Source organism: Streptomyces sp. T39 (assembly GCF_008042045.1).
Classification (GTDB): domain Bacteria; phylum Actinomycetota; class Actinomycetes; order Streptomycetales; family Streptomycetaceae; genus Streptomyces.
This window is the reverse complement of the sequence record NZ_RDBP01000041.1, coordinates 30,132-77,587: the sequence shown is the minus strand read 5'-3', so window position 1 is coordinate 77,587 and position 47,456 is coordinate 30,132. Positions and strand designations below refer to the sequence as shown.

The window sequence follows — 47,456 nt, the reverse complement described above, 5'->3', positions numbered from 1 at the left end:
GGGCGGAGAGGGCCGGGGCACGGGAACGGGCCCCGGGCGAGGGTGCCCGGGACCCGTGGACCGATCGGAGGGAGCGTCAGCAGTAGAGGTTGCCGCCTGTGGGCACGCCCAGGATCTGGGCGAACTGCTGGTACTTGGTGACGCGGCTCTGGACCTGCGCCGGGTTCTTGCCGTCGCACTCCAGGGAGCCGTTGATGGAGCGGATGGTGTGGCCGAAGCCCGCGCCGTTGACCATGGCGTTGTGGCCGGTCATCGAGCCGGGGCCGGACTGGGTGTTCCAGTACCAGAGGCCGGTCTTCCAGGCCACGGCGGCGTCGTTCTGGACGAGCCACGGGTTGTTCAGCAGGTCGATGCCGAGGGCGTCACCGGCCGCCTTGTAGTTGAAGTTCCAGCTGAGCTGGATCGGGCCCTTGCCGTAGTACGCGGCCTGGCCGGCCGGGCAGCCGTAGGGCTGGCTCCAGTCGCAGTAGTGCGGGTAGTTGGCGGTGTTCTGCTCCACGATGTGGACCAGGCCGCCGGTCTCGTGGCTCACGTTGGCGAGGAAGGCCGCGGCCTCCTGCTTCCTGACCGTGTCGCTGCCCGTCTTGGCGAAGCCCGGGTAGGCGCTCAGGGCCGCGGTGAGACCGTTGTAGGTGTAGAAGGAATTCCTGCTCGGGAACATCTGGTTGAACTGGGCCTCGCTGACGACGAAGCCGCCCGGCTGGGGGGTGCCGCCGCCACCGCAGGTGTACGGATCCCAGTACCAGGTGCTGATCGTCGGGGAGTAGCCCGGATTGTCGTGCTCGGCGATGTAGTAGGCGCCGTTGTACCTGACAACGTTGCCAGCCGTGTACCAGGCGCCCTGCTGCCAGTTGGGGGCCGTGTCGCACGGGGAGGCGGCGGACGCGGACGGCGTCAGGACGACGGCGAGGCCCATGGCGACGAGGATCGCCGTCAGCAGGGCCAGGAGACGGGTTCTCAGCACTCCATCACTCCTAGGGGCGCAACGGCCCTGCTCGGAAGCGCAGTTGGTCCGGGCGAGACCGCGGTGGGGGGGTGTCTCCCACACTCAAGCGCGATGTCATGATCCAGTCAAGGTATAGACCAATGCGAACCGTCGGTAACTTTTCCGCGCCCGCGGTGTCACGCGCCGTGACGCGCCACCCTCATGCACCGGAGGAGCCCCTCGGGGGTGGAGGCGGGAGCGGAGCCGCGCGGGGCGGGAGCACCAGCCGGGGGCCGCGGTGCGGCTCCCGGCGTCCGCCGCCCCCCGGCGGACGCCGGGAGCCGCACCGCGGGCTCCGTCCCCGGACCGTGCCCCTCCTGCCCGGCCGCCTCTTCTCCGCGCACCCGAGCACCGTGCCGCTTCCCGCCCGGCGCCGGCACGGAGGGCTCGCCGCCCCGGCCCGCCCGGGCGCCGGGCACGCCGGCGCCGGGCGTCATGGTGCCGGGCGCGGCCGCGGTGGTCCCGCGCGCGTCCGCACCGGCCGGCGCGGACGCGCCCGCTCCTGCGCCGGGCACGCCTGTGCCGGGCGCAACCGGGCCACCGGCCTCGTGCGCAGCGGACGCAGACACGCCTGTGCCGGGTGCCCCCGGGCCGGACGCTTCCGCGCCAGGTCCGGACGCTTCCGCCCCCGGAGCGGGCGATGCGGTGGTCTCCGCGCTGGGTCCGCCGGACACCCTGCCCCGGGGCGCAGCCGTGCCGCCGCCTCCCACCCAGGCGGACGCGGCCCCCTGGGCCTCGGCGCTCGGTGCGCTGCACGGCGGCGAGACGCTGGTCCGCGTCACCGTCCAGGGCACCGGCGGTCAGCCCGTGGTCCTGGAGTCGATGCAGGTCAGGATCGTCCAGCGGCGCATCCCGCAGGCACTGTCCGCGTACCGCATGAGCTCCGGCTGCGGCGGCGCGCTCACCCCGCGGCTCTTCGAGGTCGACCTGGACCGGTCTCGGCCCGTGGCGCGGTCCGTTCCCGGCAACGACTCGGGCGAGCAGATCCCCGCGGTGTCCTTCCCCTACACGGTCTCGTCGTCGGACCCCGAGGCCCTGCTCGTCTCCGGGCGGGCCGTCGCCTGTGACTGCGACTGGGTCCTGGACGTGGGATGGAGCAGCGCAGGCCGCTCCGGCACCGTCCGGATCGACGACGGCGGCCGGCCGTTCCGCACGAGCGGCGTGCGGGGCGGTGGCGTGTACGACTACGACTACACCTCCCAGAGCTGGGCGGCGGAGGCCGCCGAATCGCAGCGGGACGCCGATCCGGACCCGGTGACGGGGACGGACGCCGGGGCCGCCGCACCCACGACGGCTCCCTGATTTGCCGGACCGGCAAGGTTCTTTGCACGGGGCGACCGCCCGGGCGCACCATCGGCCGGGACGGCGGCATCCGCCGCCTCACGATCCCGAGGGAGCGCATCGATGACCCACCACCACACGACCGAAGCCGGCGCCGGAGCGGGCGAGGAGTTCTGGGACGCCCGCTACCGGGAGAGCGACCGGATCTGGAGCGGCGACCCGAACTCGGCGCTGGTCACCGAGGTATCGGACCTGGCGCCCGGCACTGCGCTCGACCTCGGCTGCGGGGAGGGCGGCGACGCGATCTGGCTCGCGAGCCGCGGCTGGCGGGTCACGGCGACGGACATCTCCGGTGTCGCGCTGGACCGCGCGGCCCGGCACGCCCGGGAGGCCGGGGTGGCGGACGACGCGATCGAGTGGCAGCGGCACGACCTCGCGCTGTCGTTCCCCGAGGGCACCTTCGACCTCGTGTCCGCGAGCTACCTCCACACCCCCGGGGACATGCCGCGCGAGCGGATCCTGCGCCGGGCGGCCGCGGCCGTCGCGCCCGGCGGCGTGCTGCTCGTCGTGGGGCACGCGGGGCCCGGCCCGTTCGATCCGCAGGCCCACCACGACATGTACTTCCCCACTCCCGACGACGTGCTCGCCTCCCTGGAACTGCCGCCCGGCGCCTGGCGGGTTGAGCGCGCCGAGGAGTTCGAGCGGACGCAGAAGGGCCCGGACGGGCGCCCGGGCCTGCGCAACGACAACGTGCTGAGGGTGCGCAGGACGGCCATCTGACGGCGGGTGCCGGACCGGGCGCCTCCCGCCCGCGGCCGGTGCGGTCGCCGCGGGACGCCGCCCGGCAGATGATGAAGACGTTGGTGAAGTGCGTCGGGAGCTCCGGCGCTCCTGACGCACCGGGCCACTGTGGCGGCCCACCGCGCGCCGGAAGGGAAAGGCCATGGCCGACGACACTGGGCGGGACGACGACCAGGGGCGGGGCGACGACGTGTACCAGCCCGAGCACTCCGACACGGGCAACCGTCCCGACGGGGAACTCGACCTGGAGAACGTGATCGGCGAGCGCAGCCTGGACGACATGATGGAGGAGGGGTACTCGCCCCTCGACCGTCCGCTGGTGGTCGGCCGGCACGGCACCACCGGCGAGGAGTTGCGGCGCGGCGAGACCCTGGAGCAGCGCCTGGCGCAGGAACTGCCGGACACCGCGTCGCAGGACGGCGACGGCATCGGCGACCTCGCGGACGGGGACGGCGAGGCGCGGGACGGCACGTCCGGCCGCGCGAGGGCGGGCAGGCTGGCGGCCGTGGACGACATCGCACCGCGCCGGCACAACGACGTGGTGGCCCGGGACGTCGGCATCGACGGGGGCGCCGCGTCCGCGGAGGAGGCCGCGATGCACGTCGTCGACGGCGAGGAGGAGGACGAGGCGGAGGAGTACGTGCCGTCCGCCGCCGACTCCGCGCCGTCGGCGCCCCGCGGCACCGGCCGCCCCGTCTCCTGAGAGCCGCGGTCCGGCCGGCCGTGCGCACGGGGCCGCCCGTGTCCTCCTGTTCCGCACGGCCCGGCATGCGCGCTGTTGAACGCCGCCGGGGCGGGCACCCGGCTCCTGGCGGGACCGCGAACCGCGCGGTCCGCGACCGGCTGATGAAGGGGAGCGGACATGTCGGACGACACCACCGCGGCGGAAGAGGGCCGGGGCGACGACGTCTACCAGCCCGGGCACTCCGACGCGGACAACCGCCCCAGCGGGGAACTCGACCCGGAGAACGTGATCGGCGAGCGCAGCCTGGACGACGTGATGGAGGAGGGCTACTCGCCGCCGGAACGTCCGCTCGGCGTGTCCCGGCACGGCACCACGGGCGCCGAGGCCCGGGAGGGCGAGACGCTGGACGGCCGGCTGGCGCAGGAGACGCCCGACGTGGCGCCGCCGGAGGGGGACGGCATCGGCGACCTCGCGGGCGGTGCCGGCGAACCGGCCGGCGAGATCGCCGGAGGCGCCCGGGCGGGCCGGCTCGCTCCGGCCGACGACCCCGCGCCCCGCAGGCCCGCGGGCACCGTCGCGCGTGACGTCGGCATCGACGGCGGAGCGGCGTCCGCCGAGGAGGCGGCCGTGCACATCGAGGAGCCGCCGGACGGGGACGACGGCGCCGGGCCCGGCGCCCGGGGGGAGTGAGCGGCCATGCGTTTCGGCGACCGCAGGGAGGCAGGCCAGGAGCTGGCGGCCCGGCTCATGGTGCGGCACCGCGCGGGTGAGCTGCGGGCCCCCTTCGTCCTGGGTCTGCCGCGCGGTGGCGTCCCGGTGGCAGCCGAGGTGGCGCGGGCGCTGGACGCCCCGCTGGACGTGGTCGTGGCACGGAAGATCGGCGCGCCGTTCAACCGCGAGCTGGGTGTGGGCGCGCTGGCCGGCGAGGCGCCGCCGCTGTACGACGCCCGGGCGCTGGAGGCGCTGGGGCTGTCCGCCGACCGTCTCGGCGACGAGGTCGACGCCGAGCGCGCGGAGCTGCGCCGCCGTGAGGAGGTGTACCGCGGGGACCGCCCGGCGCCGGCGCTCCGGGGCCGCACGGCCGTGCTCGTCGACGACGGGCTGGCCACCGGGGTGACCGCGCGGGCCGCGGTGCGGGCGGTGCGGGCCATGGAGCCGCAGGCGGTGGTGCTGGCGGTGCCGGTGTGCTCGCGCGAAGCGGCCGGGATCCTGCGGGCGGAGGTCGAGGAGCTGGTGACGCTGCACACGCCGCGCGCGTTCCACTCGGTCGGTCAGTGGTACGACGACTTCACCCAGGTCGAGGACCGCGAGGTGGTCGCCGCCCTGCGGGACGCGGCGGCGGCACGGCCGGAGTGAGGGCCCGGGGCGGCTGCGTGGCGCTCGCCCGCCGTGTGGGGGAGGTGTAGAAAGAGCATATGGCCGCACGCTACGGCCGCCCGCGCTCGGTTCTGCGCATGAGAACTGTCGCAGGCCAGGTCTTTCTCCTGCAGGTGGCGATCGTGGTGCTGCTGGTCGCCGCCGCGATCGCCGCCCTCGTGCTCCAGTCGCGGGCGGGCAGCGAGCGTGAGGCACGCAACCGGTCGGTCGCCGTCGCCGAGACCTTCGCCAACTCCCCCGGGATGGTGGCGGCCCTGCGCAGCGAGGACCCGACGGCGATCCTCCAGCCGAAGGCGGAGGAGGCCAGGAAGCGGTCGGACGTCGACTTCATCGTCGTCCTCGACACGGAGGGGATCCGCTACACGCACCCCCTCCCCGACCGGATCGGCAAGCAGTTCGTCGGGAACATCCAGCCCGCCCTCGAGGGAGAGGTCCTCGTGGAGAGGATCACCGGCACGATCGGTCCGCTCGTGCAGGCCGTGGTCCCCGTCGAGGACGCCCGGGGACAGGTCGTCGGCCTGGTGTCGGCGGGCGTCACCCTGGAGAAGGTCAGCGGTGTCTCGGAGGACCAGTTCCCGCTGCTGTTCGGCGCGGCCGCCGCGGTGCTGCTGCTGGCCATGGGCGGAACGGCCCTGGTCACCCGCAGGCTCCAGCGGCAGACGCACGGCCTCGGCCCCGCCGAGATGACCCGGATGTACGAGCACCACGACGCGGTGCTGCACTCGGTCCGCGAGGGGGTCCTCATCCTCGGCGGCGACGGCCGGCTCGTGCTCGCCAACGACGAGGCCCGGCGGTTGCTGGGCATGCCCCAGGACGTCGACGGCCGTCCGGTCGGGGAGCTCGGGCTGGAGCCGCGCATGTCCCGGCTGCTCGGGTCCGGAAGGATCGCGACGGACGAGGTCGTCCCCGTCGGCGACCGGCTGCTCGCCGTCAACCAGCGGACGACGGATCAGGGGGGCGGCCCGCCGGGCACGGTGGCGACGCTGCGCGACACCACGGAGCTCCAGGACCTCACCGGCCGGGCGGACCTGGCGCGCGAGCGGCTGCGGCTGCTGTACGACGCCGGCGCGGAGATCGGCACCACGCTGGATGTACGGCGCACCTGCGAAGAGCTGGCCGAGTTCGCCGCCGCCCGGCTCGCCGACCATGTGAGCGTCGATCTGGCGGAGGCCGTGCTGCGCGGCGAGGAACCGAGGTCGACGGGTGCGGACGTCGACATGCGGCGGGTGGCGCTCGCCGGGACGGGGGACGGCGTCCTGTACCCCGTGGGGCATCCGATCCGTTTCACACCGCAGACCCGGATGGGCGTCGGGCTCGGCCGGGGGGATGCGGTGCTGGAGGAGGACCTGACGACGTTCTCCGGCTGGCAGCTCCAGGACCCGCAGCGCGCGCCGCTGCTGGTGGGCGCCGGGATGCACTCGATGATCGCGGTGCCGCTGCGGGCGCGGGGCGTGGTGCTGGGGGTCGCGATGCTGTGGCGCTCAAAGACCGCGGAGCCGTTCGAGGAGGAGGACCTCTCCCTCGCGGAGGAGCTGGTGGCGAGGGCCGCGGTCAGTGTGGACAACGCCCGGCGGTATTCGCGCGAGCACACGATGGCGGTGACGCTCCAGCGCAGTCTGCTGCCGCGGACGCTGCCGGAGCAGGACGCCCTGGACGTGGCCTACCGGTACCGGCCGGCGCAGGCCGGCCTCGGAGGTCTCGGCGGGGTGGGCGGCGACTGGTTCGACATCATCCCGCTGCCCGGGGCGCGGGTCGCCCTCGTGGTCGGCGACGTGGTCGGGCACGGTCTCCATGCCGCGGCGACCATGGGGCGGCTGCGGACGGCCGTGCACAACTTCTCCAGTCTCGACCTGCCCCCGGACGAACTCCTGTGGCATCTCGACGAACTCGTGGCACGCATCGACCGGGACGAGACGGACGAACGCGAGGAGGCCGGGGTCACCGGCGCCACCTGCGTGTACGCGATCTACGACCCGGTGTCCGGGCGGTGCAGCATCGCGCGGGCCGGCCATCTCCAGCCGGTGATCGTGCACCCGGACGGCAGCGCGGAGTACGCCGACGTGCCCGGCGGGCCGCCCCTGGGACTGGGGGGCATGCCCTTCGAGACCCTGGACATCGATCTGGCCGAGGGCAGCCGCCTGGTGCTGTACACCGACGGTCTGGTCGAGGACCGGGCGCGGGAGATCGACGAAGGGCTGGAGCTGCTGCGGCGCGCGCTGGAGCGCCACGCCGGACTCGCTCCGGAGGAGATGTGCGAGCGGGTGCTGGCCGGTCTGGTGCCGGAACGTCCGCGTGACGACATCGCCCTGCTGGTGGGGCGTACGCAGGTGCTCGCGGACGACCGGGTCGCCCGGTGGGAGGTGCCCGCAGAACCGTCGGCGGTGCGGGGGGTGCGGGCGGCGGTGTCCCGGCAGCTCGGCGAGTGGGACCTGGACGAGGCCGTCTTCACGGCGGAGCTGATCCTCAGCGAGCTGGTCACCAACGCGATCCGCTACGCCGCCGGCCCGATCCGGGTGCGGCTCATCCGTGACCGGGCTCTGATCTGCGAGGTGTCCGACCAGAGCAGCACCTCGCCGCATCTGCGGCAGGCCGCGGGCACGGACGAGGGCGGCCGTGGCCTGTTCCTGGTGGCGCAGTTCGCCGAGCGGTGGGGCACCCGGTACACGGGCAACGGCAAGGTGATCTGGGCGGAGCTGCCGCTCACACCGGGAGGGGCCGTGCTGCCGGACTTCCCTGCGCTCTGACGGCACCGGCGCGGGGCGGGCCGGCCGGTGCACCGGCGCGGTGCGGGCGCTGTCCGCCCCGGGCCGGACAGTGCTCGGACACAGCCGACGCGGCGGTGCGCGGCCTTCCGGCGGCTCCCGGCACTCACCCGCGGACAAGAAAGGGACGCCGACTGCTGCCCCGGCGACAAGAAACGGTGCCCCGGACCGGCCCCGCGCGGAAAGCGGCGGACCGGTCTTGCCTGCCTGGTTACCCGTGCGTAACGTCATCGGCGCACCGCAGGCCGGAGGCGTTCGTACCCTCCGGCCGCCCTCCGGAACCCGCTCTCCCGGACCTCGCACCCGCGTGGTTCCGGCCGCTGCGTCCTGGCCGGAACCACGACCCGTCGCACCGTTTCCGCGTTCATCCCCGTCGTCCGTGCGCCCCGACGGCGCACCGCCGCACCCTGGAGCCGAAATGAAGCGTCCCAGTCTCCTCCCCACCCGGGGCCGCAGAGCCGCCGCCCGCGCGGGCGTCGCCCTCGCCGCCGGGCTCGGGCTGCTCGCCACCAGTGCCGGTTCGGCGCACGCCGCGCCGGTCAGGCTCGACTACCCGCTCACCGGCCTGACGGTCCTCGAGGGGACGGGCTCCGACCTGGCGCTGGGGCCGGGCACGCTGGAGGTGAACGCGGACCTGAAGCTGGGCACGATGACGGCCAACACCAAACTGCCCGCGGCACCGGGCGAGTTCAACATGATCGGCATCGTCCCGGTCAGCGTCACCACGGAGTTCATCGAGACGGAGCCCACCGTCGGCACGATCGACCTGAAGACCGGTGCGGTGAACAGCACCACCAAGATGACGCTGCGTCTGAAGAACCTCAAGGTCGCGGGGATCCCCACGCCGGTCGGCAGCCACTGCAAAACCGAGGTGCCCGCCGTGCTGAACCTCACGTCCGAGCCGGGCTTCAACGCGCTGCGCGGCGGGGTGCTGAGCGGGTCGTACACCATCCCGAAGTTCGAACACTGCCTGCTGGCGACCCCGTTGATCAACCTGGTCATCCCGGGTGACGGCAACACGATCCGCCTGAACCTGGGCCAGCCGGTCCGCCCGCCGGCCGCGTGACGGTTCCCGTTCCCGCCGTGCGCGCGCACGGCGGGAACGGGTCTCGGGCACGCTTCCTCACTCCGTGGTCGCGATGTAGTAGACGTTCAGCGGATCGTCCTCGACGGTGCGGACGTCGACATGGCCGAAGCCCGCCTCCTCCAGCATTCGCAGCGCGGTCTGCCGGCCCCAGAGCGTGCCGAGTCCGGCGCCGCCGACGCCGAGCGACGTCGTCATGCAGTAGAAGACGCTGAAACCGTAGAGCGCGGGCCCGAAGGGGTGTCCGGTGTTGTCCTCCAGGTCGCTGGAGGCGTCGATGTCGCCCATCAGGAACACACCGCCCCGGCGCAGCGACCTGGCGACGACGGCGAGCGTCCGGGCCGGCTTCGCAAGATCGTGGATCACGTCGAAGGCCGTGACGAGGTCGTAGGTGCCGGTGATCTCCGTGGAGTCGCCGAGGGCGTAGGTGACGTTCGCCAGCCCGCGGGCCGCCGCCTCCGCACGGCCCGCCTCGACGCCGCTCTCCGACTGGTCGAGGCCGCGGAAGGTGCTGGCGGGGAACGCCCGGCCCAGCACGACCGGTGCGTGGCCCTGCCCGGTGCCCACGTCGAGGACGTCGATCCCCGAGCGGAGGCGCCCCGTCAGGCCGGGGACGAGCGGCACGATCGTGTCGACGAGGCCCCGGTCGTAGACCCGCGCGGTCTCCTCCGCCTGGAGTGCCTGGAAGCGCGGGTACGCGGAGTAGGGCACACCGCCGCCCTGCCGGAAGGACCGCACGACCTGCTGCTCCACCTCGCCCATCAGCGCGATGTACTGCATCATCCCGGCGAGGTTGTCCGGGCCGGCGGCCGCGACCAGCGAGGCGGCGTGCTCGGGCGGCAGCCGGTAGGTCCGCCCCTGCGGCTCGTACTCCAGGAAGCCGCCGACGACCATCCCGCCCAGCCACTCGCGGACGTAACGCTCGTCGAGATCCGCCGCCGCGGCGATGTCCGCGGAGGTCGACGCCGGCAGCGCCGCCATGGTCTCGAACAGTCCCGTCTGGTGGCCGACGCTGACCAGCAGGGCGAGCGCGCCCTTGTTCAGGACATCGACGACCTCACCGGCGAACGCCTCCTGCCGCACGGGGTCCGGGGTGCCGGTCCGTGTACCGGGGCCGGTCTGCGTACCGGGGCTCGACATGGCCGCTCCTCTCCACCGGGCGGATGACGCGCCGGCGGAGCCGGCCCGCTCCTTTTGTCACCCTACGCCGGTATCACGCGCTCCACCCCGAGGGGCCTTCCCCCGGGCGCCGGGGCGGCGCCTCCGGTCGCAGGACGGGGAGTTCCAGCTCCGGCCTGTCCCAGCGCACCGCGGGCGGCGCGGCGGGCACGGTGCCGGTCCTGCGGGCTCCCATGCCGAGGTAGAAGCCCTCCGACGGCGGGTGGGAGACGATCCGGACGGCCGTCAGACCGGCCTCACGGGCCCGCCCGGCGAGATGGCCGACGAGCAGCCGCCCGATGCCGAGGCCCTGCGCCTCGTCGGCGACGAACATCAGGTCCAGCTCGGGCGGGGAGAGCACCAGGGCGTAGAAGCCCCGTACCCGCTCGTCCGCTCCGACGGCGACGAACACCTGGTGCGCCTCGATGTAGGCGGGCCCCACGGTGTAGCCGTCCACCATCGCCGCCCAGTGCCCCGCATAGGCGCCCGAGGTGCGCACGATCCGGGTGAGGCGGCGGGCGTCGCGCGCGGTCGCCCGGCGGATCCGCACGGCGTCGCCGCCGTGGCGTGCACGGCCGGCCGGCGTCAGGGGCGCTGTCATGGTTCGAGTATGCGGCCCGGCCCGTGGCGGTCTCCGTATGTCCCGGTCCGCGGGCCTTCCGTGCGGGCGTGCACGGAAGGCCCGTGGGCCGTCCCCGCGTGGCGGGTCCGTGCCGGGGCCGGACGGCCCCGGCACGGTGGCGCCGGCCGCCGCCGCGCTCAGGCGCGCCAGTAACCGAGGGCGTGCACACGCTCCTTGGGGAGGGCGAGCTCCTTGCGGGCGAACGCGTTCAGGCTGCGCGTCGTCGCGGTGTCGCAGGCGATCCACAGGTAGGCGCCGTCGTGGCCGGCGGCGAGGGCGGGCAGGGCGGCCCGCACCTCCTCGACGAGGTGGGCGCCGCCGTCACGGCGCGGGACGCGGCGGACCTCGTGGTGCGCGGGGTCGCTGCGCAGCGGAAGGTCCTCGTCGCTCTCGTGCGTCGTCTCGAACCAGATGGTGGCCGGCGTCCCGGGGACCGCGTCGAGCAGGGAGTTGATCGCCGGCAGCGAGGCGGGGTCGCCGACGACGAAGAGGTGCGGGGGCAGCGGGTCGGGGACGCTGAACCCGGTGCCCTGGAGCGTCGCCTCGACGGTGTCACCCGGCGAGGCCGTSCGCGCCCAGGCGCTGGCGAGCCCGTCGTGCAGGGCGAACTCCATGCTGAAGGTGCCGGCCTGCGGGTCGGCGTCGACGAGGGTGTAGGCCCGCTGGTGGGGCTTGTCGCCGTTCTCGAACCAGACGCGCACCCACATGGTGGGGTGGACCCCGGTCCGTGCGAGCATCCCGCCGTCGGTGAAGTGGATCCTGCGGTAGTGGTCGGTGACCTCTTCCGCGCCGGTGACGGTGAACGTGAAGTCCTTGCCGCGCATCAGTCTGAGGACGACGCCCTCCCAGCCATGCCCCACTGCGCTCTCCTCGCGTCTCGTACCGGGCCGCGGCCGGCCATGGCCGGAGAGCGGTGGCCGGAATTGTTTCTCGAACAGCCGTGCCTTAAGTTAGGTCAGCCTAACCTAAAGAGTGGGATTCAGTGTGAACAGAGCGCTATTCCGGGACCCCTGGGGCATCCCGCACCTCAGGGCCGACAGCCCCGGGGAACTCGCCTACGCCCAGGGGCACAACGCCGCTGCCGACCGGGCCTGGCAGCTTGAGGTGGACCGCCACCGGGCGCAGGGCACCTCCGCCTCGTTCCTGGGCGCGGACGCCCTCGCCTGGGACCGCTTCGCCCGGATGTGCCGCATCGAGGACACGGCCCGGCGCTGCCACGCCTCCCTGTCCCCCGATACCGCGGACTGGATGGCCCGGTACGTGGACGGCGTCAACGACGGCCTCGCCGCGGGGGCTTCCCGGATGCCCCAGTTCGCCGCGGCCGGCGTCGCGCCCGGCCGTTGGGAGGCGTGGACGCCCATCGCCGTCTGGCTGTCGACGCACATCCTGTTCGCCGGCTTCCCCACCAAGCTGTGGCGCGAGGAGGTGGCACGGGTCCTCGGCGACGACCGCGTCGGCCTGTTCGCGACCGACGGCCCCGGCACCGCGGGCAGCAACGGCTGGCTCGTACCCGGCGACCGCACCGCGTCCGGTGCCGCCCTGATCGCCGGCGATCCGCACCGTTTCATCGAGGACCCGGGCATCTACCAGCAGATCCGCCTCGCCTGCCCCGAGTTCGACGTCGTCGGCCTCGCCGTGCCCGGCATCCCCGGCATCGCGCACTTCGGGCACACCGGGTCGGTGGCCTGGGCCATCACCAACGCCATGGCCGACTACCAGGACCTCTACCGGGAGCGCCTGCGAAGACGGGGACCGCTCGTGGAGGCCCTCGGCCCCGACGGCTGGCGCCCCGCCGCCGTGCACACCGAGGTGATCGAGGTCGCCGGCGAGGACCCGGTCACGGTCGAGGTCGTGGAGACCGAACGCGGCCCGGTCGTCGCCGGGGACGCCGACAGCGGCGAGGCCATCAGCCTGCGCTGCCCGGCCCGCGCCGACGGCGACATCGGATTCGACGCCCTCCCGGCCCTGCTGCGCGCCCGGACCGTCGCGGACGTCGACCGGGCCACGGACCGCTGGGTCGAGCCCGTCAACGTCGTCCAGGCCGCCGACACCGAGGGCGGTCTGCTCCACCGGGTGGCCGGCCGGGTGCCGCGCCGTCACCCCCTCAACCGGCTCCGGGTGGTCCCCGCCTGGGAGGCACGGCACGCCTGGACCGGCACCTACGAGACCATGCCGCGCGCGGCCGTCGACGGTGTCGCCGTCATGGCCAACCAGCGCGGCATCGCCGCCCCGCTCGGCGTCGAGTTCGCCCCCCGCCACCGGGCGGCCCGCATCCGCGAACTCCTGGACGCCTCCGACACCTGGACGGGCCCCGCCATGGCCGGAGTCCACACGGACACCCGGCTGGGTTCGGCCGAACCGCTGCTCGCCCTCCTCGCCGGCGTCGACGGCCTCTCCCCCGCCGCCGTCCGGCTGCGCGAGCGGCTGCTCGCCTGGGACCGGCACATGGCCGCCGACAGCGAGGAGGCCGCCGCCTTCGCGGCCTTCCGCTCGGCCGTGGTGCGCAAGGTGGCCGCCCTGCCCGCCCTCGCGCCCCTGGCCGGCGTCCCCTCGCTGCCCGAGGTCTTCCGCCCCTGGCTGGCCCTGGTGCCGCGCGTCGCCTACGCGCTCGAACGGCTCCTCGCCCCGGACGCGCTGCCCGGGCTCGACACCCGGCGCGTGGTCCGCGAGGCGGCCGAGGAGGCCGCCGCCCTCGACACCGGGATCTGGGGCGACACCCACCGGCTCGCGCCCTGGCAGGCGCTGCCCGACCCGCCCGAGAACGGCTGGCCCGCCCTGTCCGGGGACTTCGACTGCGTGCTGTCCACCTCCAGCGTGCCCGGCATCACCGACCTCAGCGCACGCGGCCCCTCGGCCCGGTACGTGTGGGACCTGGCGCGCCGCGAGGACAGCCTGTGGATCGTCCCCCTCGGCGCCTCCGGCGCCCAGGGCGATCCCCACCAGCGTGACCAGCTGCCCCTGTGGGCGGCCGGAGAACTCGTCCCCGTGATCACCGACTGGGACCGCCTGACCGAGGAGAAGCAGATGACCGAGCCCGCGGCCCGCCCCCGGAAGGCCGTGCACGAGCAGCACGCCGAAGGGTTCGGCACCGTCCGGGTCCTGCCGCTGGATCCGGTGGCGGACCTGGAGGTCGTCCACGGCTGGGTGAGCGAGGAGCGGGCCCGCTTCTGGGGCATGGTCGGCCACACCCCCGAGCAGGTGCGGGAGATCTACGAGTACGTGGACACACTCTCCACCCACCACGCCTTCCTGGTCCTCCTGGACGACGAACCGGCCGCGCTCTTCCAGACCTACGAGCCGGACGCCGACCCGGTCGGCGAGTGCTACCAGGTCGAGCCCGGGGACTTCGGCGTCCATCTGCTGCTGGCGCCCGCGGCGGGCGGGAGCCGGCCCGGCTTCACCTGGGCGCTGATGCAGGTGCTGATGGCGTACTGCTTCCGGGACGAGAAGCACCTGCGGATCGTCGTGGAACCGGACGCCCGCAACGAGAAGGCGATCGAGCGGATGCTCCGCTCCGGGTTCGTGCGCGGCCCGGTGATCGACAAGCCCGAGAAGCGGGCGCTGCTGGCCTTCCTCCCCCGCGAGGTCTACGAGCGACACGTCTGAGCGGGCGCACTCCTTCGCCGACCCGCCCCGGCCGGGGCGGGTCGGCCGTGGAACCGGCCCCCCGGGTGCGACGGCTCAGGCCGTGGCGGGGAGGAAGTCCGCCACCGTCGCGGCGAACTCGTCGGGGGCGGCGATCCGGATGCCCAGCTGCTCCGCCTTCTCGCGCTTCGAGCCCGCGCCCTCGCCGGCGACCAGGAGCGAGGTGCGCTTGGAGACGCTGGAGGAGGATCTGCCGCCCGCGCGCTCGACGAGTTCGTTCATCTGGTTGCGGGAGAGCTTCTCCAGGGCGCCGGTCATCGCGCCGGTGACCACGACCGTCATGCCGGCCAGCGGCCCGGCGGCGCCCGGTTCGGACCCGCCCTCCTCCGCGGGGGCGTCCGCCGGTGCGGGCGCGGGGGGCGTGGCCCCCGGCTCGGTCATGTTCACACCGGCGGCGACCAGCCGGTCGATCAGCGGGGCCAGACCGGCCAGTTCGTCGACGACCATCCGGGCCTTCTCGACACCGATGCCCTCCACCTGCTGCAACTCCTCGGCGTCCGCGGCCCGTATGTGCGCCATGTCCGCGAAGTGCCGTGCGATGCGGCGGGACATGGAGCGCCCGGTGCCGCGCACCCCGAGGGCGCAGAAGACCCGCGACAGCGGGCGTCCCTTCGCGTCCTCGATCGCCGCCAGCAGGTTGTCGGTGCTGGTGGCGCCCATCCGCTCCAGGGTCAGCAACTGCTCCCGGGTGAGCGCGAAGAGGTCCGCCAGGTCCGTCACCAGCCCGGCGTCCACGAGCTGGACGACACGGGTGGCGCCGAGACCCTCGATGTCCAGCTGGTCGCGGCCGGCCGCGTAGGAGACGGAGGCCACCACCCGGCAGTCGCGGCCGCGCTCGCAGCGCCAGCGCTGCTCGGACGTGTCGATGCCCGAGCCGCACTGCGGGCAGACCTCGGGGAACTCGACCGCCCGCTCGGCCCCGGTGCGCAGGTGCGCGACCGGCGCCTCGATGCGCGGGATGATGTCGCCCGCCTTGTAGACCATGACCCGGTCGCCGATGCGCAGGTCGCGCCGGGTGATGTCGGCCGGGTTGTGGAGGGTGGCGTAGGTGACGGTCGAGCCGTCGATCTCGACCGGCTCCAGGACGGCCCGCGGCGCGATGATGCCCGTGCGGCCCACGTTCCACTCGACGCCGAGGAGGGTGGTGACCTTCTCGACCGCCGGCAGCTTGTAGGCGACGGCCCACCGGGGCGCGCGCGATCCGGAGCCCGCCTCGGCCTGGTCGGCGGCCGGGTCCGCCTTGACGACGATGCCGTCGATGCCGAACGGCAGCGCGGCCCGCGCCGCGGCGATCTCCTCGATCCTGGCCTGGATCTCCTCGACCGTGCCGACCGTCTTCGGTGCGGCCTCCGTGCTCGCGGCGGTGTGCACGCCCAGCCGGGCGACCTCCTCCATGACCTGGCTGTGGGGCAGTTCGGCCAGACGGGCGGCGAGGTCGGGGGCGCTGCCGGGCAGGGCGAGCGCCCCGTACCCGAAGAAGGTCATCTCCACCCGGTACGCGCGGTCCTTGGCCCGCAGGGTGCCCGCAGCTCCGTTGCGCGGGTTGGCGAAAGGGGCGGCGCCGTGCGCGGTGCGGGTGGTGTTGGCCCGCTCGAACTGCTCGTCCGTCATCAGGACTTCGCCGCGTATCTCCAGCGTCGCCGCCTCGGCGAGGGTGCCGGGGAGTCCGAGCACCGTGCCCACGGCGTGCGAGACGTCCTCGCCGGCCGTGCCGTCGCCCCGGGTCACCAACCGGGTGAGGCGGCCGTCCTCGTAGCGCGCGGCGACGGCGAGGCCGTCGAGCTTGGGCTCGACGCTCCACCGGGCGACCGTTCGTCCGATGCGCCGCTCCAGGGAGGCCGTCCAGGCGGTCAGCTGCTCCGCGGAGAAGACGTTGTCCAGGGAGAGCATCGGGACGGTGTGCGGCACGTCGCCGACGGCGGCGCCGCCCGCCACCTTGCCGGTCGGCGACTCGGCGGCGACCTCCTCCGGGTGGGCCGCCTCCCAGGCGGCGATGCCCCGCGCGAGACGGTCGTAGGCGTCGTCGTCGAGGGCGCTCTCGCCCGTCGCGTAGTACGCGGCGGCGGCGCGGGAGGCGGTCGCGACCGCTTCCGCGTACGCCGCGGCGTCGGCGATCTCGGCTGCGGGAGCCGCGGAAACGGCAGGTGAAGTCGTCATGCCCCCATCCTGCCGCCCCCCACTGACAACGGGCCCGGTCACCGTGGCGGGCCGTGGCTCACGCCTGGAACTCGGTGAGGTCGATGGCGTGGATCTGCAGCGGGAAACCGTACTCCGGATGCTGCACCTCGCGCTCCGGCTCCATCCCGAGCTTGCGGGCGACGTTCTCCGAGGCGGTGTCGCCCACCCGCAGGACGGCGACGACCCGCTCCAGACCGCGGTCCTGCAGCGCGAACTCCAGCGTGGCCTGCGCGGCCTCGGAGGCGTATCCCTGGCCCCAGAACTGCGAGCCCAGCAGCCAGCCGATCGCCACCTCGTGCCGCGCGTCCGGCAGGAACGCGGGGACGTACAGGCCGACACCGCCGGCCACTTCGCCGGAGGCGAGCAGTTCGACGGCGAAGACGCCGAACCCCTCGTCGTCCCACTCGTCCTCCCACCGTTCGATCGTCCCCGCCGTCCGGTCGAGGTCCAGGACCGCCCCGTCGTCGACCCAGTGCATCGCCCGGGGGTCGGCGTGGACGTCGGCCAGGGCGGTGAGGTCGGAGTCGTGCCAGCGGCGCAGCCGCAGGCGGGGGGTGAGAATCTCTGTCATGGCACCCATCCTGCCCGACCGGGGGGCGGTGCTCCGCCAGGCGGGAGGGCCCCCGGCCGGCGCGGCCGTTCGAGGGGGCCGACCACCCGTGCGAACAGGCTCTCGAACACCCGGAGAGCCTGTGGCATATGTCCGAGGCACCACCGGATCGAGTGTTGCCAAATGGCTTACGGCACTTCGCCGCCTGTGCAACAGTCGTATCCGGTCCCTGTTCGAGACCTGGCCGTGGCCGCGCCCTGTATCGGAGTTCGAGATGCCGTCCCATGTGTTCGCGGACCGTCCCGCCCAGCCGCCGGAGCGCGGCGCGATGGACGCCCTGATCACGCGTACGCGCAGACTGCGCGGCGACCTGGAGGCGGTGCGTCAGGACGCGGTGGCGGCGGACGATCCCCGGGGCCGCTGGCAGCGGGCGCTGTGCGATCTGGCGGTGCATCAGCTCGACGACCTCGGCAGCCACCTGGACCAGCTACGGGAGGGCCTGCCCGCCGCGGAGGCACCGGCCGACGAGCTCGCGGAGCACGAGGCGGACGCGGCCGCGCGTCCGGGCTCGCTGCTGAGCCGGGTCGGCAGCGCCGAGTGGAACCTGCTGACCGACGAGGTCAGCTGGTCCGACGAGCTCTTCCAGATCCTCGGGCGCGACCCGGCCGACGGTCCGATGTCCCTCGACGAACTGCCGTCCCTGGTCTTCGCGGAGGACCAGGGACTGCTCACCGCCGTGGTGACGGACTGCCTGGTCGACGGGCGTCCCATCGACGAGGAGTTCCGCATGGTCCGCCCCGACGGGCGGCTGCGCACCGTGCACATGATGGGCGAGCCGGTCCTCGACCAGGACGGCTGCACCGCGTCGATGTGGGCCGTCCTGCGCGACGTCAGCGAACTGCGCCGCAGCCAGCGGGCGGTGCGCGACAGCCGGGACTCCTTCCAGCGGCGCCGGCACGCCGAGCTGACCGAGCGCCGGCTCGCCGTGGAGATGCAGGAGGCGGTCCTGCCGCCCTGGCGCGGTTCCCTCCAGTTCCCGGTCTCCGGCCCCACCTCCCTGGACGTCGCCGCCCACTACCTGCCGTCCGCCAACGGCGCGCTGATCGGCGGCGACTGGTACGACGCGCTCCAGCTGCCGGGCGGGGAGTCCCTGCTGAGTGTCGGCGGTCTCACCGGCCACGGTGTGACGGCGACCTCCTCGATGGCGATGCTGCTGGGCGCGCTGCGCGGCATGGCCGTGGCCGGCGTCCGCCCGGGGCAGCTCATGTCCCACCTCAACCATCTGCTGGACACGGCCGCCCAGCCGGCCCTGGGCAGCGGGCTGTGCTGCCGGTACGACCCCGCGACCCGGGTGCTGAGCCGGGCCCAGGCGGGCCACCCCGCCCCCCTGCTGTTCCGCGACGGGGCGGGGTGTGCGCTGGCGACACTGGACGGCGTGCTGCTCGGCGCGACCAGCGCCGCCGCCTACGAGGAGGCCGACGTCACCCTTCGCCCCGGCGATCTGCTCGTCCTGTACACGGACGGGCTGACGGGGACGACGGCCGACGAGGACGCGGCGGACCGGCTGACGGCACTGGCAGCGCGGTTCACCGAGGCCCGGGACGCACAGGAGTGCGTCAGGGTCGTGGTGGAGGAGTTCGGTCAGGGCGCGCGCGAGGACGACGCCTGTGTACTGGTGGCACGGGTCACCGGCTGACGGATGCCCGGCACTCCCCGGCGGGGAGTACGCCGCACCCCTTCGTCCGCGTGACCGGCAGGCACCGAGGCGACCACAGCGGGCACCGCGCGGCGCGCCCTCGCGCCTCGCGTCCGCCCTCTCGGGTCTCCGTACGCCGGGGGTCTCTCAGGTGTCCGTACGGCGGGGCTTCGCCGACGCCTGCTGCGGCATCGACAGCTGGATCTCCTCGCGCAGGTCCTCGATCTTCGCGTAGCCCGCGTACTGCCCGGTCAGCCGGTACATCTCCCGCAGCCGGTCCCACGTACGGTGCGACGAGGTCTCCCCCATCGACACGAGAGCGAGGCGGGCGTAGCGGTCCGCCTGCTCGGGGTCGTCCGCGATGAAGCAGGCGGAGGCCAGCGAGATGTAGTCGAAGATCTTCGAGCGCTGCCGTCCGCCCTCGCGCAGCCGCAGCGCCTGCCGGGCGTGCTGCTGGGCGATGCCGGCCACCGAGGGGTCGTGGTCGGCAAGGGTGCGGTACGCCAGGGCCTGCATGCCGTGCAGGTCCGCCTCGTCGAACAGCTGCATCCAACTGGGCGGCGGGACGTCGGACTTGTCGGAGACGAACAGCTCCTCCGCCTCGCCGAGGGTCCGGCGCATGGCCTGGCCGTGGCCCATCGCCGCCTGCGCCCATGCCTCGATGGTGTGCAGCATCGCCTGTGTGCGCGGCAGGATCTGCTCGCCGGAGCCGGTCCTGGCGAGCTTCATCAGGTCCAGGGCGTCGTCCGGGCGGCCCAGGTGGACCATCTGGCGCGCCGCCCTGGACAGCGCCTCGCCGGCGCGGGGCCGGTCGCCGCCCTCGCGCGCGGCGTGCGCCGCGATGACGAAGTACTTCTGGGCGGTGGGTTCGAGGCCGACGTCGTGGGACATCCAGCCCGCGAGGACGGCCAGGTTGGCGGCGACGCCCCACAGCCGCCGCTGGAGATGGTCGGGGTGGCGGTAGGCGAGCATGCCGCCCACTTCGTTGAGCTGGCCGACCACCGCCTTGCGCTGGAGTCCGCCGCCGCGGGCGGCGTCCCAGGCGCGGAACACCTCGACGGAGCGTTCCAGTGCGTCGATCTCCTGCGACCCGATGGGGGCGGCCTCGTAGCGGTCGTACCCGGCGGAGTCGGCGTACAGGAGGTCGGAGCTGCGGGTGGGGGGCCGGGTGGCGGGGTCGCTCCCGAGCCAGTCGTGCATGGCGCTGCTGAGCGCGGAGCCCGCGGCGAGTGCCGCGCCCGCGCCCACCAGGCCGCGTCGGTTGAGCATGAGGTCCATTCCCGTGAATTCGGTGAGGACCGCAGCCGTACGGTCGGGCGCCCACGGCAGTCCGTCAGGGTTGTCACTGCCGCCCTGTACGTCCCGCCGCCTGCCTGTTCGTCCGCTCCGTGCGAACCCGAGGTCCTCGATGGTCACGACACGACCGAGCCGCTCGGTGAACAGTGCCGCCAGCACCTTGGGCACCGGATCCCGGGGGGACTCCCCCATGTCGATCCAGCGCCGTACGCGCGAGGTGTCGGTCGCCAGCTGCGGATGCCCCATGGCGGCCGCCTGCCGGTTCACGAGTCTCGCGAGTTCGCCCTTGGACCAGCCGGCCAGGCCGAACAGGTCGCTCAGGCGGGTGTTGGGTTCACCGCTCACGTCAAGCCCCCAGGTTCTCGGCTGAGTTGACAGTAACGGCCCGTGATGGGGGTGGCGACTATTCGCCAGGGTTCGCCAGGGTCCGCCAGATGGTGTGCCACCCGCGCCGGGGTGTCAGGTAGGAATGCGCCACCCCGCCCCGTCCGCCGGGGCACATTCCCCAGGGTGCTGCCTCTGGCATATGGGGCGGGGCGCGCACGCAACCTGTCGGCGCACGAAGGGATCTGTATCTCCCATGTACACAGCATCGTCCTCCGTGTCCGCCCCCTCCCGGCTCCAGCAGCGCACCGTCGTCCCGGCAGGCTCCGGACCGTATCCCGTCCCCGCGCAGACCGGCCGGGCCCGCAGGCCCGCCGGCCCCATGGGACAGCCCCTCAGCGGGAGGATCGACTTGTCCGGCCCCCAGGGCGCCCAGCTGCGCAAGGCCGTCGCGTCGGTGCACCGGATCTGTCCGGAGTTCCATCCGGTGCAGGTGCTGCGCCGCAGCGGACGGTCCGTGCTGATCGTGGGGACGACCGGGCGCACGACGGCGGTGGCCAAGTGCTTACTGGACCACTCGCCGGCGTGGGCCGAGCGGCTGAGGCACGAAATAGCTTCCTACCGTGCGTTCGTGCGGCACCGGCCGCCGGTCCGGGCCCCGCGGCTGATCGCCGCGGACCCGGAGAACTGCACCCTGGTCATCGAGCGGATGCCCGGCCGTCCCGCGGCCCTGACCCGGCACCCGGTGGAGGCGCCGCCCCGCGCGGACCTGCGCGCGGTACTGGGAGCGGTCGTCCGGCTCAACTCCTGGCGTCCGCCCGCCGGGATGTTCGACGCCCCGCTCGACTACGGCTCGCGGATCTCGCGGTATCACGAGCTCGGTCTCTTCACGGACCGTGACCTCGGCGACCTCCAGAAGCTGCTGCACGGCGTCGCCCAGGCGGGCGGACGCCAGGGGATGGCGCAGTTCTGCCACGGCGACGCGCTGCTGTCCAACATGCTGCTCTCCCCCACCGGCCCCGTGCTCGTCGACTGGGAGCACGCCGGCTGGTATCTGCCCGGGTACGACCTGGCGACGCTCTGGTCCGTCCTCGGGGACGCGCCCATGGCGCGCCGTCAGATCAGCCAGCTGGCGCAGCAGCAGGGCACCGCGGCGCGGGACGCCTTCCTGGTGAACCTGATGCTGGTGCTGACGCGGGAGATCCGGACGTACGAGACGGCCGTCCAGCGCACCATGCGGGAGGCGTCCCCGGTGACCGCCGCCCAGCCCCCGGCCGCCGGGATGGCCGCCGGGGAGGAGCAGCGGCTGCTGCTGCGGCGGCTGCACGACGACTGCGCGCTCGCCCGCAGGGCGGTGCGCGCGGCGGTCGGCACCCGCTGACGGCCCAGGAGGGCAGGGCCTCCCGTCCGGACCGGGCACGCGCAACCCGCCGGGATCCGGACGAGAGGCCCTGGGCGCGCCGTGCGTCCGGTGCCGACACACCGGACGCATGGCGCGCCGGCGCGTGGGCGTCGCGGCGCACGGCTTTCGTGGCGGGAGCGGCCCAGGTGCCCGGCGGGGCCATTGGTCCACGCCAGTGACGCACCGCAGGCCGGTGGCCCGCCGCTCGGAAAGTGGCCCTGACGCCCCGTCCGAACCGGTGCTGACGTGCGCAGTTCCCGCTGTGGAGCCTGATTGACGGATCGTCCGCGAGCCGCTACCCCTGTACGGGTCCGGCCGCGCACCATCCGTCCCTGGAGGCTGCATTGCAAGGATCCGCCCCCGCACGTCCCGACCGTCCCCGGCACGCACGGACGGCCGGCGCGGCCGCCGCCGTCTCCGCCCTGCTGCTGCCGCTGCTCTCCTCGGGGCCCGCCGCGACGGCCGGTGCCTCCGCGTCGCCGACCGCGCTGCAGCGGGCGTTCGCCGAGGCCGCCGACGAGTACGGCGTGCCGCAGAGCGTGCTGCTCGGTGTGTCCTACCTCCAGTCCCGCTGGGACGGACACGGCGGCGCCGCCAGTGTCACGGGCGGCTACGGCCCGATGCATCTGACGGACGCCCGGACCGCGCTGGCCGAGGCCCCGCACCACACGCACGGCGAGGAGGACGCCCGCGGCGACTCGGCGCGCCCGGTGCGCAGCGTCACCGGCACCGCGCTGCCCGACCCGGCCCGGCTGCCCGCGCGGCTGCGGACGCTGGAGCGGGCGGCCGCCGTGTCGGGCATCCCGGCCGGGGAGCTGCGGGAGAGCGTGTCGGCCAATGTGCGCGGCGGGGCCGCGCTGCTGGCCGACGCGCAGAAGCGGCTGGGGCTGCCCCTGAGCACGGATCCCGGTGCCTGGTACGGGGCCGTCGCGCGCTTCTCGGGTGCCGACGACACGGCGACGGCCTCGGTCTACGCCGACGACGTCTTCGACGTGATCCGCACGGGTGAGGCGCGGACGACCGACGGCGGGCAGCGGATGGTGCTCGACGCGGCGCCCGGCACGGCGCCCGACCGGACGCAGGCCGCGGCTCTCGGCCTGCGGACCGCGGACGCCTCGCGGACCGAGTGCCCGCCGACGGTGGCGTGCGAGTGGATCCCGGCGCCCTACGAGGAGTTCGGGGAGGGCGACTACGGCAATCACGACAAGGGGGACCGGCCGCGGTCGCAGTCGATCGAGTACATCGTGGTGCACGACACGGAGGCCACCTGGGACACCACGCTCCAGCTGGTGCAGAACCCCGAGTACGTGTCCTGGCAGTACTCCCTGCGGTCGTCCGACGGGCACATCGCGCAGCATGTGCCGCTGAAGGACGTCGCCTGGCACGCGGGGAACTGGTACGTCAACGCCAAGTCGGTGGGCCTGGAGCACGAGGGGTTCCTGGTCGCCCCGGACGCCTGGTACACGGAGGCGATGTACCGCACGTCGGCCCGGCTGGTGCGCTACCTCGCGCACCGCTTCGACATCCCGCTGGACCGGCAGCACGTCATCGGCCACGACAACGTGCCGGGCACCACGACCACCACGATCCGCGGGATGCACACGGACCCGGGGCCCTACTGGGACTGGGCGCACTACTTCCGGCTGCTGGGCAGGCCGCTGACCCCGTCCGCAGGTCCGGACAGCCCCGTGGTCACGGTCCGGCCCGCGTACGACGCGCACCGGCCGCTCTACACGGGCTGTGTGCGGGCCGGTGAGGCCTGCGCCCCGCACGGGTCCGGTGCGGTGCGCCTGCACACCGGGCCGGGCGAGGACACCCCGCTGGTGAAGGATGCCGGCCTGCGCCCGGACGGCGCGGAGTCGACGACCGGGGTGAACGACACGGGGGCGCGGGCCTCGACGGGACAGCAGTACGCGGTGGCGGAGCGCCGCGGCGACTGGACGGCGATCTGGTACCTGGGGCAGAAGGCGTGGTTCCACGATCCGCGCACCCGGCCCACCGCGGTTCCTTCGCGCGGGACGCTGGTGACGCCCCGGGAGGGGCTCGACCGGGTGCCGGTGTACGGGCGGGCGTACCCGGAGGCGTCGGCCTATCCGGCCGGTGTGCCGGTCCAGGCGGTCTCCCCGCTGCCGTACACGCTCGGGGCGGGTCAGCGGTACGTGGCCGGTGACAGGACGCCGGGCGAGTACCTGTACGCACCGACGTTCGACACCTCCGTCCACCGGGTGGTGCGCGGACAGGAGGAGTACCACCAGATCCAGTTCGGGCACCGGGTGGCGTTCGTGAAGGCCTCCGACGTGCGGGTGGTGCGGCGCTAGAGGACGCCCGGGGACCGCGGGGTGCCACCGGCCGTGGGGGTCCGGTGGCACCCCGCCCGCACGCCCGGAGCGTGCTTGTATGACTATTCGTCCGGGTGCGTGCACCCATCCGGGGAGGGGTAGTGCTGGGCCGACCACGTACAGTCCGCGCCGCCGCGCGCGGCGACCGGGGAAAGGCCCGTATCCCACATGGCACAGCCCTTCGTACTGCCGGATTTCTACGTCCCGTATCCGGCACGGCTCAATCCGCACACAGAGGAGGCCCGGCGGCACACCACGGGCTGGGCCCGGCGGATGGGAATGCTGGAGGGGTCCGGCGTCTGGGAGGAGAGCGACCTCGCGTCGCACGACTACGCGCTGCTGTGCGCGTACACCCACCCCGACTGCGACGCCGCGACGCTGAGCCTGGTCACCGACTGGTACGTGTGGGTCTTCTTCTTCGACGACCACTTCCTGGAGACGTTCAAGCGCACCCAGGACCGGGCGGGAGGCCGGGCCTACCTGGAGCGGCTGCCGGCGTTCATGCCGATGGACGGCACGGCGGCGATGCCCGAGCCGGTCAATCCGGTGGAGGCGGGCCTGGCGGACCTGTGGACGCGCACGGTTCCGGCCATGTCCCCCGCCTGGCGTGCCCGGTTCGCCGAGGCGACGCGGAATCTGCTCAACGAGTCGATGTGGGAGCTGTCCAACATCGACGAGGGGCGGATCGCCAACCCCGTGGAGTACATCGAGATGCGGCGCAAGGTCGGCGGGGCGCCGTGGTCGGCCGGCCTGGTGGAGTACGCGGCGGGCGCGGAGGTCCCCGCCCGGGTCGCCAGCTCCCGGCCGCTGCGGGTGCTGCGCGACACCTTCTCCGACGCCGTGCACCTGCGCAACGACCTGTTCTCGTACCAGCGCGAGGTCGAGGACGAGGGCGAGAACAGCAACGGCGTCCTGGTGCTGGAGACGTTCCTCGGCTGCACCACCCAGCAGGCGGCGGAGGCGGTCAACGATCTGCTGACCTCACGCGTCCAGCAGTTCGAGAACACCGCCCTGACCGAGGTTCCGGCCCTGTGCGCGGAGGAGGCGCTCGGCCCGGACGAGTGCGCGGCGGTCGCCGCGTACACCAAGGGCCTCCAGGACTGGCAGTCCGGCGGTCACGAGTGGCACATGCGCTCCAGCCGCTACATGAACGAGGGTCTGACGACGGGGACGTCGGCCCCGTTCGGGACGTCCCTCGGCGGGCGGGTGCCGGGGCTCGCGGGATTCGGGACGTCCGCGCTCGACATCCGCACGCTGTTCGGCCGCCCGGCCGAGGCGCGGCTGCGCACGCTCACCCACCGGCCGCGGCCGGTGGGCCCGTCGCTGCTCCCGGAGTTCGACCTGCCGTTCCCGCTGTCGCTCAACCCTCATCTGGAGTACGCCCGCGTCCGGTCCGTCGCGTGGGCGGGACGGATGGGCCTGCTGAACGACATCTGGGACGAGGCGAAGGCCACCGGGTTCGACCTCGCCCTCTGCTCGGCCGGACTGGATCCGGACGCCACCCGTGAGGAGCTGGAACTCAGCGCCGAGTGGCTGACCTGGGGGACGTACGGCGACGACCTGTACCCGATCGCCTACGGGCGCACCCGGGACCTCGCCGGGGCGAAGGCGGCGACCGAGCGGCTGAAGGCATGCATGCCGCTCGACGACCCGGCCGCGGCCGCGGCGGGTGCCGTCACCCCGATGGAGCGCGGCCTCGCCGACCTGTGGGCGCGCACGGCGGGTCCGATGACGGCCGCCGCACGCGCGTCGTTGCGGCACTCGGTCGCCGTGATGCTGGACAGCTGGCTGTGGGAGCTGCACAACATGGCGCAGCACCGGGTGCCCGACCCGGTGGACTACATCGAGATGCGGCGTCTGACGTTCGGTTCGGATCTGACGATCGGCCTCGCGCGGCTGCGGCACGGGGACGGGCTGCCGCCGGAGGCCCGGTCGAGCGGGGTGCTGCTGAGCCTGGAGCACGCGGCCATGGACTACGCCTGCCTGCTCAACGACCTCTTCTCGTACCAGAAGGAGATCGAGTACGAGGGCGAGGTCCACAACGCGGTCCTCGTGGTGCAGACGTTCTTCGACTGCGACTACCCGACGGCCGCCGCGATGACCGCGGGCCTCATGGACTCGCGGCTGCGGGAGTTCCTGCACGTGAAGGAGCACGAGCTGCCGCTCCTGTGCGACGACCTCGGGGTGGACGACCGGGCGAGGACGGCGCTGGGCGCGTACGTGCACGAACTGGAGGACTGGCTGGCGGGCATCCTCCACTGGCACCGCAACGTGCGGCGTTACCGGGAGGAGGACCTGCGGGGCGGCGCGGTCCCGTGGCGGCTGGGCACCCCCGCGGGGATCGGCACGGCGACGATGCGGTGGCCCGCGCGGGCTCAGCGGCCGGGGGTCAGCGTGTAGCTGCCGCCGGCGCGGACGGCGAACTCCCTTTCTCCCGAGGCGAAGAGCGTGGAGCGCACGGTCAGGGTGCCGCTGTGCTCCGCCCTCAGCACGACCCGGCGGGCCGCACCGGCGGACCAGGCGACGTCGAGACTCGCGCCGCCGCGCGCCCGCAGTCCGCGCACCTCGCCCTCGGGCCACGCGGCGGGCAGGGCCGGAAGGATCTCGATCACACCGTGGTGGCTCTGGACGAGCATCTCCGCGATCCCGGCGGTGGCGCCGAAGTTGCCGTCGAGCTGGAAGGGCGGATGGCTGTCCCAGAGATTCGGCAGGGTGGAGCGGCGCAGCTGCTCGCGGAGCATCGCGTGGGCGCGGTCGCCGTCGTGGAGCCGGGCCCAGAGGTTGATCCGCCATGCCTTGGACCAGCCGGTCCCGCCGTCGCCGCGTGCCGTCAGGGAGACCCTGGCGGCCTCGGCCCAGCGGCTGCCCGGGGCGATCTGCCGCCCTGGGTGGAGCGCGAAGAGGTGGGACACGTGCCGGTGGGTGTCGTCCGGGCTGTCGAGGTCGGCCTTCCACTCCTGGAGCTGGCCCCACGAGCCGATGCGCAGCCCGGGGTCGAGCCGGTCCAGCGCGTCCTTCAGACGGCGGCGGAAGCCGGGGTCGTCGCCGAGGGTGCGGGAGGCCTCCAGGGTGTTGGTGAACAGGTCGTGGACGATCTGCTGCGACATGGCGGGGCCCGCGGTGAAGTCTCCGTGCTCGGGCGAGTAGCCGGGGGTGACCACGAGGGTGCCGTCGCGCGGGTCGGTGCGCAGGGCGGCGAGCCAGAACTCGGCGGCCTCCTTCATGACGGGGTACGCGGTGTCACGGAGGTAGGCGGTGGAGCCGGAGAAGCGGACGTGCTCGTAGAGCTGCTGGGTGAGCCAGGCGGCGGCCTCGGGGAACCAGAAGGCGGTGGACCAGTCGTGGACGCCGGTGAAGCCGTACGGATTGGTCTCGTCGTGCACGACCCAGCCCGGGGCGCCGAACATCTCACGTGCGGTGACCCGGCCCGGGGCGCGCAGGGCTTCGACGAAGCGGTCGTACGGAGGGGTCGTCTCGGGGAGCGCGGTGACCTCGGCCGGCCAGTAGTTCATCTGGAGGTTGATGTTGACGTGGTAGTCGCCGGCCCAGGGCGGGGCGACCGAGTCGTTCCACACGCCCTGAAGGTTGGCGGGCAGGGAGCCGGTGCGTGAGGAGGCGATGAGCAGGTAGCGGCCGTACTGGAAGCAGAGGGCCTCCAGTGCGCGGTCGGCCGGGCCCGCCTCACCGGTGTAGCCGGCCAGCAGTTCGTCGGTGGGCCGGTCCGGGAGCCGCTGTCCGATGTCGAGCGAGACCCGGCCGAACAGGGCGCTGTGGTCGGCCACATGGTCGGCCCGCAGCCGTTCGTAGGGCAGCGCCGCGGCGGCGTCGACGGCCGCGGTCACGCCCGCGTGGGGGTCGGGGCCCCGGTACGACGGGTAGGTGTCGGCGTAGTCGGTTCCGGCGGCGAGGACGAAGTGGGCGCTGTCCGCCCCGGTCACGGTGATCGTGCCGTCGGGGCCCGCCGTCACGGTGCCGCCCTGGGCGATCACCCGGACTTGGGCCTCGAAGCACAGGCCGTTGTCGGCGAGCCTGCCGCGCACGGTGAGCCGGTCGCCGTCGGCGGTGACCGTCCGGTCGTCGTGGGGCGAGGTGTGGCTCAGGGTGAAGCCGGTGCTGCCCGGGCGGTCCGCGTGGAAGCGGCCCGCGATCACCCGGGCGGGCCAGGAGGCGAAGAACTCCCGTGTCCGGGTGACGCCTTGGTGGGTGTAGGTGACGCCGGCCAGGGCGGTGGCGAGGTCGAGGGTGCGTCGGTACGAGGCGTCGGGGGCGGCCGGGGCGCCGGGCACCGTGAAGAGAAGGTCTCCGAGGACCTGGTAGGCGCCGTAGCCGCGTCTCGGCCGGCCGAGCGCGGCGGCGACGGCGGCGGGCGGGAGCGTCCCCTCGCTCTCCAGACGTGCCTGCACGGCGGCCAGGGCACCCGGCCCCGGAGCGGCCCCGTTGCCGTGGTCGTAGCCCTCCGCGGAGCCGGGTCCGCCGGTCCACAGCGACTTCTCGTTGAGCGTGAGGCGTTCGGCCGGGAGCGTCCCGTACACGCTCGCGCCGAGGGCGCCGTTGCCGACGGGCAGTGACTCGCGTTCCCAGTCGTCGGCGGGACTTCGGTACCAGAGGAGCGATTCATCGGATGTGTCACCGGCGGACGCAGGGCGGGACCAGTCCCGAATCCCCTGCCCATCCGGGGCCGTTGCACTTTCTGCCGCCGTCATGCCGACACCACCGGCGATCCTGGAGTCATGACCTCGACGCTAGAGGTCCGATGAATGCCTTGGCAAGACGCAAACGAAAACTGCCCGGGGGCACCCGGGCAGCATGGAGGGGGACAGGGCGCTCAGGCCTGCTGGAAGAGCTCCGCGGGGAGCGGCTTGAGCAGCGCGTAGAGATCGTCGGTGATCGGCCGGTCCCAGCTGGCGATGGTGACGAGCACGTTGTCGCTGCGGTCGAACTGGACGCAGGAGATGCGGCTCTCGGAGAGCTTCACCCGCCGCACGATGAGCAGGTTGTCGCCCTGCATCACCGGGGTGTCCTCGACACCGGTGACATGGACGGGCTCGTCGTTCTCCAGGGCGAGCAGCAGCTGGGCGGCCTCGAAGGGGATCTCGCCCTCCTCGACCTCGCGGGCCGGCGAGCCCTCGGGGAGGTTGCCGATGATCATCGCGGGGCCGCGGCCGCCGAACAGGTCGTAGCGCAGGAACACGCCCTGGCAGGTGCCGTCGGGGGCGGGCAGCAGACCGGCGCCCAGATTGCCGGGCCAGTCGCCCGGATCCATGGCCAGGACATCGAAGTCCGGACCCGCGGGAGTGGCGGCGCTGCGGCGGCGGAGAAACGACATAAGCGCCATGGTACGTGTCCGGAGGCACCCGGCCGAGTCGGGGCCGACACCCGCCGGAGGCGCTCCGGGACGCGGCGCGGGAGACGGTGAACGCGGCGTGTCGCGCGGACGTACTCGTGGGCACATCAGGCGTCCGCGGGGAGCAGCGCACCCCCGGGGACCGGGTACCGACAAGGTGAGGACCAGTCCATGAACGACCGTGTCAGCCCTCCGTTGCAGGCCCTCCCCGACGGTGAGGCCGAGCTCCGCCTCGTCGTCCGGCTGGCCTGGGAGGACGTGGCCGCGCTCGGCCGGGAGGCGGGCAGGCTCGCCACCCGGATGCAGCGTCCCGTCAGTCTCGACGAGGCCGCGGGCCATCGCCTGCGCCTCCGCTCCGGCGCCCACTCGGCGCCCGCGCCGGCCCCGCCGGCGAGCCCGGAGCGGTCGCAGCAGCTGCCGCCGCCCGCCACGTCCTCCGTCTCCTCGCTGACGGCCCGCTCCCCGGGGGAGCACGCGCGCCAGGCGATCGAGCAGATCAACGGCACGGCGGGGGCGACCGGCGGCGGCAGGGACACGGCACCGACGTCGGCGTAGCGGGGCGAGGGCGCCCAAGGCGCGTGCTCGTCACGGCCGGCGGGCCGGCGGGGGCGCGCAGGCCGGGCGCCGCCGGGCCGGGCCCGGCCGCCGGAGCGGGCGAGGGCCGGAGGTGAGGGGAACGACGAAGCGCGGCGCCCCGGACCCGTGCTCGGAGCGGGCAGGCCGCGGACGCCGGAGCCCCGAGGTCACCCGTCGGTGCGGTGGCGCTCGTGGTGACGGGCGACGCGGGCGCGGTTCCCGCAGGCCGGCTTGCACCACTCCTGGCGGGGGTGGTCCTTCAGGAAGTACCGCACGCACCGCGGCGCGTGGCAGGCGCGCAGCCGGGACCGGTCGGGACCCGCGAGGAACGCGATCGCCGCGCGGGCGAGCACGGCGGTGAGCGGATGGCCCGCGAGACCGTCACCCGGACCACCCGCGGAGCCGCCCGGACCGATCCCGGAACCGCCCGGACCACCCGCGGAACCGCCCGGCACACCACCCGGACCGCCCGCGGGCACGAGGTCGGCCACGGGCTCGCCGTCCTCGGGCCACCGCAGGACCGGTACGACGGGTACCGCGGCGGCCGCGGCGTTGAGGCGTGCCGTCGCGACGCCGGCCGGCAGCAGCCGGCTCCCGTCCGCCCGGCTGGGCGGCCCGGGGCTCACGGCCCGCGCGAACAGGGAACGCACCGCCGTCCGCAGGTCGCGGACGGCGACCGCCGCCCGTTCGTCCAGCGGCGCCCCGACCACGGCCTCGTCGATGCCGTCGGCGTGGTCCCGGATCCAGGCGGCGAGCCCCTCGGTGTCGGCGAGGTCGTCGGCCACTCCCCCGCGGCCGTCGTGGCGCACGGTGAGGACGAGGTCCAGGACGAGGGCGGATGCGGCGGCGGTCATGCCCAGAACGGTAACCCCGGCCCCGGACGCCCCCGGCAGCCGGTCCGCTCCGTTCAGGTGCGGTCGAACCGGCCGTCGCGGGCGTTGCGGACGAAGGCCGGCCACCCGGCCGGGGTGAAGATCAGCGACGGGTTCTCCGGCCGGCCGCCGTTGCGCATCGCGATGAAGCCCTCGACGAAGGCGATCTGGACGTCGTCCCCCGCACCGGGGCTGCCGGGCCGCCAGTCGGCTCCGCTGAGATCCAGCGCGGGCTTGTCCCGGCCCGCGGGCCTCCGCGCCGTGGTGCCGGTGGTGCTCTCGGCCACGTCCTGCTCCTCCCGCGTCGGTTCCCGGCCACAGTAGCGACGGCGTCCGGTGACGGACAGGGCACCGGGCGGGTGTCGCCGCCCGCGTGCGCCGTCGGACGGTCCGCGCCCCGCGTGCGTGCCGCCCGCGGAACCGGCACCCGGCGCGCCCCGCGGGTGTCAGTCGTCGACGGCCGTCTCGAGGATCTGCTCGCCGTTGAAGAGGCCGAGGCGTTCCCGGTAGAGCTCCAGCGGCACCCCGTTGGGGTCGTGGAGGTAGAGGCTGTCCTCGACACCGCGGTCCGGTCCGAGGTAGTCCACACCCGCGGCGTCGAGCGCCTTGCGCGCGGCCGCGTACTGCTGGGCATCGACGGAGAGCGCGAGGTGCTGGACGCCGCCGACCGTCTCCGTGGCCGGGGGGTGGTCGTGGCCGGGGAAGTCGAAGAAGCCGAGCAGGTTGTTGTTGCCGATGTCGAAGAAGAAGTGGGTGGAGCCCCGGTAGTCGCGGTTCTCCACGATCTCCACCAGCGGGAAGCCGAGGAACTCCTGGTAGAAGCGGATGGTCTCCTCGACGTCGCGGCAGATGAACGCGACATGGTGCACACCGCGCGCGGAACTCACGGGGCGGTCGGCGGGGGCGTGCAGGTAGCGGTCGCGCAGTTCCTCGCGGCGGGCGCGGATCGCCTCCAGCGCGGCTCCCTCGGGCTGCGGCATCACGGACTCCTTCATTCGATCGCACAAGGCGGCGGCCGGACAGGACCGGATCCCGCTTGATTGCGGGATTCAACTTCTCTTCCCCGGCCATCCTCCCGCGATTCGCCCCGGTCCGCCCCGGTTGCGGCCCGCTCCCCGCAACAGGGGCACCGGACGTCCCCCGGACGTACCAGCGGTTCCGGTCCGCGGGACGGCCCTCACCGATGCCTTGACGCGGCCGGGCACCGGCTGAATAACTGATCCCGGACAGCACGACCGAATGATCGGTCGCCCGGTTTGCGACGGAAGTGAGCCCATGACGGACCTGTTGGACGCGGCGGAGCGGCTCGGGCGCGAGGAGCTCGAAGCACTGCAACTGGAGCGCCTGCGCGCCACGCTCCGGCACGCGTACGACAACGTCGGCTTCTACCGCGCCGCGTTCGACACGGCCGGCGTGCGCCCGGAGGACTGCCGTACGCTCGCGGACCTCGCGCGCTTCCCGTTCACCGCCAAGACCGATCTGCGTGATCACTACCCGTTCGGCATGTTCGCCGTCGACCGGTCGCGGGTGCGCCGCATCCACGCCTCCAGCGGGACCACCGGGCGGCCGACCGTCGTCGGCTACACCGAACGCGACCTGGACACCTGGGCCGACGTCGTCGCCCGCTCCCTGCGCGCCGCCGGGGCCCGCCCCGGCCACATGGTCCACATCGCCTACGGATACGGGCTGTTCACCGGCGGTCTCGGCGCGCACTACGGCGCCGAGCGGCTGGGATGCACGGTCGTCCCCGCATCCGGCGGCATGACGGCGCGTCAGGTGCAGCTGATCCAGGACTTCCGGCCCGAGATCATCATGGTGACGCCCTCGTACATGCTCACCCTGCTCGACGAGTTCGAGCGCCAGGGCGTCGACCCGCGCGGCACGTCGCTGAAGGTCGGCGTCTTCGGCGCCGAACCGTGGACGGAGGAGATGCGGCGCGAGATCGAGGAGCGCTTCGCCATCGACGCGGTCGACATATACGGGCTCTCGGAGGTCATGGGGCCCGGTGTCGCCCAGGAGTGCGTGGAGACCAAGGACGGGCTCCACATCTGGGAGGACCACTTCTACCCCGAGATCGTGGACCCGTTCACCGGCGAGGTCCTGCCGGACGGGGAGCAGGGGGAGCTGGTGTTCACCTCGCTCACCAAGGAGGCCATGCCCGTCGTGCGCTACCGCACCCGGGACCTCACCCGGCTGCTGCCGGGCACGGCGCGCGCGTTCCGGCGGATGGAGAAGGTGACGGGGCGCAGCGACGACATGATCATCCTGCGCGGGGTGAACCTCTTCCCCACCCAGATCGAGGAGATCGTGCTGCGCACCGCCCATGTGGCGCCGCACTTCCAGCTCCGGCTGACCCGCGAGAGCCGGCTCGACGCGCTCACCGTCCGGGTGGAGGCGCGTCCGGAGGCGACGGGCGACCAGCGCGCGGCCGCCGCCCGCGCCGTGACGGCCGCCGTCAAGGACGGCGTCGGCGTCTCGGTCGCCGTCGAGGTGGTCGACCCGGAGACCCTGGAGCGCTCGGTCGGCAAGATCCGCCGCATCGTGGACCTGCGCCGGGCCGAGGGCGCCTGAGCGCGCCGGCCCCTCGCCAGGCGCGGAGGCGCCCGCCCCGGCAATGCGGCGCCCCGCGTCCCGCTACCCCTCCCCGAAGCGGTCGCGCAGCTCGCGCTTGAGGATCTTGCCGCTGGCGTTGCGCGGGAGGGCGTCCGCGAAGAGGACCCGCTTCGGGGCCTTGAAGTGGGGCAGCCGCTCGCGGGCGTGGGCGATCAGCTCCTCCTCCGTGACCTCCTCGCGTGTGACGACCACGGCCGTCACCGCCTCGATCCAGCGGTCGTCGGGCAGGCCGACGACGGCCGTCTCGGCGACGGCGGGGTGGGTGTAGAGGGCGTCCTCGACCTGGCGGGAGGCCACCAGCACGCCCCCGGAGTTGATGACGTCCTTCACCCGGTCGACCACGGTGAAGTACCCCTGGGCATCCCGCACGGCGAGGTCGCCGGAGTGGAACCACCCGCCGCGGAAAGCCTCCTCGGTCTCCTCCGGCTTGTCCCAGTAGCCCTCGCACAGCTGCGGGGAGCGGTAGACGACCTCGCCGGGCGTGCCGTCGGGGACGTCCTTGCCGTCCTCGTCGACGACCTTCGCCTCGACGAAGAGCACCGGGCGGCCGCAGGAGTCCATCCGGCCCTCGTGCTCGCCGGGGCCGAGAACGGTGGCGAGGGGGCCGATCTCGGACTGACCGAAACAGTTGTAGAAGGCGAGGCCGGGCAGCCGTGCGCGCAGCCGCTCCAGGACGGGCACGGGCATGATCGAGGCCCCGTAGTACGCCTTGCGCAGCGCGGTCAGGTCCCGGGTGGCGAAGTCGGGGTGGTTCGCGAGGCCGATCCAGACGGTGGGCGGCGCGAAGAGGCTGTCCGCCCGCCCCGCCTCGACGAGGTCGAAGATCTGCGCGGCGTCGGGCGCGTCCAGCAGGGTGTTCTCCGCCCCCACCGCGAGGTAGGGCAGCAGGAAGACGTGCATCTGCGCCGAGTGGTAGAGCGGCAGGGCGTGCACGGGGCGGTCCGTGGCGTGCAGGTCGAGCGCCGTCATGGCGCTGACGTACTCGTGGACCAGAGCGCGGTGCGTCATCATCGCGCCCTTGGGCAGGGCCGTCGTGCCGGAGGTGTAGAGCAGCTGGACCAGGTCCTCGGAGGCCGGCTCGCGGGCGGGGGCGAACGGGCGGGGCGAGGACAGCGCGGCGAGCAGCGAGTCGTCGCTCCCGCGCAGTGCCCGCACCGGCACGCCGCCGGGCAGCCGGGGCGCGAGGGCGGGGTCGGCGAGGACCAGGGCGCTGCCCGACTGGGAGAGCACATAGGCGAGATCGTCGCCGGTGAGGTTCTGGTTGACCGGGACGTGGACGAGCCCGGCGCGGGCGCAGGCGAGGAAGGCGATCAGGTAGGCGTCGGAGTTGTGGCCGTAGGCGGCGACCCGTTCGCCGGGGCCGAGGCCGTGGTCCCCGAGGACGGCCGCCGCGGTGGAGACGGCCGTGTCGAGTTCGGCGTACGTCCAGGTGCGGTCGGCGTAGCGGACGGCGGTGCGGTCCGGGGTGCGCCGGGCACTGCGGCGTACGAGGGAGTCGACCGTGTTGCGGTGGGCGCCTGTCATGGCGTGATCCTCAGTGGCCGGATGACGGGACGTCAAGGGGCGGACGCCGACCGGACGGCGGCCGGGCGACGGGACGTCAGGAGACCGGATACCGACCGGACGGTTGACAGGGGTGTCCGGGTGCTGACTGCATGGGGCTCCGCTGCTCCTCACCCACTGCCGGGAGGCACCGTTGCTCATCCGGACCCGCATCGGACGGCTCGCTCTGGCCGCCGTCGCCCTGCTGACCGCCGCGACGGCGCTGCCGCCCGCGGCGGCGGCCGACGGCCGCGAGCGGCATCCCTCGGGCGGCGGCCTGTCCGCCGTCATCCGCTACACCGAGTACGGCATCCCGCACATCGTGGCGAAGGACTACGCGGACCTGGGCTTCGGCTCGGGCTGGGCGCAGGCCGCCGACCAGGTGTGCGTGCTGGCCGACGGGTTCGTCACGGTGCGCGGCGAACGCTCGCGCCACTTCGGCCCGGACGGCGCACCGGACGGGTCGCTGTCGTCGGCGACGAAGAACCTCGGCAGTGATCTGTACTTCCGCGGGATCCGCGACGCGGGGACGGTCGAGCGGCTGCTCGCCACGCCGGCGCCCGCCGGACCGAGCCGCGAGACCGAGGAGCTGATGCGCGGCTGGGCGGCGGGCTACAACGCCTGGCTGGCCCGCAACCGGATCACCGACCCGGCCTGCCGGGGCGCCGACTGGGTGCGTCCGGTGACGGCGCTGGACGTCGCCCGCCGGGGGTTCGCCGTCTCCGTGCTCGGCGGCCAGGGCCGTGGTGTCGACGGCATCACGGCCGCGGCGCCGCCCGGTTCCGCGGGCGCGGCACCGGCCGCGGCACCGGACCCGGCCGAGGCGGCGGAGGCCGCCCGGCGGCTGTTCGCCGCCGAGAGCGCCGACATGGGGTCGAACGCGGTGGCGTTCGGCGGGCAGGTGACCGCGAACGGCCGCGGGCTGCTGCTCGGCAATCCGCACTACCCCTGGCACGGCGGCCGGCGCTTCTGGCAGTCGCAGCAGACCATCCCCGGGGAGCTGAACGTCTCGGGAGCCTCGCTGCTCGGCACCGTCGGTGTCAGCATCGGCTTCAACGAGCGGGTGGCCTGGAGCCACACGGTGGCGACGGGTGTCACGCTCAACCTGCACCAGCTCACCCTCGACCCGGCCGACCCGACGGTGTACGTGGTCGACGGCGTGCGCGAGCGGATGACGCGCCGGACGGTCACGGTGCCCGTGAAGGACGGCGCCCCCGTCAGCCGGACGCAGTACTGGACGCGCTACGGCCCCGTCGTGACCTCGCTCGGCGCCTCGCTGCCGCTGCCGTGGTCCACGACCACCGCGTACGCGCTGAACGACCCCAACGCGGTGAACCTGCGCGCCACCGACACGGGTCTGGCCTTCGCGAAGGCCCGCTCGACCGGCGACATCGTGCGCGGGCTGCGCCGTACGCAGGGCCTGCCCTGGGTCAACACGATCGCCGCGGACGCCTCGGGGCGCTCGCTGTTCACCCAGTCCCAGGTACTGCCCCGGATCACGGACGATCTGGCGGAGCGGTGCTCGACCCCGCTGGGCCGCGTGACGTACCCGTCGTCGGGCGTCGCCGTGCTGGACGGGGCGCGCGGCGACTGCGCCCTCGGCCGGGACCGGGACGCGGTGCAGCCGGGGATCTTCGGCCCCTCCCGGATGCCCCTGCTCCAGGACGCGCCGTACGCGGAGAACTCCAACGACAGCGCCTGGCTCGCGAACGCCGACACGCCGCTCACCGGCTACGAGCGGGTCTTCGGCAACACCGGCACGCCCCGGTCGCTGCGCACCCGGGGCGCCGTGGAGGACGTGGCGGCGATGGCGGACCGCGGGCGCCTGACGGTGCGCGACCTCCAGCGGCAGCAGTTCGCCAACCGGGTGCCGGCGGCCGGCCTCGCGCTCGCGGACACCGTCCGCGCGTGCCGGTCGCTCTCACCCGCCCCGACGCAGGCGTGCGACGCCCTGGCGGGCTGGGACGGGCGGATGGACACCGGCAGCCGGGGTGCCCTGCTGTTCGACCGGTTCTGGCGCGCGCTGACGGCGTCCGTCCCGGCGGCCCGGCTGTGGAAGGTCCCGTTCTCGGCGGCCGACCCGGTGGCCACGCCGAACACCCTGGACACGTCGCTCCCGCAGTTCGCCGCGGCGCTCACCGGCGCGGTGGCGGAACTGCGCGCGGCGGGTGTCGAACCGGACGCGCCGCTCGGCGACCACCAGTTCGTGGTGCGGGGCGGTGAGCGGTTCCCCGTCCACGGGGGCACCGAGGCGCTGGGTGTGTGGAACAAGATCGAGGCGGGCTGGCAGGCGGCGGCCGGCGGCTACGCGGAGGTCGCCCACGGCTCCAGCCATGTGCAGGCGGTCGGCTGGGACGGCAGCGGCTGCCCGGTGGCCCGCACCCTGCTCGCCTACGCGCAGTCGTCCAACCCCGCGTCGGCGCATCACCGGGACCAGACGGCGCTCTACTCGGGCGAGCGCTGGGTGACGTCGCGCTTCTGCGAGCGGGACATCCTCGCCTCGCCGGAGCTGGAGGTGGTCCGGGTGCGCGAGCGCCGCTGACCTGCGGCAGCGGTGGGCCCGTGGCCGGGGACGCCCGGTCGCGGGCCCACGCGTCCGCGGGGCACGAGCGCACGGGTTCACGGAATTCGTGCGTCACGGGCTCGTGCGTTCACGGGCTGACGGCCAGGAAGACGAAGGCCGCGAGGATCGCCAGGTGCACGCCGCCCTGGAGGGGCGTCGCCCGGCCGGGCACGATGGTGAGCGCGCCGGTGACGACCGTCAGGGCGAGCAGCACCATATGGGTGGCTCCGAGACCGAGCACCAGCGGTCCCTCCAGCCAGATCGTCGCCAGGGCGATGACGGGGATGGTCAGGCCGATGCTGGCCATCGCCGAGCCGAGGGCCAGGTTGAGGCTGGTCTGCACCCGCTCGCGCCGGGCGGCCCGCACGGCGGCGAGGGTCTCCGGCAGCAGCACCAGCAGGGCGATCACCACGCCGACGACGGAGTGCGGCATCCCGGCGGACTCCACCCCCGACTCGATGGTGGGCGAGACGGCCTTGGCGTCGCCCACCACGGCGACGAGCGCGACGAGCAGGAGCACGAGGCTGGTGATCGCGGCGGCGCGGGTGGGGCTCCCGGCCCGGTTCGCCGCCTCCTCGTCCTTGAGCTCGCCGTCATGGGTGACGGACAGGAAGTACTCCCGGTGGCGGACCGTCTGGACGGCGACGAACAGCGCGTACAGCCCCAGGGAGGCGATCGCGGCGAAGGTGAGCTGGGCGGTGGAGAACTCGGGCCCCGGCTTGCTGGTGGTGAACGTGGGCAGCACCAGGCTCATGGTCGCGAGGGTGGCGACGGTGGCGAGCGCGGCCCCCGACCCCTCGGCGTTGAAGACGGCGACACGGTGGCGGAGCGCGGCGACGAGCAGGGACAGCCCGACGATCCCGTTGCAGGTGATCATGACGGCGGCGAAGACGGTGTCCCGGGCCAGGGTGGCGGACTTCGCGCCCCCGTCCACCATCAGGGTGACGATCAGGGCCACCTCGATCACGGTGACGGCGACGGCCAGCACCAGGGAGCCGAACGGTTCCCCGACGCGGTGGGCCACGACCTCCGCGTGATGGACGGCGGCGAGCACGGCCCCGGCGAGACAGAGGGCCACCACCACGACGGCGAGCGGTGAGAGGTGGCGTCCCCAGCTGAGCACCAGCGCGACGACCGCGGCCAACGGCACCCAGACGGTCCACCGGCGCATGAAGGACATCAGGCTCACCGCGCTCATGCGGGCAAGGCTGCCAGCGCCCGGCAGCGTGCGCGCGACGAGAGGCCGGCCGGACCAGGCACCACGGGGGCCGCGCCCTCCCCGGCGCTCGGGCCCGTGGGTGCGTCGCGCCCTTCTCTGACAGGGCATCACCTTCGCCGGGATGGTTGACAGTCCACCGACACTGCAAGAAAGCTTCACGTGTCGCCGAAGATCCGAAAGATACTTTCAGGGAGGATTCCGGATGACCGAGGACGCAGCGCACAGAGGGAGTGGAGCCATCAGCCGACGAGGACTGGGCCGCGGGGCGATGGCCCTGGGAGGGGCGCTCGCACTCGCCTCCGTGCCTTTCGCGGCGACGGCGGCCGGCCCCGCGGCCGGCTCCGCTGCAGGCGGCGGTGCGGGGCCGCACCTGGCGACCCTGCGGCGCGGCACCCCCGCGCGGGCGGGGCTGCTCGCCCCGCATCTCGACCGCCTGGTCACCGACGCCGAAGCGTTCCTCCAGCCCTCCCCCCGCCGCCCCTGGTACGCGGGAGCCGTCCTGCTGGCCGGACGCGGGGGCACGGTCGCCCTGCACCGGGCCATCGGGAAGGCGCTGCGCTACTCCGCCTACGACGAGGCGACCGACACCGGCGTCGAGCTGCCCGAGGACCGGCAGATCCCGATGCACGAGGACACCGTCTTCGACCTGGCCTCGGTCTCCAAGCTGTTCACCTCGATCCTCGCCGTGCAGCAGATCGAGCGGGGGACGCTGGAGCTGGAGGCGACCGTCGCCGCGTACCTGCCCGAGTTCGCCGGGGGCGGCAAGCAGGACATCACGGTGCGCCAGCTGCTGACGCACACCTCGGGCTTCCGCTCCTGGATCCCGCTCTTCAAGGAGCCGACGCAGGAGGGGCGGCTGCGGCTCCTGTGGAACGAGGCGCCGCTGAACCCGCCGGGCACCCGCTACCTCTACTCCGACCTCAACCTGATCTCGCTGCAGCTGGTCCTGGAGAAGATCACCGGCCGCGCCCTGGATGCGCTGCTCCACGACGAGATCACCGCTCCGCTGGGGATGCACCGCACACGCTTCAACCCGCCCGCCGAGTGGAAACCGCGCATCGCCGCGACGGAGGACGCCCGGCTGCCCTGGTCCGGCCTCGACCGGGGGCTGGTGTGGGGCGAGGTGCACGACGAGAACGCGTACGGCTTCGGCGGGGTCGCGGGCCACGCCGGGGTGTTCTCCTGCGCGTGGGACCTGGCGGTCCTCGCCCGCACCCTGCTGAACGGCGGCGGCTACGGCCGCGCGCGGATCCTGGCCCCAGAATCGGTCGAGCTGATGTTCACCGATTTCAACACCGACTTCCCGGGCGACGAGCACGGCCTGGGCTTCGAGCTCTACCAGCACTGGTACATGGGGGCGATGGCCACCCCGCGCACCGCGGGACACACCGGTTTCACCGGGACCAGCATGGTGCTCGACCCGACCACCGACTCGTTCCTGATCGTCCTCGGCAACTCGGTCCACCCGGTGCGCAGCTGGCGTTCCGGCAGCGCTCCGCGGGTGGCGGCGGCCGACGCCATGGCCCGCGCGGTCCCCGTGCGGCCCGCGCGGGGACGCACCGCCTGGTTCACCGGCACGGCGAACGGCACCACGGCCACCCTCACCCTGCCGCCCGCGGGGCCGGGCGCGGCGCGGCTGCGCTGCTCCCTGTGGTGGGACACCGAGCCGGGCGCCGACGCCGTCTTCCTGGAGGCGTCCGCGGACGGCGGGGCGACCTGGCAGCCGGTGCCGTTCGTGACCACCGGGCCGGACGGCACCGCGCGCACGCACGAGGGCGGCACGGCCACCGGCTGGTCGGGCCGGGTCTGGCACGGCGTCACGGCCGACCTGTCGGCCTGGGGCGACGCGCCGGTGGCCGTCCGCTGGCGCTGCGCCACCGACCGGCTCTACACGGGCCGGGGCGTGTACGCGGACGCCCTGCGCGTCGAGGACTCCTCCGGACGCCGCCTCTTCGACGAGTCGCGGCCGTCCGACACGGCCCGGATCCGGGCCACCGGCTGGGTCCCGTCACGCGACTGACGGGCGCACCGCAGTTCCCGGCCCCTGTGCCACGGCGACCGCCGCGGCACAGGGGCCGCTCCATGGGCCGGCCCGCCCGTGGGCCCACTTCATCGGCTTCGAACGTTCGACGGAGTTTCGTAACACCGCTGTGAAACTTCACATCATCTCGCGGCAGGAGCGCGGCAACCTGCCGAGGAGCGGTGGATCGATGCAGCTCAGAGCATCCGGCCTGCCACCCGAACCGCGCGACGGGATCGAAATGTTTCGAGATCACCGGCGTTGACGCGCCGTTCGGCCGGGGCAACACTCTCACTCGCTCCTCACCCCCTGGACGAAGGGTTCGGATGTGACCAGGAAGTCTTTCGCGCGCCGCGTACTGGCCGCGGGAACGTCGGGGATGCTCGCCGCCGCGGGCATCGTCGCGCTCTCCGGCACCGCGCAGGCGGCAGCGACCACGCTCGGAGCCGCCGCGGCCGAGAAGGGCCGCTACTTCGGTACGGCCGTGGCCGCGAACCGCCTCGGCGAGGCCGACTACACCGCCACGCTCAACACCGAGTTCTCCTCGGTGACCCCCGAGAACGAGATGAAGTGGGACGCGCTGGAGCCGAGCCGCGGCTCCTTCTCGTACGGCTCCGCCGACCGGATCGTCAGCCATGCCGAGGGCCGCGGCATGCAGGTCCGCGGGCACACCCTCGTATGGCACTCCCAGCTGCCGGGATGGGTCGGCTCCCTCGGCGCCACCGATCTGCGCTCGGCGATGAACAACCACATCACCCAGGTGATGACGCACTACAAGGGCAGGATCGCCGCCTGGGACGTCGTCAACGAGGCCTTCCAGGACGGCGGGAGCGGCGCCCGCCGCAGTTCGCCGTTCCAGGACAAGCTGGGCGACGGCTTCATCGAGGAGGCCTTCCGCACCGCCCGGGCCGCCGATCCCGCCGCCCAGCTCTGCTACAACGACTACAACACCGACGGCGCCAACGCGAAGAGCAACGCGGTCTACGCCATGGTCAAGGACTTCAAGCAGCGCGGTGTGCCCATCGACTGCGTCGGCTTCCAGTCCCACTTCAACGCCCAGTCGCCGGTGCCCTCCGACTACCAGGCCAACCTGCAGCGCTTCGCCGACCTCGGCGTCGACGTGCAGATCACCGAGCTCGACATCGAGGGCTCCGGCTCGGCGCAGGCCACCAACTACGCGAACGTCACCAAGGCGTGCCTCGCCGTCACCCGGTGCACCGGGATCACGGTGTGGGGGGTGACGGACAAGTACTCGTGGCGCAGCAGCGGCACCCCGCTGCTCTTCGACGGCACCTACCAGAAGAAGCCCGCCTACGCGGCGGTGCTGACGGCGCTCGGCGGCACCCCGGACGGCGGTGGCAACCCGCCCGGCGGCGGCACCGGGTCCTGCACCGCCGCCTACACCACCACGGCGAGCTGGCCCGGCGGCTACAACGGCCAGGTGACCGTCACCGCCGGCAGCGCGGCGATCACCACCTGGGAGGTCCCGCTGACCTTCACCGCGCCGCAGAAGGTGGCCAACTCCTGGAACGGCACGGCGAGCTGGGACGGCAGCGGCACGGTGCTGACGATGCGGCCGAGCTACAACGGCAGCCTCGCCGCGGGCGCCTCCACGTCCTTCGGCTTCACCGTCACGACCAACGGCGGCAGCGCGTCGCCGCCGGCCGTCGGCGCCTGCAAGGTCTCCTGACGAGCGGTCAGTCCGCCCGGCCCAGCACCGCCATCGCGGCGTTGTGGCCGGGCACTCCGCTGACACCGCCGCCGCGGACCGCGCCCGCCCCGCAGAGCAGCACGTTCGGGTGCGCCGTCTCCACGCCCCAGCGCCCGGTGCCCTCCGCCGCCCACGGCCAGGAGAGGTCCCGGTGGAAGATGTGCCCGCCGGGCAGCCGCAGTTCGGCTTCGAGGTCGAGCGGGGTCTTGGCCTCGATGCAGGGCCGTCCGTCCGCGTCGAGGGCGAGGACCGAGGCGATCGGCTCCTCCAGGTAGCCGTCGAGTTCGGCGAGGGTCGCCGCCAGCAGCCGTTCCCGCGTCGCCTCGTTGTCCTCGGCGAACAGCCGGGCCGGGGTGTGGAGTCCGAACAGTGTGAGGGTGTGGGCGCCCTCCGCGTTCAGTCCCGGCCCCAGGATGGACGGGTCGGTCAGCGAGTGGCAGTAGATCTCGGACGGCGGGGCGCCCGGCACCCGGCCCGCCGCCGCCTCCCGGTAGGCCGCGGCCAGTTGTCCGTAGCCCTCGGATACGTGGAAGGTTCCGGCGAAGGCGTCCGCCGGTTCGACCCTGCGGTCCCGCAGCCGCGGCAGCCGCCGCAGCAGCATGTTCACCTTCAGCTGTGCGCCCTCGGCGGGGGCGGGCTCCGGGTCGCCGATCAGCGCGGCCAGTTCCCGGGGCGAGGCGTTCACCAGGACGTGGCCGGCGCCCACGGTGCCCTCGCCCGAGGGCGCCCTGAACGACACCTCCGCCCGCGCGCCGTCGGTCGCGACCGCCGTCACCTCGTGCCCGACGGCGATCTCCGCACCCGCCGAGCGGGCGGCGGCCGCCAGGGCGTCGGTCAGCGCGCCCATGCCGCCCACGGGGACGTCCCAGTCACCGGTGCCGCCGCCGATGACGTGGTAGAGGAAGCAGCGGTTCTGGGCCAGCGAGGGGTCGTGGGCGTCGGCGAACGTGCCGATCAGCGCGTCCGTGAGGACCACGCCCCGGACCAGGTCGTGGTCGAAACGCCGCTCGATCGCGGTGCCGATCGGCTCCTCGAACAGCATCCGCCAGGCGTCCTCGTCGCCGACGCGGGCACGCAGTTCCTCCCGCGTGGGCAGCGGCTCGGTCAGCGTCGGGAACACCCGCTCGGCGACCGAGCGGGTGAGGCCGTAGAACTCCTGCCAGGCCGTGTACTCGCGGTCGCCGCCGGTGAGCCGGGCGAAGGACTCGGCCGTCCCGGGGCCGCCGACGAGGAGTCCGTCCCCGGCGCGGGTGGGCGTGTACGAGGAGATGTCCCGCTTGCGCACGGCGAAGGCCAGGCCGAGGTCGCGCACGATCTTGCCGGGCAGCAGGGAGACCAGGTACGAGAAGCGGGACAGCCGGGCGTCGACACCGGGGAACGGACGGGTGGAGACGGCCGCTCCCCCGGTCGTCGCACCGCGTTCCAGGAGCAGCACCGACCGGCCCGCGCGGGCGAGGTAGGCGGCGGCGACGAGGCCGTTGTGGCCCCCGCCGACGATGACGGCGTCGTACGAGGCGTGAGCTGGCATGGCCGGACACTACAGGGCCCGGGCCCGATGACCCCGGGCACCGCCCCGGGGTCCGGGGCGGCCCCGGGCGGGGCGGGTGCCCCGCCSGGCGCCGCCGCGCGGGGTCCGGGGCGGTGCGGGGAGGTCGTCGGGCGAGGCGGAGCCGGTGTCCCGCCGGCGGGGGCGGGGCCGGTCGTCAGGCGGGCGGGGCGGGGCCGGTCGTCAGACGGGCGGGGCGCCGCGCWGCGCGGCGACCCGGCGGTAGAGGTCGACGGCCTCGGAGTGGCGTCCGAGCTGTTCGAGGCAGTGGGCCTCGTCGTTGCGGCTGGCCAGGGTGTCCGGATGGCCGGCGCCCAGCACCCGCTCGCGGGCGTCGGCGACCTGGCGGTAGACGGCGTACGCGTCCTGCCAGCGGCCCAGCCAGCCGAACCCGACGGCGATCTCCCGGCGGCTGACCAGGGTGTCGGGGTGGTCGGGCCCCAGCACCCGCTCCCGCAGGGAGCAGACCTCGCGCGCCTCGGCGAGCGCCTCGTGCCAGCGGGCGAGCCGGCCCAGGTTGACGCCGAGGGTGTGCCGGGCGCGCAGGGTCTCCGGGTCGGCGGGTCCGTGCACCCGGGTGCGGTCGTCGACGAGCCCCCGGTAGAGGTCGAGGGCCTCGGCGCTGCGCCCCAGCCGGCCGAGGCTGATGCCCACCTCGTAGCGGGCGGCGAGGGTGTCGGGATGGTCGGGGCCGAGGGTGGCGGCTCGGGCCTCGGCCACCTCCCGGTAGGTGCCGAGCGCCTCGGTCCAGCGGCCCAGCCTGCCGAGTGTGCAGGCGACCTCGTACCGGGTCGCCAGGGTGTCGGGGTGGGTGGCGCCGAGGACGCGGGCGCGGGTGTCGGCGACCTCGCCGGCCATCCGGCAGGAGTCCTCCAATCGGCCCAGCCGGCTCAGGTTGAACGCGAGGTTGTGGCGGCAGCGCAGGGTGTCGGGATGGTCGGGGCCCATGGTGCGGGACCGGGACTCCAGGACGGACTCGTAGATCCGGTGGGCCTCCTCGTGCCGGCCGAGCCGGCCGAGTACGTAGGCGGCCTCCTGCCGGGCGGCGAGGGTGTCGGGATGATCCGGGCCGAGCGCGCTCCCGCGTCCGGCACCGACCGCGGAGAACTCGGCCAGGGCCTCGGCCGCGCGGCCGGTCCTGCTGAGGCTGAAGGCGACCTCGTAGCGGCTGGCGAGGGTGTCGGGATGCCCGGGGCCGAGCAGCGCGGCGCGCTCCGCCGCGACCGACCGGTGCACCTCGCCGGCCTCGTCCCAGCGCCCCAGCCGCCCGAGGCTCAGACCGGCGTCGTGCCGGCCGGCGAGGACGGCGAGCAGTTCGGGCGGCGGGGTGGGGCGCCCCTGCGCCTGCGGCCCCGTCCCGCCCGGCGCACCGACACCGCCGGGCCCGGGCAGCGGGGCGGGCGTGTGCGGCCCGGTGAACCCCGGGGCCGGGGCCGGGGTGTGCGGTCCGGTGAACCCCGTGGCCGGGGAGACGGGCGGGTGCGGCGCGAACCCCGTGGGCGGGGAAGCGGGAGTGTGCGGGGCCGTGGACCCCGTGGGCGGGGCGACGGGGGTGTGCGGCGTGAACCCCGTGGGCGCGGCCGGCGGGTGCGGGCCGGTGGCGCCCGTCGGCGGGGCGGGCGGCCGGCGGCCGGGGTAGGAGGTGTCCAAGAGGCCGTGGGCGTGCTGCGCGGGGACCTGGGCGATCACCGGCGGGTTGGTCCAGGCGCCGGTGAGCGCGGCGGTGTGGTCGGGCAGCGGGGGCCCGCCGGCGGGGGTGCCCGCGACCCTGATGCCCTCCGTCATGCCCCGGGTCCAGTCCGGCAGCAACGGCGCGCGGCCCGCGGCCGGGCGCTGCGGCGGGAGCGCCGGGTGGGCGCCCGAGTGGCGGGCCGCGCCGATGCGCCGGCGGAGCTCGTCCGCGTCCGCGGGCCGTTGCTCGGGGGTCTTGGCGAGCAGGTCGAGGACCGCCCGCTCCAGGTACTCGGGGATCTCCCCGCGCACCTCCCGCGGCGGCACCGGGACGGTGTCGCGGTGGCCCACGAGGATCGACCAGGTGTCCTCCAGGTCGAACGGCGGTGCTCCGGTGGCGAGTTCGTACAGCACGCAGCCGAGCGAGTAGAGGTCGCTGCGGTGGTCGACGGAGCCGCCGCCGATCTGCTCCGGCGACATGTAGTGCGGGGTGCCCATGGCGATGCCGGTGCCGGTGAGCTTGGAGCTGAGGCCGATGTCCTCACCGAGGCGGGCGATGCCGAAGTCGCAGATCTTCACCGTCCCGCCGGTCAGCCGCATGATGTTGGCGGGCTTCAGGTCGCGGTGGACGATGCCCTGGGCGTGCGTGTACGCGAGGGCGTCGGCCACCTGGTCGGCGATGTCGACGACCTCGTCCACGGAGAGCGGCTGCTGCTTGTTGTCGTCCATCAGCTGGCTGAGGTTTCGCCCGTCCAGCAGTTCCATGACGAGGTACAGCACCCCGTCGTGCTCGCCGAAGTCGTGCACCACGGTCACCCCGCGGTGCTGGAGGGCGGCGGCCACCCGGGCCTCGCGGCGGAACCTCTCCCGGAGCACGTCGCCGAACGACCGGTCGGGCTGGGCCCCCACCGGTTTCAGGCACTTGACCGCCACGCCGCGCCCCAGCGACTCGTCACGGGCACGCCACACCTCGCCCATGCCGCCCCGCCCGATGAGATCGAGCAGTCGGTACCGGCCGTGGATCAGCCTGGTTTCCGCCATCTCGTGCCGTCGCCCCCGTCGCTGCCGTTCGCCCTCCCCTGACCGTCCAGTATGGCGGTCTGCCCTGTGAGTCCGTGCGGGGTGGGGCGGGTGCCGGGTCCGAGCCGTGCCATCGCCTTCAGGATGTGGCCGGGCGGCAACTGCCAGCGTATCCGGGCGGGGATGCGCCGCAGCAGACCCCCGGTGACGGCGAGCCGGTGCGAGACGGCCGCCGCGGGCGGGGCGGGTCTCCCGTACAGGGCGTGGGCCCGGCCGGGCAGCGAGTCGTACGCGAGGGCGGCGACATGCCGCCACAGCAGGGCGTGCCCGTGACGAGTCGCTGGGGCGCGGCGTGGCGGTCAAGTGCCTGAAACCGGTGGGGGCCCAGCCCGACCGGTCGTTCGGCGACGTGCTCCGGGAGAGGTTCCGCCGCGAGGCCCGGGTGGCCGCCGCCCTCCAGCACCGCGGGGTGACCGTGGTGCACGACTTCGGCGAGCACGACGGGGTGCTGTACCTCGTCATGGAACTGCTGGACGGGCGAAACCTCAGCCAGCTGATGGACGACAACAAGCAG

The 47,456-nt window shown here is 74.1% G+C and carries 33 protein-coding genes and 2 pseudogenes; 18 read left to right on the top strand and 17 right to left on the bottom strand.

Annotation, left to right across the window (positions count from 1 at the left end; translation table 11 throughout):
* Nucleotides 1–76: 76 nt before the first annotated feature.
* The gene (locus EAO77_RS28760; protein WP_410088730.1) at nucleotides 77–916 is read right to left on the bottom strand and encodes a glycoside hydrolase family 19 protein; all 840 of its coding nucleotides are present in this window, start codon (nucleotides 914–916) and stop codon (nucleotides 77–79) included.
* 714 nt (nucleotides 917–1,630) lie between these two features.
* Between EAO77_RS28760 and EAO77_RS28755 the strand changes: the two genes are divergently transcribed.
* The 7 genes from EAO77_RS28755 to EAO77_RS28725 all read left to right on the top strand — a co-directional run bounded on the left by EAO77_RS28755 (nucleotide 1,631) and on the right by EAO77_RS28725 (nucleotide 8,957).
* Nucleotides 1,631–2,287, top strand: coding sequence for a hypothetical protein (locus tag EAO77_RS28755; RefSeq protein WP_147991256.1), 657 nt, complete (start codon nucleotides 1,631–1,633; stop codon nucleotides 2,285–2,287).
* Nucleotides 2,288–2,389: 102 nt separating this feature from the next.
* Nucleotides 2,390–3,046: a methyltransferase domain-containing protein gene (locus tag EAO77_RS28750; RefSeq protein WP_147991255.1), complete on the top strand. Its 657-nt coding sequence runs from the start codon at nucleotides 2,390–2,392 to the stop codon at nucleotides 3,044–3,046.
* Nucleotides 3,047–3,209: 163 nt separating this feature from the next.
* Nucleotides 3,210–3,770, top strand: coding sequence for a DUF5709 domain-containing protein (locus tag EAO77_RS28745; protein ID WP_222723701.1), 561 nt, complete (start codon nucleotides 3,210–3,212; stop codon nucleotides 3,768–3,770).
* Between the two features lie 159 nt (nucleotides 3,771–3,929).
* Nucleotides 3,930–4,442: a DUF5709 domain-containing protein gene (locus EAO77_RS28740; protein WP_147991254.1), complete on the top strand. Its 513-nt coding sequence runs from the start codon at nucleotides 3,930–3,932 to the stop codon at nucleotides 4,440–4,442.
* A 6-nt stretch (nucleotides 4,443–4,448) separates the two neighbouring features.
* Complete coding sequence (locus EAO77_RS28735) at nucleotides 4,449–5,108, top strand: phosphoribosyltransferase (RefSeq protein ID WP_147991253.1); 660 nt, start codon at nucleotides 4,449–4,451, stop codon at nucleotides 5,106–5,108.
* A gap of 59 nt (nucleotides 5,109–5,167) precedes the next feature.
* Complete coding sequence (locus tag EAO77_RS28730; RefSeq protein ID WP_147991252.1) at nucleotides 5,168–7,873, top strand: SpoIIE family protein phosphatase/ATP-binding protein; 2,706 nt, start codon at nucleotides 5,168–5,170, stop codon at nucleotides 7,871–7,873.
* Between the two features lie 436 nt (nucleotides 7,874–8,309).
* Nucleotides 8,310–8,957 (top strand): hypothetical protein, encoded by a 648-nt coding sequence (locus EAO77_RS28725; RefSeq protein WP_187283460.1) that lies wholly within the window; start codon nucleotides 8,310–8,312, stop codon nucleotides 8,955–8,957.
* A gap of 57 nt (nucleotides 8,958–9,014) precedes the next feature.
* Here EAO77_RS28725 and EAO77_RS28720 read toward each other — a convergent pair whose 3' ends face one another.
* The 3 genes from EAO77_RS28720 to EAO77_RS28710 all read right to left on the bottom strand — a co-directional run bounded on the left by EAO77_RS28720 (nucleotide 9,015) and on the right by EAO77_RS28710 (nucleotide 11,615).
* The gene (locus tag EAO77_RS28720) at nucleotides 9,015–10,115 is read right to left on the bottom strand and encodes a class I SAM-dependent methyltransferase (RefSeq protein WP_147991251.1); all 1,101 of its coding nucleotides are present in this window, start codon (nucleotides 10,113–10,115) and stop codon (nucleotides 9,015–9,017) included.
* 73 nt (nucleotides 10,116–10,188) lie between these two features.
* A complete protein-coding gene (locus tag EAO77_RS28715) occupies nucleotides 10,189–10,734 on the bottom strand; it encodes a GNAT family N-acetyltransferase (RefSeq protein WP_147991250.1) in 546 nt (181 codons plus the stop codon).
* A gap of 158 nt (nucleotides 10,735–10,892) precedes the next feature.
* Nucleotides 10,893–11,615, bottom strand: a complete 723-nt coding sequence (locus EAO77_RS28710) for a siderophore-interacting protein (RefSeq protein WP_147991249.1) — start codon at nucleotides 11,613–11,615, stop codon at nucleotides 10,893–10,895.
* A gap of 124 nt (nucleotides 11,616–11,739) precedes the next feature.
* Here EAO77_RS28710 and EAO77_RS28705 point away from each other — a divergent pair, with 124 nt between their 5' ends.
* On the top strand, nucleotides 11,740–14,361 hold the full coding sequence (locus tag EAO77_RS28705) for a GNAT family N-acetyltransferase (protein WP_147991248.1): 2,622 nt from the start codon (nucleotides 11,740–11,742) through the stop codon (nucleotides 14,359–14,361).
* A 75-nt stretch (nucleotides 14,362–14,436) separates the two neighbouring features.
* Here EAO77_RS28705 and ligA read toward each other — a convergent pair whose 3' ends face one another.
* Both ligA and EAO77_RS28695 read right to left on the bottom strand, forming a co-directional pair.
* The gene (gene ligA, locus EAO77_RS28700; protein ID WP_147991247.1) at nucleotides 14,437–16,557 is read right to left on the bottom strand and encodes an NAD-dependent DNA ligase LigA; all 2,121 of its coding nucleotides are present in this window, start codon (nucleotides 16,555–16,557) and stop codon (nucleotides 14,437–14,439) included.
* Between the two features lie 58 nt (nucleotides 16,558–16,615).
* The gene (locus tag EAO77_RS28695) at nucleotides 16,616–17,149 is read right to left on the bottom strand and encodes a GNAT family N-acetyltransferase (protein ID WP_147991246.1); all 534 of its coding nucleotides are present in this window, start codon (nucleotides 17,147–17,149) and stop codon (nucleotides 16,616–16,618) included.
* Between the two features lie 253 nt (nucleotides 17,150–17,402).
* On the opposite strand from EAO77_RS28695, the gene EAO77_RS28690 reads away from it, so the two are divergent.
* A complete protein-coding gene (locus tag EAO77_RS28690) occupies nucleotides 17,403–18,824 on the top strand; it encodes a PP2C family protein-serine/threonine phosphatase (protein WP_147991245.1) in 1,422 nt (473 codons plus the stop codon).
* A gap of 147 nt (nucleotides 18,825–18,971) precedes the next feature.
* On the opposite strand, the gene EAO77_RS28685 is transcribed toward EAO77_RS28690, so the two are convergent.
* Nucleotides 18,972–20,465 carry a hypothetical protein gene (locus tag EAO77_RS28685; protein WP_147991244.1) on the bottom strand — a complete coding sequence of 498 codons (1,494 nt, stop codon included), beginning with the start codon at nucleotides 20,463–20,465 and terminating at the stop codon, nucleotides 18,972–18,974.
* Nucleotides 20,466–20,700: 235 nt separating this feature from the next.
* Here EAO77_RS28685 and EAO77_RS28680 point away from each other — a divergent pair, with 235 nt between their 5' ends.
* From EAO77_RS28680 to EAO77_RS28670, 3 genes are all read left to right on the top strand, one after another.
* On the top strand, nucleotides 20,701–21,825 hold the full coding sequence (locus EAO77_RS28680) for an aminoglycoside phosphotransferase family protein (RefSeq protein ID WP_147991243.1): 1,125 nt from the start codon (nucleotides 20,701–20,703) through the stop codon (nucleotides 21,823–21,825).
* Between the two features lie 365 nt (nucleotides 21,826–22,190).
* Nucleotides 22,191–24,164 carry an N-acetylmuramoyl-L-alanine amidase gene (locus tag EAO77_RS28675; protein ID WP_147991242.1) on the top strand — a complete coding sequence of 658 codons (1,974 nt, stop codon included), beginning with the start codon at nucleotides 22,191–22,193 and terminating at the stop codon, nucleotides 24,162–24,164.
* Between the two features lie 189 nt (nucleotides 24,165–24,353).
* The gene (locus EAO77_RS28670; RefSeq protein WP_147991241.1) at nucleotides 24,354–26,585 is read left to right on the top strand and encodes a terpene synthase family protein; all 2,232 of its coding nucleotides are present in this window, start codon (nucleotides 24,354–24,356) and stop codon (nucleotides 26,583–26,585) included.
* On the opposite strand, the gene EAO77_RS28665 is transcribed toward EAO77_RS28670, so the two are convergent.
* Nucleotides 26,561–28,888 (bottom strand): glycosyl hydrolase family 95 catalytic domain-containing protein, encoded by a 2,328-nt coding sequence (locus EAO77_RS28665; RefSeq protein WP_147991240.1) that lies wholly within the window; start codon nucleotides 28,886–28,888, stop codon nucleotides 26,561–26,563. The two genes, EAO77_RS28670 and EAO77_RS28665, sit on opposite strands and share 25 nt — an antisense overlap.
* A 122-nt stretch (nucleotides 28,889–29,010) precedes the next feature.
* Nucleotides 29,011–29,511 carry a hypothetical protein gene (locus tag EAO77_RS28660; RefSeq protein WP_147991239.1) on the bottom strand — a complete coding sequence of 167 codons (501 nt, stop codon included), beginning with the start codon at nucleotides 29,509–29,511 and terminating at the stop codon, nucleotides 29,011–29,013.
* Nucleotides 29,512–29,700: 189 nt separating this feature from the next.
* On the opposite strand from EAO77_RS28660, the gene EAO77_RS28655 reads away from it, so the two are divergent.
* The gene (locus tag EAO77_RS28655; protein ID WP_147991238.1) at nucleotides 29,701–30,084 is read left to right on the top strand and encodes a hypothetical protein; all 384 of its coding nucleotides are present in this window, start codon (nucleotides 29,701–29,703) and stop codon (nucleotides 30,082–30,084) included.
* A 188-nt stretch (nucleotides 30,085–30,272) separates the two neighbouring features.
* On the opposite strand, the gene EAO77_RS28650 is transcribed toward EAO77_RS28655, so the two are convergent.
* The 3 genes from EAO77_RS28650 to EAO77_RS28640 all read right to left on the bottom strand — a co-directional run bounded on the left by EAO77_RS28650 (nucleotide 30,273) and on the right by EAO77_RS28640 (nucleotide 31,957).
* Nucleotides 30,273–30,959 (bottom strand): CGNR zinc finger domain-containing protein, encoded by a 687-nt coding sequence (locus tag EAO77_RS28650; RefSeq protein WP_147991237.1) that lies wholly within the window; start codon nucleotides 30,957–30,959, stop codon nucleotides 30,273–30,275.
* Nucleotides 30,960–31,012: 53 nt separating this feature from the next.
* A complete protein-coding gene (locus EAO77_RS28645) occupies nucleotides 31,013–31,264 on the bottom strand; it encodes a DUF397 domain-containing protein (RefSeq protein ID WP_147991236.1) in 252 nt (83 codons plus the stop codon).
* A gap of 159 nt (nucleotides 31,265–31,423) precedes the next feature.
* Nucleotides 31,424–31,957 carry a VOC family protein gene (locus tag EAO77_RS28640; protein WP_147991235.1) on the bottom strand — a complete coding sequence of 178 codons (534 nt, stop codon included), beginning with the start codon at nucleotides 31,955–31,957 and terminating at the stop codon, nucleotides 31,424–31,426.
* 295 nt (nucleotides 31,958–32,252) lie between these two features.
* Between EAO77_RS28640 and paaK the strand changes: the two genes are divergently transcribed.
* Nucleotides 32,253–33,548 carry a phenylacetate--CoA ligase PaaK gene (gene paaK, locus EAO77_RS28635; RefSeq protein WP_147991234.1) on the top strand — a complete coding sequence of 432 codons (1,296 nt, stop codon included), beginning with the start codon at nucleotides 32,253–32,255 and terminating at the stop codon, nucleotides 33,546–33,548.
* Nucleotides 33,549–33,611: 63 nt separating this feature from the next.
* Here the strand turns inward: paaK and EAO77_RS28630 are convergent, their stop codons facing one another.
* Nucleotides 33,612–35,114 (bottom strand): acyl-CoA synthetase, encoded by a 1,503-nt coding sequence (locus tag EAO77_RS28630; RefSeq protein WP_147991233.1) that lies wholly within the window; start codon nucleotides 35,112–35,114, stop codon nucleotides 33,612–33,614.
* Nucleotides 35,115–35,292: 178 nt separating this feature from the next.
* On the opposite strand from EAO77_RS28630, the gene EAO77_RS28625 reads away from it, so the two are divergent.
* Complete coding sequence (locus EAO77_RS28625; protein WP_147991279.1) at nucleotides 35,293–37,674, top strand: penicillin acylase family protein; 2,382 nt, start codon at nucleotides 35,293–35,295, stop codon at nucleotides 37,672–37,674.
* A 109-nt stretch (nucleotides 37,675–37,783) separates the two neighbouring features.
* Here the strand turns inward: EAO77_RS28625 and EAO77_RS28620 are convergent, their stop codons facing one another.
* Nucleotides 37,784–38,893 (bottom strand): calcium:proton antiporter, encoded by a 1,110-nt coding sequence (locus EAO77_RS28620; RefSeq protein ID WP_187283459.1) that lies wholly within the window; start codon nucleotides 38,891–38,893, stop codon nucleotides 37,784–37,786.
* Between the two features lie 223 nt (nucleotides 38,894–39,116).
* On the opposite strand from EAO77_RS28620, the gene EAO77_RS28615 reads away from it, so the two are divergent.
* Both EAO77_RS28615 and EAO77_RS28610 read left to right on the top strand, forming a co-directional pair.
* Nucleotides 39,117–40,934 (top strand): serine hydrolase domain-containing protein, encoded by a 1,818-nt coding sequence (locus EAO77_RS28615; RefSeq protein WP_147991232.1) that lies wholly within the window; start codon nucleotides 39,117–39,119, stop codon nucleotides 40,932–40,934.
* Between the two features lie 379 nt (nucleotides 40,935–41,313).
* The gene (locus EAO77_RS28610; RefSeq protein ID WP_187283463.1) at nucleotides 41,314–42,624 is read left to right on the top strand and encodes an endo-1,4-beta-xylanase; all 1,311 of its coding nucleotides are present in this window, start codon (nucleotides 41,314–41,316) and stop codon (nucleotides 42,622–42,624) included.
* 7 nt (nucleotides 42,625–42,631) lie between these two features.
* On the opposite strand, the gene EAO77_RS28605 is transcribed toward EAO77_RS28610, so the two are convergent.
* The 3 genes and pseudogenes from EAO77_RS28605 to EAO77_RS40475 form a co-directional block, all read right to left on the bottom strand.
* Nucleotides 42,632–44,173, bottom strand: coding sequence for a phytoene desaturase family protein (locus EAO77_RS28605; RefSeq protein WP_147991230.1), 1,542 nt, complete (start codon nucleotides 44,171–44,173; stop codon nucleotides 42,632–42,634).
* 201 nt (nucleotides 44,174–44,374) lie between these two features.
* A complete protein-coding gene (locus EAO77_RS28600) occupies nucleotides 44,375–46,903 on the bottom strand; it encodes a serine/threonine-protein kinase (protein WP_147991229.1) in 2,529 nt (842 codons plus the stop codon).
* A pseudogene (locus tag EAO77_RS40475) lies at nucleotides 46,885–47,235 on the bottom strand (DUF2236 domain-containing protein); the annotation flags it as partial. The gene EAO77_RS28600 and the pseudogene EAO77_RS40475, both read right to left, overlap by 19 nt.
* Here EAO77_RS40475 and EAO77_RS28590 point away from each other — a divergent pair.
* Nucleotides 47,202–47,456: pseudogene (locus tag EAO77_RS28590) on the top strand (serine/threonine protein kinase); the annotation flags it as partial. The pseudogenes EAO77_RS40475 and EAO77_RS28590 sit on opposite strands and share 34 nt — an antisense overlap.

Coding starts and splice junctions, on each gene's coding strand:
- EAO77_RS28760 (WP_410088730.1), bottom strand. CDS start 916: ATGGGCCTCGCCGTCGTCCTGACGCCGTCCGCGTCCGCCGCCTCCCCG.
- EAO77_RS28750 (WP_147991255.1), top strand. CDS start 2,390: ATGACCCACCACCACACGACCGAAGCCGGCGCCGGAGCGGGCGAGGAG.
- EAO77_RS28745 (WP_222723701.1), top strand. CDS start 3,210: ATGGCCGACGACACTGGGCGGGACGACGACCAGGGGCGGGGCGACGAC.
- EAO77_RS28740 (WP_147991254.1), top strand. CDS start 3,930: ATGTCGGACGACACCACCGCGGCGGAAGAGGGCCGGGGCGACGACGTC.
- EAO77_RS28735 (WP_147991253.1), top strand. CDS start 4,449: ATGCGTTTCGGCGACCGCAGGGAGGCAGGCCAGGAGCTGGCGGCCCGG.
- EAO77_RS28730 (WP_147991252.1), top strand. CDS start 5,168: ATGGCCGCACGCTACGGCCGCCCGCGCTCGGTTCTGCGCATGAGAACT.
- EAO77_RS28725 (WP_187283460.1), top strand. CDS start 8,310: ATGAAGCGTCCCAGTCTCCTCCCCACCCGGGGCCGCAGAGCCGCCGCC.
- EAO77_RS28720 (WP_147991251.1), bottom strand. CDS start 10,115: ATGTCGAGCCCCGGTACGCAGACCGGCCCCGGTACACGGACCGGCACC.
- EAO77_RS28715 (WP_147991250.1), bottom strand. CDS start 10,734: ATGACAGCGCCCCTGACGCCGGCCGGCCGTGCACGCCACGGCGGCGAC.
- ligA (WP_147991247.1), bottom strand. CDS start 16,557: ATGACGACTTCACCTGCCGTTTCCGCGGCTCCCGCAGCCGAGATCGCC.
- EAO77_RS28695 (WP_147991246.1), bottom strand. CDS start 17,149: ATGACAGAGATTCTCACCCCCCGCCTGCGGCTGCGCCGCTGGCACGAC.
- EAO77_RS28690 (WP_147991245.1), top strand. CDS start 17,403: ATGCCGTCCCATGTGTTCGCGGACCGTCCCGCCCAGCCGCCGGAGCGC.
- EAO77_RS28680 (WP_147991243.1), top strand. CDS start 20,701: ATGTACACAGCATCGTCCTCCGTGTCCGCCCCCTCCCGGCTCCAGCAG.
- EAO77_RS28670 (WP_147991241.1), top strand. CDS start 24,354: ATGGCACAGCCCTTCGTACTGCCGGATTTCTACGTCCCGTATCCGGCA.
- EAO77_RS28665 (WP_147991240.1), bottom strand. CDS start 28,888: ATGACGGCGGCAGAAAGTGCAACGGCCCCGGATGGGCAGGGGATTCGG.
- EAO77_RS28660 (WP_147991239.1), bottom strand. CDS start 29,511: ATGTCGTTTCTCCGCCGCCGCAGCGCCGCCACTCCCGCGGGTCCGGAC.
- EAO77_RS28655 (WP_147991238.1), top strand. CDS start 29,701: ATGAACGACCGTGTCAGCCCTCCGTTGCAGGCCCTCCCCGACGGTGAG.
- EAO77_RS28650 (WP_147991237.1), bottom strand. CDS start 30,959: ATGACCGCCGCCGCATCCGCCCTCGTCCTGGACCTCGTCCTCACCGTG.
- EAO77_RS28640 (WP_147991235.1), bottom strand. CDS start 31,957: ATGCCGCAGCCCGAGGGAGCCGCGCTGGAGGCGATCCGCGCCCGCCGC.
- paaK (WP_147991234.1), top strand. CDS start 32,253: ATGACGGACCTGTTGGACGCGGCGGAGCGGCTCGGGCGCGAGGAGCTC.
- EAO77_RS28630 (WP_147991233.1), bottom strand. CDS start 35,114: ATGACAGGCGCCCACCGCAACACGGTCGACTCCCTCGTACGCCGCAGT.
- EAO77_RS28620 (WP_187283459.1), bottom strand. CDS start 38,893: ATGAGCGCGGTGAGCCTGATGTCCTTCATGCGCCGGTGGACCGTCTGG.
- EAO77_RS28615 (WP_147991232.1), top strand. CDS start 39,117: ATGACCGAGGACGCAGCGCACAGAGGGAGTGGAGCCATCAGCCGACGA.
- EAO77_RS28610 (WP_187283463.1), top strand. CDS start 41,314: ATGCTCGCCGCCGCGGGCATCGTCGCGCTCTCCGGCACCGCGCAGGCG.
- EAO77_RS28605 (WP_147991230.1), bottom strand. CDS start 44,173: ATGCCAGCTCACGCCTCGTACGACGCCGTCATCGTCGGCGGGGGCCAC.